Below are 56020 nucleotides of genomic sequence, written 5' to 3' on the forward strand. Positions count from 1 at the left end.
AAAAGAGGAAAACTCTCTATGTTGTGTAAGCTACTGGTATGGTACCATGCGGCAGTGATTAACTCCGCATAATCGCCAACTGTGCATAATTCCTGTTATGCTGAGCTCAGCATAACAGGAAAAACTGGCTCTTTTCAGGAACCCCTGAAGGAGCGGAAGCCAGTGCAGCGTTGTATAGCCTGATTGAAACAGCCAAAGCAAATGGACTTGAGCCCTACAGTTATCTTCGTCATATTTTCGAGGGCCTACCGCTGGCTGAATCCCTGGAAGATTATGAAGCCTTGCTCCCCTGGAATGCCAAGGCAGCAATCAGCAATACTTCAATCTAGGTGACGAGGTGCGGTTCTGCAGGCGCTTACTCTGCTCCGCAAAAAGGATTGCACCCTGGACTGTCTCGTGATATTGGTTGACCAATTTTACCCTCAGCGGCAGGAGACGATGCAGGGCCAGGCCAAAAGAACAGGGGACAAGGGGGACTATCGCTCGGTCATCGCCGCGATCCGGGAAATGGTTGTTGCAGGTGCGATCCGACCGGGTGATCGTTTACCTGCGGAACGGAAGCTGGCTGCAAGCCTGGAGCTCAGCCGGAGCACCGTTCGTCAGGCCTTTCAGGCATTGGCTGAACGGGGTATCCTGGAAAGCCGTCAGGGAGACGGCAACTACCTGCTGCTTGGTGCAGAGCTGTTTTCCCCTGGTGATCAGATTCTGGATGCACTCAACGGCAAGGGCGATATGGTGGCCCATATCCTGGAACTGCGCCGGGTGATGGAACCGCAGATTGCAGCCCTGGCAGCTGCAAGGATCACTGCCAAAGAGCTCGAGCAGCTGCGCAGCCTGGTTGATCAACAGCAGGCCGCCATCGAAGCAGGCTCCGGCGGTTACCGGCAAGATGCGGCTTTTCACCGCCTTCTGGTCCAGGCCTGCGGCAATCCGGTCATCCAGGAGCTGATGGCCTCATTGACCCGGCTTCTGGATGCCACCCGCTCTCCCTGGTTTGAGAGCAGCAGTCGTAGTCGGGCCTCCCTGGCCGGCCATCGCCTTATCCTTGCCGCCCTGGAGCTTGGAGATCAGCAGGCTGCTGCCCGGGCCATGGGAGCGCATCTTAAGGAGGTGGAACACCATATCCGGGGAGAGTAGCCGCAGGCAGAGGAAGGGAAGAAGGCGCCACCATCGGAGCACCGACGGAGCATCATGGCAGTAGTATGGTAGAGAGGAACCAGGACCGGCAGCAGACGCTCTGGCCCGCAGAGGAGAATGAGATGGCTGTTGAACTGATTGTGATGTATCTGGCTGTGGGTTTGATCGCCGGCCTGCTGGCTGGTCTGCTGGGCGTTGGCGGGGGGCTGGTGATCGTCCCCATGCTGGTATTCTGTTTTGTTCGTCAGGGCGTCGAGCCCGAGGTGATCATGCACCTTGCCCTGGGAACCTCCCTGGCGAGCATCATCTTTACCTCGATCTCCAGTTTCATGTCCCATCATCGCCGCGGGGCCGTGGACTGGAGCATCGTCCGACGGATTGCTCCAGGTATCCTTCTGGGCACCTTTCTCGGCACCATGGTGGCCTCCCGGCTCTCCACCGGTTTTCTCAAGGTCTTCTTCTGTATCTTTCTCTATAGCGTCGCCACCCAGATGATCCTCAACAAGAAGCCCAAGGCCTCCAAGGAACTCCCTGGCCTTCCCGGGATGTTCGGGGTGGGCAATGTGATCGGGGCCGCCTCCAGCCTGGTTGGAATCGGGGGCGGTTCACTCTCCGTGCCCTTCATGCTCTGGTGTAATGTGGCCGCCCATCGGGCCATCGGCACCTCGGCTGCCATCGGATTACCCATCGCCATTGCCGGGGCCTTTGGCTATATGGTCAACAACCTCCATGCGGTGGGCCTGCCGGGCTACAGCCTGGGCTATGTCTATCTGCCGGCCCTGATCTTTATCGTCTGTTTCAGTGTGCTCACCGCACCCCTTGGAGCCCGCCTGGCCCATGCCCTGCCAGTGGATCGGCTTAAACGCATTTTTGCCCTCTTTCTCTATGTGGTGGCCACCAAGATGGTCTGGGGATTGATCAGCTAGCTGCCTGTCCCTTTGCCCATAAGAGCGCGGGATTTGACTTTGCCAGGGAGCAACAACAGCGGCTGAGCAGTTGCATCGGCCTGATCCCCGTTCAGGCGAGAGTCGGCAATCGTGGTGACGACAACAGCCTGGCAGAGCCCGGACCGGCTCTGCCAGCAGTAATGGGTAGCGGTTAGTTGCCTGCCAGTCAGTTGCCTGCCATCATCGCCTCAATATCAGCCTCCGGCGTGGTGATGGGCTTGATATCGAAGTTTTCCACCAGCACATTGAGCACTGCCGGAGAGATAAAAGCGGGCAGGCTCGGTCCCAGGCGGATGCCCTTGACCCCCAGGTGGAGCAGGGCCAGGAGTACTGCCACCGCCTTCTGCTCGTACCAGCCGAGGTCAAAGGAGATGGGTAACTCATTGATATCATCCAGTGCAAAGACCTCCTTGAGCTTCAGGGCAATCACGGCCAGGGAGTAGGAGTCGTTGCACTGGCCGGCATCCAGCACCCTGGGGATGCCGCCGATCTCGCCCAGGTTGAGCTTGTTGTAGCGGTACTTGGCGCAGCCTGCGGTGAGGATCACCGCGTCCTGGGGCAACTTTTCCGCCACCTCGGTGAAGTACTGCCGGCCCTTCTGGCGACCGTCGCAACCGGCCATGACCACAAAGCGTTTGATGGCTCCCGACTTGACCGCATCCACCACCTTATCGGCCAGGGCCAGAACCTGGTTGTGGGCAAATCCACCGACAATGGTGCCGGTCTCGATCTCCTGGGGCGGTGCGCACTGTTTGGCCTGCTCGATGATCGCTGTGAAGTCCTTGCTGCCGCCCTGGCGGCGCTCTGAAATGTGGATGATCCCGGGATAGCCAACCACGCCGGTGGAGTAGATCCGATCCTTATAGCTGTTGGCCTCCTTGATGGGGATGATGCAGTTGGTGGTCATCAGGATGGGGCCGTTGAAGGTCTCGAAATCTGTGTTCTGGTGCCACCAGGAACCGCCATAGTTGCCCTTGAGATGCGCGTACTTCTTGAATGCCGGATAGTAGTTGGCAGGCAGCATCTCACCATGGGTGTAGACGTCCACCCCGGTGTCCTTGGTCTGTTCCAGCAGCTCTTCCATATCCTTGAGATCATGACCACTGATCAGGATGCCCGGGTTGGTGGAGACTCCGATGTTGACCTCGGTGATCTCGGGGTTGCCGTAGCTCTGGGTGTTGGCCTGATCCAGGGCCGCCATGGTGGTGACCGCGCACTCTCCGGCCCTCAGAACCAGGGCCACCATCTCATCCACGGAGAGATCCTCGGTGGTGGAGGCCAGGGCTTCGATCAGGAAGTCATAGATCTCCGCCTTCTCCACCCCCAGGACCATGGCATGGTCGGAATAGGCGCCGATACCCTTGAGGCCGAGAATCAGCAGTTCTCGCAGGGAGCGGACATCTTCGTTTTCCGTGGCCAGCACCCCGACGCCCCTGGCCTTGTCCTGATACGAGCTGACATCACTGGAAAACCAGAGGGCCGAGGCATCCAGCTGCGCACCTCTGTTCTCGTTGTCGGCCATCCCGAAGAACCCCATCAGTTTCTGCCAGATAGAACTTTTATCCGCTCCTGCTGCCATACCGTCGAACTGCTCTTTCAGTTCCTGCTTGATGGCCTGGGAGCGGCTGATCCACTCCTGGAGGCTCTGATCATCAAAGTTGGCATTGGTAATGGTGGTGAACAGGCCCTGGGCGAGAAAGCGACCTATATCGGAGTGGGTCTCTACCCCTGCACCCTGTAAGGCCTTGGCCAAGACCGCAATACCCCTGAGGTCATAGATCAGCAGATCCTGGAGGTTGGCGGTGGACTCCTGCTTACCACAGACTCCTTTGACGGTACAACCGGTTCCCTTTGCTGCTTCCTGACACTGAAAACAAAACATAGTATGCTCCTTTTAAGGATGAGATCCCGGGAACTGCTGGGGTACAGCGTTACCAGGGGGGGAGAGATAACTTGTCGTTGAAAACAGGGACACCATAGCTGGGAACGGTTCATGATCCTTTGACCTGGATCAAGAAAGAGTGATTAAAAAGTTTTTTTTTGGGGAAAATGAAGGGGCAGTGAACGGGGAGTCTGCCGTGTCACTCAGGAGGGCAGGGATAGAGCGTTTTTTCTGGTTGTTATTCCCGCGCAGGCGGGAGTCCAGTCTTGGAGGAAGGATGCAGCACCATTTACCTGGATGCCCGCCTGCGCGGGCATGACGGCAAAGAATCCTGGTTGTATGGGGGGCCTCCCAAGGATTTTGGAGAAACCTTTTGGGGAAATTCGGAGAGAATGAAAAAACCGCCGGTGGAGGCCCACCGGCGGTTGAGGGGAGAGCTGCTTATGGTGATGCCCTACCTGGTGTAGGAGGAAATATCACTCATGCCTTTGCGGGTCTCCGGGTTGAGTCGACCGGCCTGGACCGCGTTTTGATCCCACTCCTTGAGCAGGGTGTCTTTGAAGGTCATCTTGGCATCCACCAGCTTGGCCAGGGGGACACCGGCGAGTTGCTGGGCCTTTTGCTTGGTGGAGAAGTCCGGGGCTTGATAGTTGAGGGTGCCATGGGCGGCCAGGACGCCGACCAACTTCAACCGTGCCTGTTGGGCCTTGTCGTTGGCCACACTGAGCAGGCGCAGGGTCTCTTCAGGGGCATGGTAGAAGGAACCATGGCTGGCGATGGAGTAGTCCCACAACCACTGAGCAGAGCGGATCAACTGGAGTACCGGGGCCATCTCGGCCTCGTTGGCACCAACTTCCCAGGCCTTGCCGGCTTCCAGGTGGGCACGTCCCAGGTTATCCATGGCAATTTCCATCAGCTGCTCTTTGCGTTCCAGCTTGCCTTTGACCAGGGACTTGAACTCCTCCTCACTCTCCCGGTGGCAGGTCAGGCAGGTGTTGGAGATATTATCCAGGGGGTTGCCCACGTTATGGTCAGAGTATTTGACCGCGCCCTCCTGCCTGTAGGGCATGTGACAGTCGGCACATGCCACACCGCGACGGGCATGAATGCCGGTCTTGAAGAGCTCGTAACCGGGATGCTGGGCCTTGAGCATGGGGGTCTTGCTGATCTTATGGGTCCAGTCCTTGAAATCATAGCTGTCGTAATACTCTTCCATCGCCTCGGCAGAGAGTCCCTTGGCCCAGGGCAGGGTGACCACCTTGGCGACCTGCTCCTTACCGGCACCATCGGTATATGCAGTGGCCTTGAAGTAGTACTCCACATGGCACTGGGCACAGACCAGGGAACGCATCTCCTGGTAGGTGATGTCGTCGGGGTTGGTGCCGCTGGCCTCCAGGGCGCGGAGGAGGTGGGGCCGGGTGATGGTCAGTTCGGTGGTCTTACTGTCGTGGCAGTCGCCGCAGCCTATGGGATTGACGATCTGGTCACCCAGGCGGGCCCATTTCCCGGTAAAGAATTCATTTTCACCCTCCTCTGCCATCACCCTGGGCACGTCCGGGGACTTACAGGTCCAGCAGGCCGTGGGCATGGGACCGGTGTCCGGGCCTGTGGGAGCACCGGTTCGCAGGGTGTTGATGTTATCCTGAAGGGCATAGAAATGACCCCTGGGGGCATTGTAGTCCTTGGCAAAGCCATAGCCGGCCCAGAGGATCGCCAGTTGTGGCTTTTGCTCCAGCATGTCGACGATGGTCTCGCTCTTTTTTGTTTTTTTCCAGGAGTCATACTGGCGTGGAAAATGACCGGCCCAGCGATCGTTCCTGCTCTCGATGCCGTCTGCCTTGACCACCGGAGTGGTGTTGAGCGCCTCTTTCTCCGCCTGCTTGCCGCTGATGGAATTTGCCATGAAGCCCATTGCCAGCAGGGCTGCCAGCGAACCACCGAGTAAAATTTTATACCTGTTCACTATCTTCTCCACCTATTAGAGTTCGCGTACACCAAGATTGTTGGGAGTTGAGGCCACATTTCGTACCCTGCCGTGGGGAACCTCACGATGACACTCCCAGCATGTTCTATCCCTGTTGGGGATACCCTTAAAATCATGATAGCTATCACTGCTTGACCTGATCACTGCGGTGAGTTCGGCGTGACAGGCGATGCAGTTTGCCTGGACCCGTTTCGCTCCATCCGCACTGATGCCGATGTTCTGCTGGTAGCTGTTCATGGTGAACACCAGGGTGTGGTTCCAGCCGTCACGGGCCTTGGCAGCATACTTGTTGGCCATGGTATCACGGGGCAGATGACACTCCACGCAGCTGGCGCGTTGGGCATGGGAACTGTGCTGCCAGGTGGCGTACTGGGTCTGCATGACATGACAGTTGATACAGGCCTTGGGATCTGAGGAGAGGTAGGAAAGTGCCTTTGACAAATTGACAAGGTAGCCGAGCGTTATCAGGGCGATAACAAAGATAGTCAGGGCGCTCAGCTTCAATAGTTTGCCTTTTTGCATGAGAAAAATCCTAAAATATTGAATATTGGCTGTACGGAAACGGTCAGGCGCGTGAGAAGGAGATTCACTATCAGGAGTATGGCACGGAACCTGGTCCTTGGTCAAGCCGATTTTATATTTAGGTTCTTCAGGTCTCGCTTGTCGTCAATATACCGTGATAATAACATTAATCTTGGACCTTCTGCCGGATGTTCTCCTTGGCGATGGTCCTCCAACTCAGTGGACGAGGTCACCCTTGAATGACATCTATCTGAACTTCAGAACCTTTCATCGACTCCGCATCTATACGGCGGTGGTTGTGCTTTTTTTTGCCTTGCTCTATCTGCTTGGCCTGGAAAAGCCTGCTCTTGGAGGGTTTGCCGCTGTTGCCGTGATCGGAGCAGTGTTTTGCAATCGGATTCGTCTGGGAACCATGCCGGCCTGCTGCGACCTCTGCGCGGCCAGGGGCACCCTGAAGGCGGAGTATGGGGCTGGTTTCTCCAACGCCAGGCTGGTGCTGGACTGTCCCCAGTGCGGCAGGGTGGTCAACAGGGCTGGACGCGGCGCTCCCCCGGAGCCGGGGGTAGAGTCGGACAGGGCTTGAGTTGCAGGTCTGGGCAATGGTGTTCTCCATGCCTGTCTGCTGGCTTTTTTTTTCCAGGGAGGCGCCAGCCTGCTCTTTTCAGGTTGGTTCTCCTGGTTAAATAGACTATCCTGGAAGGCCAGCGTTGCTGATGCCGCTTATCTTCCCACGGCTACCTTGAAAGCTCCTCTTTTCTTCCCGTCTCCGCATCATGGTTACATTTTTAAGCTCGGAATAAATTTGCCCATGCCTTGATCTTGATCGAAAAACCTGATTTTTCAAAGCACCCCTACCTCTGAGGAGAATGCATGCTCAACCATATCGATACCGCCCTGTTGAAAGTTACCGAAGTCGTTCCGGAAAAATGGGGGGGGCCGGTGCTGATCCTCTCCTTTCTGGTGCTCCTGAATATCCTTGATTACCTGATAGTCGATGAGCGGACCTATGGGGTCGTTGCCGCGATCTTCCTGGTCGTCTGGATGGTGCTGGGGATGCGGCTTACCGCTGTTTACCAGCAAAAGAAGTAGGAGTACGGTCACAGGCATAGAGCATCAGGCCCAGGGAACAGCCGATGATACCGATAATTTCTCTGCTCACCAGGGCTTCGCCTAAAAAGATCCAGGCAAACAGGGCCGTAATGACCGGCACAAAGGCCATAAACAGGGAGACCGTCACCGTTCCCAGATGGCGGATGGAGTAGGCCACACACATCAGGGCGATGATGTTGACAATGATCCCCTGATAGAGGGCTTGGCTGACAATATCCACCAGCGGGGCCTGGGTGAGGGCCGAAGGGAGTATCAGCCAGATGGGCACAAAGAGGAGCACGTTGACCACCGCCACCGCGACCAGGGCATCCTGCCAACGAAAGCCCCACTTACGGATACCGGTCATGTGCATGGTATAGACCAGGGCCGCCCCTAAGAGCAGGAGGATGCCTGTGAGGTGCTCCCGGGCAAAGAGGTGGGAGCCGGCCATGGTAATGTTGGCCACAAAGATCAGGGCCACTGCTCCCCAGCGGACCAGGGAGAGGCGTTGTTGAAAGAGTGACCAGGCAACCACCGCTCCCATGACCGGCAGCATTCCGTTGACCACCACCCCGGCCTGGGCCGCCTTGATCTCCTGGAGGCCGTAAAAGGAAAACATGGTATAGGGAAAACCTACCCCCAGGCCTACCACCAGGTACTGGTGCAGTTTAAATGCCTTCCAGCGGTGCTTCAAGAGCAGCGGCGTGATCCCAACCAGGGCGGTACAGTAGCGCAACAGGGTGATATCCGATGGCAACAGAGTGGTATGGACTGCGTAACGGGAGATGGTTATCCAGCCCGCCCAGATGAAGACAACGATAATACCGGCACAGTAGGGTTTGATGGCGTGCATGGGGGCAGTCCTTGATAGAGAGGGGCAGGGAGCGACGAGGGGAGCCGAAGGGGAAGGGCAGTTCACGCTCCTGCCTTGGATAAGGGCGGCAGGAGCGGGGCGGCAGGAGCGTGCAGATCCGGAAGAAGGATCAGTCGATGGCGCCGTATTTTTTCAGGAGCTGGCGATGGACCGGTTCCGGAACATAATTTTCAGTGATCTCTTCCCAGCCGTCCGCCCCGACCAGCCCCTTGACCAGGCTGGAACTCACCTCCACAAGATCTCTGGGGGACATCATGAAGAGGGTCTGGATGGAGGGATTCATGTTTCCGTTGACGTAGCGCATACCGCGTTCGTAGGTGTAGTCGCCCTCGTTCCGGATTCCCCGGAAGATATAGTCGGCATTGATCGATTCTGCGTACTTTACCAAAAACTTATTCTCCAGGGTGACCACCTCAACGTTCTTCTGGTCGATACAGAGCTCCCTGATCATATCCATCCGCTCTTCCAGGCTAAAGGAATATTGCTTGTGGGCATTTTTACCGACAGCGATAAAAAATGTATCAAAAAGTTTAATGCCCTGCTGAAACATCCAGAGGTGGCCATTGGTTGGAGGGTCAAAGCTTCCAGCGTAAATGCCTATCATGACGGTGTCTAGCTTGTTAATTTATGGTGATATGTCTGCATCTTATGATACAGGTCCCCCTGCTGAAAAGCGAACCTACTCAGAGTTTTCCAAACTGTCAATCGATATCGGAAGTTCTTAGAGCTCTTCTCCGGCAGGGATATTTTGACAATCCGTCGGCTAGCCGCTACTATGAAATCTGGCACCTTACCGGCAGTTGCCCTTGTAAGCTGTTAAAAGAAGACCTTTTTTTCTTTATTAATTCCTCAGCCCTGTCCTTGCCCCGCACTCCATGGAAAAACCCGCCTACCTGAAAGAGGAACACCTCGACTTCCTTGATGACCTGATGCAGTCTGGGCAGATGACCTCGTTCAAGGTGAGTCAGATTCTGATGCATCGTTTTCCTTTCCTCAGTTTTGAGCAGGTCAATACCATTCTGGCCTACTGGATATTCAGCTACGCCGGCAGACATGGAGAAGAAGGCTAGGAACAATCCACACAAACTGGTCCTTGGGATGAGGCTATGCGCTCTGCTGGTCGTGTTTTGCTGCAGCTCGCTCTCTCCCCGGTCGGCCTGGTCCTGGGATGACACCCTTGTTCGGATTGGTGTCGACAACACCCTTCAGGTACGGCATAAAGGCCGGACCGAAACCATCTCTCTCTACGGACTCAGCCCTATCTCCCGCCAGCCTGCGGCCAGGGAAAGGGTGCGTCGATTTTTACTGCTGAGGGCAGCTGGCCAGCGGGTCAAGGTCCATCCTGTCGGCAGCAATGATCAGGGCGATACCCAGGCCCTGGTCTACAGTAACGGTCATAACCTCAACGAGGCCCTGATCAGGGCAGGCTTGATGAGGGTTGACCGGGAGGGGTGTCGATACTATTATTGCAACCAATGGATTCGCTACCAACAGTTCGCTCAACAACGAAGCCAGGGAAACTGGCAATAATGAAAAATATCCTTACCCTGCTCATCCTCATCTCACTACCCCTGGTCTCTGTACCCCTGGTTATAGGCTGTAGTCCTGTTGTTCCCCTGGAGGAAGTTTCACCCCAACAGTCGGCAGCCGCTGCAAGCCGCCACACCAGGGTGGAGGCCGTGGCCAAGAAAACTGAAATCATCACCCTGGCCGGGAAAGGTTATCCGGTTCCCAAGCAGTGGCAGGGTAGGAGGGTGGCAAGCCGGGCCCTTGGTTTTGAGGAGCTGGCCTTGATCCCTGGGCAGTTGAGTCACGAGCACTCCAAGCTCTATCTCCTCAAAGATGCCCAACAGGCACTGATTGCCATGGCGGCGGCTGCCCGGGAAGACGGGATCCAACTCTGCGTCCATTCTTCCTATCGCTCAAGCTGGTACCAGCGGAAGATCTTTGCCCGGATGTTTGCCCAGGGGCGCAGTTATGAAGATGTGATTCGTTACGTTGCCCCTCCCGGTTACTCGGAACATGCCCTGGGTACGGTGGTGGACTTCTATCCCAGTAACTGGCGTTTTGCCGCCACTCCAGCCTACCGATGGTTACAGCAGCATGGCAGCGAGTTTTCCTTTCAGGAGAGTTATCCGCAAGATCAGCCCGATGGCCACCCCTGGGAGGCCTGGCACTGGCGTTGGCAGCCTCGGCAACATGTTTTGAGCCGCAGCCACCCTTTTTGATTCCCCTGCTGCTCCCCCGGGGCAGCTGTCCCGGATGCTTCAACCTGAAATATCAGCACCCAGCCCTGGCGAGGGAATACCTTGACTTCGGATTTTATATTTCCTATAGACAGGACACACCCCCCTCTGGGTACCCTTTGGGAAGTCGTGCTTGTCTCTTTAGGGCTCTGCTCCAGGGGTCCAAGGCCCGATTCATGTCCAGGTCGGTCGGGAACCGCGTATCAGAAACCGCGTATCGTAGCGGTTGGTCAAGGGCTTATCCTCCTTGGTTGGAAAAACTAGTTGAGGTCTGAAATGGTTACTTACGCACAAAAAGCAGCAGAAAATCTCTCCAAAGTCAGGGAAGGCAATCCCCTTATTCACAATATCACCAACTTTGTGGTCATGAACTATACGGCCAATGTCCTCCTGGCCATGGGCGCCTCTCCGGTGATGGCCCATGCAGAGGAGGAGGTGGAAGAGATGGTGGCCTTTGCCGGCTCCCTGGTGCTCAACATCGGGACCTTGAGCGAACAGTGGGTAGATGCCATGATCACCGCCGGTGAACGTGCCACCGCTCTGGACACCCCCATCATCCTTGATCCGGTGGGTTCCGGGGCCACGCCCTTCCGGACAGAGGCTGCCAAAAAAATATTGAAACGCACCCGGGTGAAGGTGATCCGCGGTAATGCCTCAGAGATCCTGTCGCTGCGTGATGCCCAGTCCGTTACCAGGGGGGTGGATAGCGTCCATACCGTTGATGAGGCCGCCGCCGCCTCCTCGCTGCTGGCCGGTGAGCTTGCCACGACCCTGGCGATCACCGGGCCGGTTGACCTGGTTACCGACGGCAGCCGGGTTCTCCATGTGGCCAACGGTCATCCCATGATGCCCTATGTCACCGGCACCGGCTGTTCCGCCACCGCAGTGGTGGGGGCCTTTGCGGCCGTGGATAATGACAGTGTTACAGCTGCAGCCACTGCCCTGGCCTTTTTCGGCCTGGCCGGAGAGCGAGCCGGGAAACAGGCACAGGGACCTGGTTCCTTCATGATCGGATTGCTGGATGCCCTCTATACCATGACCCCGGAAGAGCTCCAGGCCGGTGCGCGGATCGATGAAGGCTGAATCCCAGGCAGCTGTCGTGGATTATTCCCTCTATCTGGTTACGGATCGGGAGCTCTCCCTGGGGCGAAGCCTGGAGTCTGTCATCGGGGCAGCGGTTCAGGGCGGGGTGAGTTGTGTCCAGCTGCGGGAGAAACAGTGTTCGACCCGTGACTTTGTGGACCAGGCCCGGCGGCTGAACGAGATTCTTCAGCCCCTGGCCATTCCTCTGATTATCAACGATCGTGTGGATGTTGCCCTGGCGGTCGGTGCCCGGGGAGTGCATCTGGGACAGCAGGATATGTCCCTGGCCGATGCCAGAGAGATCCTCGGCAGAGAGATGATCATCGGCATCTCGGCAGAGAGCCTTGAGGATGCGATCACCGCCCAGCGCCAGGGCGCGGATTATATCGGGATCAGCCCGGTCTTTGCCACCTCCACCAAGGCCGATACCGCTCCGCCGCTTGGTTTGGCGGGGCTGAGAGCCATTCGAGAACAGGTGGAGCTGCCCCTGGTGGGGATAGGCGGCATCAACGCCGACAATGCCAAGGCCGTGATGGGTGCAGGTGCCGACGGCGTGGCCGTGGTCTCCGCCATCGTAGGCGCCGCCTGCCCTCGGGATGCGGCCATTACCTTACGTCGTCAACTGTGGCAGGGCTGAACCAGATCCATTGGTTGCGTCCTGGCAGCTATTTTATTTAAAAAAAGGAACCCAAACTCAAGCCGAGACTTTGCTCCGGGGAGACAGCAGGAAGAGCATCATGACAGCTACTAAGCCAAAACAGTATCAGAGGGTTCTCACCATCGCCGGTTCCGATTCCGGCGGCGGCGCCGGAATCCAGGCCGACCTCAAGACCTTTGCCGCCAACGGCTGTTACGGGATGAGCGTGATCACCGCCCTGACCGCCCAGAATACCCTGGGGGTCCATGGCATCCATGCCGTTCCTGTGGACTTTGTCCGCCAGCAACTGGAGGCGGTGCTGGCTGACATCGGCACCGATGCCGTCAAGATCGGGATGCTCTTTTCCCCGGAACTGATCTGTACCGTGGCCGAGCAGCTTCGTCGCTTTGGGGTGACCAATATCGTCCTGGATCCGGTGATGGTGGCCACCAGCGGAGACAAGCTTCTCCAGGACGAGGCCATTGTCGCCCTTAAGGAGCAACTGATTCCCATGGCCGATATCATTACCCCCAACCTGCCGGAGGCGGTGGTACTGCTGGAAAAAGAACTGCTCAGCACAGAGCAGGTTGAGCAGGGAGCCAGGGAGCTGGTCGAACTGGGCTGCGGCGCTGTACTGATCAAGGGCGGCCACCTGGAGGGGGGAGCGAGTGATGACTGCCTCTATCTGGGAAAAGGGGAGGAACTGATCTCCCTGCCGGCCAGGCGGATCGCGACCGCCAATACCCACGGTACCGGCTGTACCCTCTCTTCAGCCATTGCCGCCAACCTTGCCAAGGGAGAGGTGGTCTCCGAGGCGGTGGTCCATGCCAAGGCCTATATCACCGCCGCCATAGAGGCCGGCGCCGACTATAGCCTTGGCCAGGGACATGGTCCGGTCGATCATTTTTTCCGGTGGCACTGAAACCCGCGTCTGCAGTACATGGCGCGATGGCTGAGCTCCCGCTACAGGCCCCGTCCATTGTCCTTGATCAGGTCAGTGTCTGTTTCGAGGGGATCTCCCTGTTTGAGCGACTCTCCATCACCATCAGGGCAGGGGAGTGTACCTGTATCCTGGGGCCCAGTGGCTGCGGCAAGTCAACCCTCCTGCGTCTGGTCGCCGGTTCCACGGCAGTGCCCTTTAAGGGAGAGATGCGGATCCTTGCCGAGGATCCTGCCCAGGCCAAGGTTGCCTGGATGGGACAGGATGATCTCCTGCTCCCCTGGTTCACCCTGCTGGACAATATTCTCCTCGGTGCCCGCCTGCGTGGTGAAGTGACCCCACAACGCAGAGAAAAGGCCCTGGGCCTGCTCAAGGCCGCCGGTCTGGAGGGGTATGCCCAGTCGTTTCCGGGCACACTTTCCGGGGGAATGCGCCAGCGCGGCGCCCTGTTACGGACCCTGATGGAGGAGCGCTCCATCCTCCTGATGGATGAGCCCTTCTCTGCCCTGGATGCCCTGACCCGACTCAAACTGCAGGAGCTCTCGGCCGATCTCACCCGTGGAGCCACCGTGCTCCTGGTGACCCATGATCCCCTGGAGGCCCTGCGTATGGCCGATACCATCCTGGTCCTGTCCCAGGGCCCAGCCCGGGTAAAGAGCGTGGTCTCCTTGACGGGAAGACCACCGCGAGCGGTGGACAGCCCCGAGATCAGCAAACACTACCCCGTCCTTCTGGGAGAGCTGCTGGCTGGAGAAGCATCGTGAAAACACTGCGCCTGCTGGTGCTAGCCGCCGGGCTGATATCGCTCTGGCAGCTGCTGGTCAGCCTGAGCGGAGTGCCCCATTACATCCTGCCAGACCCCCTGCGGGTGCTGGTTGCCATCGGCAAGCATTGGACCACCCTGTTGCGCCACCTGGGCACCACCTTCAGCGAGATCCTGCTCGGCTTTGTCCTGGGGATCCTTATGGGTTCGGCCACGGCTTTGACCATGTTTCTGGCCCCTGTGATGAAACGCTGGCTCCTGCCAATACTGGTGATCAGTCAGGCCATTCCGGTCTTTGCCCTGGCTCCCATCCTGGTGCTCTGGTTTGGCTACGGCATGGCCTCCAAGGTGGCCATGGCCGTACTGATCATCTATTTTCCGGTGACCTCTTCCCTGTTCTACGGCATGCAGCGGACCCAGCCCGATCTCTTGGAGCTGGCCAGGATCATGGGAGGCTCCACCCTGGCTATCCTCCGCCACATCGTCCTTCCCTCGGCCTTACCGGCCTTTGCCTCCGGGGTCAGGGTGGCCACGGCGGTGGCGCCCATCGGTGCAGTGGTGGGGGAGTGGGTCGGATCCAGTTCCGGCCTGGGCTTCTACATGCTCCATGCCAATGCCAGGATGCAGATCGACCTGATGTTCGCGGCCCTGGCTGTACTCTCCCTGGTGTCACTGCTCTTTTATTTCCTGGTGGATCACCTCTTGGATAAATTAATTTTTTGGGAATCAAAACAAGGAATCATCTGATGAAGACAATGCGAAAGAAGATAGTTGCAGCAGTCGTCGTGCTGGTCCTGGCCTCTGCCTCTTCGGCCCTGGCCGCGGATAAGGTGCGGGTGCTGCTGGATTGGTTTGTCAACCCGGATCATGCGCCCCTGTTTGTGGCCCTGGAAAGGGGCTACTTTTCAGAGCATGGACTTGAGGTGGAGATCATCGCCCCCTCCAACCCCAATGATCCTCCCAAGTTGGTGGCAGCGGGCAAGGCGGATATAGCGGTCTCTTACCAGCATCAACACCAGATGCAGGTGGCCGAGGGGTTGCCCCTGGTGCGCATCGCTACTCTGGTGGCCACCCCCTTGAACTCGCTGGTGGTCCTGGCCGATGGCCCGGTGAAGACGGTGGCTGATCTCAAGGGCAAGACCGTGGGCTACTCGGTGGGCGGATTTGAGACGGTGCTCCTGAAGGTGATGTTGGAGAAGGAGGGGCTCAGCCTGGAGGATGTCAGGCTGGTGAATGTCAACTTCTCCCTCTCCCCCTCCCTGTTCAGCGGCCAGGCCGACGGGGTGATCGGGGCCTTTAGGAATTTTGAGTTAAATCAAATGGATATTGAGAAACGACCCGGTCGGGCCTTCCTGGTGGAGGAGTACGGCATTCCTGCCTATGACGAGCTGATCCTGGTGGCCAATCGAAAGGACCTCAGCCAGGCGAAGTTACGCCGCTTTGTCGATGCCCTGGAAGAGGGGGTTCAGTACCTGGTAAACCATCCTGAGGCGAGTTGGGAACTCTTTGTCAGGGGCGAGCGCAAGGAGCTCGATGATGAGCTCAATCGGCGGGCCTGGCGCGATACCCTGCCGCGATTTGCCCTCCGTCCTGGCGCCCTGGACAGGCACCGTTACCAGCGCTTTGCCGAGTTCATGCTGGAGCAGAAGAGCGTCAGCACGGTACCACCCCTGGAGTCCTGGGCCGTGGAGTTGCCCTAGATTCGTGCTGCCCGGGATCAGCCCGGCCCTGGAGCAGATGCGGCAGACGGGGGAAGCTGGCGGCAGCTTCCCCCGGATATTCTTCTCCACTGAACCGATTTCCCGTTTCAGCCTTTAGCCTATAGGGCACCTTGAGGCAGGGCTTAAGGTCTCAGGCAGATGCAGCCTCCTTAAAGGCCTCCTTACAGTGGCTCTCCATGGTGATAATCAGCCGACGCAGGGCCCTTTTGTTTTCCGGCCACAGCCCATAGTGGGGCGTCTTTTGGAGTACGCGGTAGAAGCCGAGGACGTTCTCCAGGCCGAGCCAGCGATCCAGGGCCTCTGCCGGGAACTGATCATCGATTCTGGAGGGTTCGGCCTCCTTCTGGTAAAAGCCCAGCTCACCAAGGTAGAGGGCCAGTACCCCGAGAAGATCCCAATAACCATCCCGTAGAGCCGCTACATTATCGCAGGCTGCCAGCTCCTGCAGGCAACGCTCCACTCCGTGATTGCTGAGGGTGATTTCGGAAAACTGGTAGCGACCGTCTGCAGGCGGGGCATCGCCGTTTGCCTGGTGCCACATCATCAGGGTATAGGTGCGGATACTGATCCGCTTGGCCTGAAACTTGGCCCAGAGGAGGAACTCATGATAGTGTCTCTCCAGCATCTTCTCCTGGTTGAATGTGTAGAGGTGCCCGTTATCTTTAAAAAATTTACTAAAGTTGCTGAGGTGGACCAGCTCGTTGGTCAGGCTGTGGACATAACCGAGCCCAGTGATCTTTTCCTTGTTGACCAGCAGCTTGTGTCGGCTGGTCCGGCTGTTGGGAAAAACAATGGTTGCCCAGAGGTTCTCGGTACCAATGGTTCGTTCCGGATCAAGGAACTGTTCACACTCCGTGAGGTAATTTTCGGTCTTGATGACCGGTAAATCACTGGGGATAACGGCAAGGTCAAGCTCGTCCTTGCTGATGAAGGCAAGTGCTTTGCGGGTAGTTTCTATCTCTGCTTCAGAAAAGTTTAAAAATTCCATGGATCAGTCACGTCGAGGTATAAAGAGTCGTCTGAGAAACCGGGGTATTGGGGCTGAAGAGGGGGTAGGGACAGCAGCCGCTGTGACCAGCTGTCCCTCTTATGGCCACCTTGAAAAAAGTTTTTTCTTCCAATCTCGGCGTTGCGCTCAAAATTTTATCCTCGGAATATCAAATATATGCCTACGGTAAAATTTATCGCGCGCCTTGACCTTGATCGAAAAATCTAATTTTTCAAGGTACCCTTATGGAGTACAGCGCTCAGGGAAGTGCTCCGGGGCTTTATGGCGACCTTGAAAAAAAAATCGTTCAAGCTCGCCTTATCCCTGCGTCTCCCTGGCTGTCTCCTGTTCAAGGAGTTCACCCAAGGCATGGGCAGCCTCTCCCACCAGGCGGATGCACTCCTTTCGGCTGCTTTCCGGGTTGGTATAGAAGTTTTTTGCCTCATCGCGATCGCGCCAGTTGACCTTGGCGATCTCGGCACAGGTGAGGCCCCCGTGTTCGGCGGTCAGGGCAGCGAATTTTTCCATATAACGGTGGCTCAGCTTCCACATCCTGGGGTTTTCCTTCTCTTCCAGGCTCCCTCGGCTGTAGAGACTCGAAATTACCGCAACTCCTGCAAGGAGGACCCCGCAGACATTGCCCGAACCACCGATCCCGCCGCCAAAGGCACCAAAGGCCTTGATCACGTTGGGATCCTGGATACCGAGTTTTTCCTGACCCACGGCCAGGATGGCTTGGCTTCAGTGCAGCCGCTGGCGGTAGAGCTCACTGGCCTTCTCTTGCATGCTTTCTGGGGTCATAGGTCCTCCCTGGATGAGTGAAGAGTCGCTTGTGCGAAAACGGTGCAATCCTACCGCATATTAAGTAAAAAGTAAAAAATATATCCGGAGCCAGCTGGGCCACAAGACCTGGTTGGCGGAGATCGTTGATCAAAACACGTCCCATGGAGAGTAATGAAGAGCAGAGCCCTGGAGATCTTGACCCCACAGGCCCCCGATGGCCTGTGGCCAGCCCTGGCAGACACCCTGTCGGTGGTTGTCGTCCAAGGATATTCAGTCGAACAGTGGTCAGTGAGGAGCAGGTGCTGATCATCAATACCCTGTTTCCGGTGTTAGCCCTGATCCTGGCCGGCGGCCTGCTCAAGGGGGTTGGCTGCCTGGATGGAACCTTTTTTGCTGCCAGTGATCGGCTGGTCTACTTTGTGCTCTTTCCTCTGCTGCTCTTCTGGAAGATCGGCAGTGCCCCCCTGGGGCCAGGAACCAGCCTGTACTACCTGTTGCCGGCTGCCTGTGCGGTGTTCACGGTCTTTGTGCTCAGCTTGGTGGTCATCCGGCTCTTTAAGGTTGCACCCTTTAAGGCCGGCTCCTTTAATCAATGCTGCTATCGCTTCAACACCTATATCGGGATGGCAGTGGTGATCAACCTCTTTGGCGAAAAGGGGGTGCAGCTGTTCAGTATCCTGGTGGGCCTGCTTATCCCCTGTATCAACGTCATGGCTGTCTCGGTGCTGATCTGGTTTTCCGGGGAAAGTCAGGCCTGGCAGCAGCGTTTGAGCTCCACCCTCAAGAGTCTGCTGACCAATCCGCTGATCATCGGCTGCTGTTGCGGGATACTCTATGCCCGGCTGCTGGGCGGCTTTCCCGAGTATATCGACAACACCCTCAGGCTGTTGTCCTCGACTACCCTGCCTCTGGCCCTGCTTTCCATCGGCGGAGCCCTCTCCTTTCAAGGGATGCGGAAGAATGTGGGGCTGGCCCTGACCGGGGCCGGGATCAAACTGATCCTCTTTCCCCTGATCGGCGTGGTCTTTCTTGCCCTCTTCGGAGTGGCAGGGCTGGCCTGGAAGGTGTCGCTGCTCTTCTTTACCCTGCCCACCTCTACGGCAATCTATGTACTCTCCTCCCAACTCCATTCGGATACGGAACTGGCCTCGGCAGCCATCGTGGTTTCCACCTGTGGTGCCTTTTTCAGCATGTCCCTGGCCATTGCCAGCTTCCCTCCAGGCTGAAACAGCCCCGACAGCGGAAAGGAGCCTGCAGCGGCTGAGGCTGCGCAGCGGGGGGCGAGTCAGGAGCTGCAGGAGAGCATGGAGCATCCCGGCCGGTGGCGGGCCCACTCCGGTCGTTTTCCGGCATACTGTTCCTGCTCGGGCTGCTCATCATAGGGGGAGCGGAGCAACTGGAGCAGTTCCGCTATCAGACAGGGGTCACCCGCCTCTGCGCCATCGATGGCCAGCTGGGCCAGGTAATTACGGAGTACATACTTGGGGTTGACCCGGTTCATGGCTGCCCGTCGCTCCTGATGGTTGCGGCCTTCCCCGGCGAGACGCCGGGCATATTGTCTGAGCCACAGCTCCAGCTGTTGCCAGTAGCCCGGTGGGATCTGTTCGGGAGTGTAGTAGGCAGGGTAAAAGGGGTAGCGCTCAGCCGGTGGCAGAGTCGCGGAGGAGCTTGAAGGCCCTGCCTGGAGGAAGGGCTCAAGCTTAAGCTCAGCCAGCTTGCGGTAAAAGATGGTCATGTCGGTTTCGGTGAGCTGGAGCAACTCCAGAAGTGCGTCGATCAACTCCGGGTCCTCCTTGGGATCAAAGTGACGCAGTCCCAGTTTTTTCGCCTGCATATGCAGATGCTGCTGCTCCATCCGGGCAACGCTCTGCTCCAGGATCTCTTGCAGGGGATCCACCTCGCCTATCAGGGGGTAGAGGGCATTGGCCAGTTGGGACAGGTTCCAGAGGGCGACCCTGGCTTGATTGCCGAAACAGTACCTGCGGCCGTGGCGATCGGTTGTGTTCGGCGTCCAGGTAGGATCATAGCCCTCCAGCCAGCCGTAGGGACCGTAATCGATGGTCAGACCGAGGATGGACATGTTATCGGTATTCATCACCCCGTGGACAAAGCCCACCCGCAGCCAGTGGATAATCATGCTCAGGGTCTGGCTGCAGATCTCTTTAAAGAGTTCGGTGTAGGCCCTGGGCGAGGGCGTCCCCAGGTGGGGGAAGAAGGTCTTGAGGGTGTAGTCGGCCAGGCTGCCCAGCACCGCTGTTTCCCCCCGGACGCTATGGATCTGGAAGTTGCCGAAACGCAGAAAGCTCGGGGCCAGCCTGCAGACCACAGCCCCGGGCTCTTCCCTGATGTTGCCGTCATAGAACATGTCCCGATCCACCAGTTCGCCGGTGGTCACCAGGCTTAAGGCACGGGTGGTCGGAATCCCCAGCTGGTACATGGCCTCGCTGCAGAGAAACTCTCGCAGTGAGGAACGGAGCACGGCCAACCCGTCGGCTGTGCGCGAATAAGGGGTGGCACCGGCACCCTTGAGCTGCAGGGCCCAGCGTTCCCCCTGCCGATTGATCACCTCGCCCAGGTTGATGGCGCGACCATCCCCCAGCTGGCCGGCCCACTGGCCGAACTGGTGGCCGCCGTAACACATGGCATGGGGGTCCATGCCAGGGAGGAGCAGGTTGCCGCTGAAAATTTCAGTGAACCGTGGGGAGCGGCAGCTCTCGAGGCCGAGGTCCAGCAGGGAGGCGGCTTCGGCCGAGTAGGCAAGCAGACAGGGCGCCGTGACTGCCCTGGGCCGGACCCGGGAGTAGCAGACCTGGCTGACCTGACGGCGCCGGTTGCTGGAGAGAGGATCGCCTGGGAGTTCGCGGGTATAGCTGTTATCGAAAGAGAGCTCGTCCAGGGTGACGGAGGGCTTGAGCGGTGCTGCCATGGTGACTGTTCCGGTTGGAGGAGAAGGGGGGCTGGCAGGATTGGTTCAGGCTCGACCGGGAGCCTGGCCGGCTATGCCTCCTTTGCTGCTGCCGGCCGAAGCTCCCCTTAAGGTCAGGCTATGCACAGGGACGTACACGGCTCTTCTCTCAGCTGGAATCATGAGCGATGAGCTCTTTCTTGAGTAAAGAAGACGTCCTCTGGCCCGGGTAAGGAAAAATTTGCTGTGAGACGATGGCATAACAGTACCATGACCATACCATAAGCTATACCATAAGCTCGATTTCGGTTCAGGCCAGAGGGGAAGGGGCAATTCAGAACAAAGCCCCTTTGGATCAGCCCCTGATCAGGGGACCAGCGCCATGGCCTCGATCTCCACCAGCACATCTTTGGGCAACCTCGCCACCTCCACGCAGGATCGGGCCGGCGGTTCCTGGGGGAAATAGTGGCTGTAGACCTCGTTAAAGGCCGTAAAGTCATCCATGTCGCTGAGAAAACAGGTGGTCTTGATCACCTGCCCTGCATCGCTCCCTGCGGCGGCCAGCAGGGCCATCAGGTTGTCCAGTACCTGGCGGCTCTGTTCCGCGATCCCACCGGCAACCACCTCCATGGTGGCAGGATCCAGGGCGATCTGGCCCGAGGTATAGAGGATCTTGTCGACCTGGACAGCCTGGGAATAGGGGCCGATGGCTGCAGGGGCGGTTGGCGTGGAAAGGGTGGTCTTGTTCATGCTCTGCTCCTTGGTTGATTAGTGCTGGGGTGCCGGCTGGCTTGGGGACAGAGTCCGGTCGCCAACACGGTCTCTTAGCCGGTTTCGAGCTGAAGGCTCCCCTGAAGAGATACCCCCCATCCTACCGTTCTCTGGAAAAATAGCAATCTCCACCAGTCCCCTCATGACGGGTTCTTCCCTGTCCCTCGCCGGCCAGGACAGGGCAGGGAATCGGGAAAAAGAGCTGATAGGCGGTTGACACACCCCGGACATCCATTTAGGTTGCATTTATGGGAGTGGTGCCGTTGAGCCCCACTCTTCAGTCCTTGAACCTTTTTTTTGGTCGCAGACTATGAATCTCAAACTTTCTCCCACGGATGCCCTACTCCTGGTTGACCTCCAAAACGACTTCCTGGAGGGCGGCAGTTTAGCCGTGACCGGGACCGAGACCATCCTGGCCGCTGCGGTCGACTACCTTAAGCTCTTTGTGAACCAGGAGCTGACCGTCATCGCCAGCCGTGACTGGCATCCTCCCGATCACTGCTCCTTTGCGGAGCAGGGCGGCCCCTGGCCGAGTCACTGCGTGGCCGGCAGCCATGGGGCCCGCTTTAGCGATCAGTTGACCTTGCCCGCTGAGGTCCACATCGTCTCCAAGGCAAGTAGCGCCGAGGAGGAGGCCTACTCCGCCTTCCAGGGGACCGACCTTGCAGACTATGCCCGCCGTCAGGGCATCAGCCGGTTCTATATCTGCGGCCTGGCCACCGAATACTGTGTTCTGTACACCGTCAAGGATGCCATCAGCCAAGGCTTTACGGTGGTCGTGCTTGAGGACGGTATCAGGGCAGTGGACCTGCAACCAGGTGATGGTGAGCGGGCCTTGGCTGTGATGGAGCAGCAGGGTGCAATCAGAGCCACCAGAGGAGACCTTCAGTCATGACCGCTATCTCACCGCTGCTGACCGATCTCTACGAGTTCACCATGATGCAGGGCTATGTTGACCACCAGATGGAACAGACTGCATCCTTTGAATTTTTCATTCGCCGACTGCCACCTGAGCGAAATTTCCTGATGGCCGCAGGGCTCCAGCAGGTGGTGGAGTATCTGGAGGACCTCTCCTTTTCAGAGGATGATATCAGCTATCTGCGCTCCAGCGGCTTTTTCCATGAACGTTTTTTGGCCTACCTGCAGGAACTCCGCTTCACCGGCGATGTCCAGGCCATGGCCGAAGGGACGATCTTTTTCCCGGACGAACCCATTCTCCGCGTCAGCGCGCCCCTGCCCCTGGCCCAGCTGGTGGAAACCAGGATAATCAATATCCTCCAGTTTCAGAGCATGATCGCCTCCAAGGCCGCCCGGATCCGGCTGATCGAGCCCAAGGCCATGCTCATGGACTTTGGGCTCCGGCGGGCCCACGGTGCAGAGGCCGGCTTGCTGGCGGCCAGGGCCTCTTGTCTGGCAGGCTTTGATGGTACGGCCACGGTGGAGGCAGGGCGGCTTTTTGGCCTGCCGATCTTCGGGACCATGGCTCATTCCTTTATTCAGGCCCATGATTCCGAGCAGGAGGCCTTTCGCCACTTTGCCGCCAGTCAGCCCGACAACGTGGTGTTCCTGATTGATACCTACGATACCATCAAAGGGGCCCAAAATGTGGTCGCCCTGGCCGGAGAACTGGCTGCGAAAAACATCCCGATCAAGGGCGTCCGGATCGACTCCGGCGATCTGGTGGCAGGGGCGTTCCAGGTGCGTAAGATCCTGGACCAGGCCGGCCTGAGGGAGGTGAAGATCCTGCTCAGTTCCAGCCTGGACGAGTACTCCCTGGCAGAGATCACCGCTGCAGGAGCACCGGTCGACGGTTACGGCATCGGCACCAAGATGATCACCTCTGCAGACTATGCCTTTCTCGACTGCTCCTATAAGCTGGTGGAATATGCCGGCACAGGTCGTCGCAAACGTTCCCAGGGCAAGGAGACCTGGCCGGGTCGAAAGCAGGTCTTCCGCCAATACGATGATCAGGGACTCCTGTCCAAGGACTGCCTCACCCTGGACTCCGACCGTCTGCCAGGCAGACCCTTGCTTCAGCCGGTGATGGCAGAGGGACAACCCCTGGCCCAGTTGCCGGATCTCGAGTCCTGTCGGGAGCATGCCCGGGCCGAACTGGCCAGCCTGCCGGAATCCATGCGGACCATTGAGCAGGTCCCCTTGCCTGAGTTGGAGATTGCTCCGGCCCTGCTGCGCCTGACCAGGGAGGTCGACCAGGAGAGCGCTGGGGGGTAAAGCTGTCGCAAGCCTCTTTTCCTGTCCATCCTGCTGCCGGGGTCGCACCGGGTGCAGGGTCATCCTGACATTTTAACCAAGGAGTACCGGTGAAGACCAATATCCGTATCGCCCTACTGATTGATTGCGATAATGTCAGCTCCGTCTCGGTGGACGGGGTGTTGGAGGAGTTGGCCAAGTATGGCACGGTCAACGTCCGCCATGCCCATGGCAACTGGAAGAGTAACCAGCTCTCAGGCTGGGTGGAAAAACTGCATCCCTTTGCCATTCGACCGATCCAGCAGTTTGCCTACACCACCGGGAAAAACGCCACAGATGCGGCCATGATCATTGATGCCATGGATCTGTTGTACAGTAAAAACATCGACGCCTTTGCCCTGATGACCAGTGACAGCGATTTTACCCCCTTGGTGATGCGCATTCTTGAAAACGGTCTGCCGGTCTACGGCTTTGGCGAAAAAAAGACGCCCCTGCCCTTTGTCCATGCCTGTTCCCAGTTTATCTATACGGAAAATCTGCACAATGAAACCGCTGAAAAGAGCGATGAGCAGCCAGGGGTGAGCAAGCGGTCGCGCAACGAACTGCGGGGAGATACGGCCCTGGTAAAGCTGCTCCGCACCTCGGTGGAACAGACCTCGGAGGAGGATGGCTGGTCGGATTTGAGTAAGGTCGGCAAATATATCTCCAACAACAGTTCTTTTTCCCCGATCAACTATGGCTATAAAAAGATCAGCGAGTTGATCAGGATCAGTGAGCTCTTTGAGATCGAGATGCGTCACAACAACAATGCCATCTATATCAAAGATGTCCGAACGGTTTGAGATGAGGACAGGAAGGAGCTCTGCTCCAGGAGAGGCGACTCTTGCTGCGTGCTGGGGGATGAAGGACCTGGGAGCGGTGTGACCATGAAAACCATAGGATTGATCGGCGGCATGAGCTGGGAAAGTACGGCCGCCTACTATCGCCTGCTCAACGAAGAGGCCAGGGCCCGGCTGGGAGGGCTCCATTCTGCCCAGATCCTCCTCTACAGCGTCGACTTTGAGCCCATCGAACAGCTCCAGCACCAGGGCGACTGGGAGGGGGCTGCCCGGATACTGACTAAAGCCGCCCTCCGACTTCAGGACGGTGGAGCCGACTTCTTCCTCATCTGCACCAATACCATGCACAGGGTGGCCCCCCTGGTCGAGGCCGCGGTCCGGATACCGCTGCTCCACATTGCAGATCCCACTGCAGAGTCACTGCTGGCCAAGGGAGTGCAAACCGTTGGCCTCCTTGGTACCGCCTTTACCATGGAACAGGAATTCTATAGGGGCCGGCTGGAGCAGCGGCATGGCCTTGAGGTGGTAACACCCTCCCGCGCAGACCGTAGGATCGTTCATGATATTATTTACCAGGAGCTCTGTCAGGGAAAGATCCGACAGGCAGCCAAGAGTGCCTACCTCCGGATCATCGGGGAGCTGGCCGGCAGAGGTGCGGAGGCGGTTATCTTAGGATGTACCGAGATCGGCCTGCTGGTGAAGCAGGAGGATAGCGCCGTGCCTCTCTATGACACCACAGCTCTCCATGCCGTCAGGGCCATGGAGTTGGCCCTGACAGCCAAGCCAGGGGCATCGGCTCCGTCCCTTTGAAGGAGAGGGCCGGGGCGGAGATCAGGATGGTTTGAGAGGCTGCGACCCTGTTGCGGCTTTTTAAATCGTCTGTGCAAGAGAATAGAGGAGCCCTGGGGAGGGTGTTGATCATGGATAATCGATTCCAGGGCTTACTGGCGATACACCTTGCCGTGCTGCTCTTCGGGGTTGCCGGTCTTTTTGGAAAACTGCTTGAGCTTGGTCCCGGCCTGATCGTATTTGGCCGGACCCTGTTTGCCGCCCTTGGACTGTTGCTGGTGCTTCCGCTGCTCAAGATAGACATCAGGATCAGGCAGGGACGTGATATCGGCGGATTTGTACTGATGGGCGCCATCCTGGCTCTCCACTGGGTGACCTTTTTCCATGCTATCCAGGTTTCTACCGTGGCCATCGGCCTGTTGACCTTCTCCTCCTTCCCCATCTTTGTCACTTTCCTCGAGCCCCTGTTCTTCAGGGAACGGTTGCGTTTTTTTGAGGTCATGGTCTCCCTAGTGGTCTTTCTGGGCCTGGTCCTGGTGGTGCCTGAGTTTGATCTTGCCAATGATCTCACCCGGGGTGCCTTTTGGGGGATGATCTCGGGCCTGACCTTTGCCCTGCTCTCCATCCTGAACCGCAAGTTTGTGGGCCGCTATCCCGCCCTCACCGTTGCGCTCTATCAGGATGCGGTGGCCTGTCTTCTGCTCCTGCCCTTTGTGGGTGGCGCCATTTTTGGGATCACCATGGCTGAGTTGGGACAACTGGTCATCCTGGGCGTGGTTTTCACGGCCCTGGCCCACACCCTCTTTATCCAGGGCATGCTGGTGGTCAGGGCCCAGCTGGCCAGTGTTATTACCTGCCTTGAACCGGTCTACGGCATTCTGCTTGCCCTGGTCCTGCTCCACGAGATTCCCAGCTGGCGGGAGCTGGTCGGCGGCGTGGTGATCATCGGTACCATCCTCCTTGCCACCAGATTTTCCAGGGACTCCGGTCGTCTGGTTGAACCCGGTTGTTCCCCTGAAGGATGAGGGGGGTGAGCTGAAACCCTGTTCTTGCAAATAACGGATCCGTCCTTATGGTATATGGTACAGAAAAACAGGGGCATGTGGGAAGTGTCGGGGGACTGATATTGACGTTGTGAAGCTGTTTTCCCCTGTTTTTCGAGCACAACCTGCCGGAGAAGCAACAGGTCCGGCATCATTCATCCGGGTCGTTGAACCGCTCGTTTCACGATCAGCCTTGCTGGTGTCTCTAGGATCACTCTCTTGCTCAGCCCCCCTTTGCCGATCAGCTTATTATCGTGGAGGTGTGGCATGGGAACAATACACTATAAGGACAAAGATATAGCACTGGATGGAGAGGGCTTTCTCTGTGCCGGAGAAGAGTGGAACCAAGAGGTTGCCCAACAGATAGCAACCAGAGAGGGGATCCCCCGTCTCAACGAGGAGCAGTTGGAGATTATTCAGTTCATGCGGGAATACTTTCATAAGTACAAGGTGTTTCCCATTCTCAATAATATCTGCAAGCTCAGCCATCAGCCCAAGCAGTGCGTCAATGAACAGTTTGTCAATCCTGAACTGGCCTGGAAGATTGCAGGCCTGCCCAAACAGGAGGGGTTTCATTTTATCAGTATGGATGGCAAAACCTACAAGATGGAATCCTGTTGCTGAGCCCTGTGCGGCAAGGGGGAAGTTATGTATACCAGTAGTCAAATTTGTGAGAAAATTAGCAGCATGTATCCTGATATCGGAGCCTGCGGAGCCGAACTTGAGGTCTCCTTTGACGGTGAGAATAAATCATGGCTGGTTCATCTGAAAAAAGGTGAACATGAGTTGGAGCATCACCTGGAGTTTGTGGACGCAGAAGACTGCCTGGATGGAAAACAGTGTGTTGCCCTGGGATTGGAGGTGTCCCAGCTGTTAAACAATATTAAGGGAAAACAGTTTTAGCGCAATTCAGCCTGGTATCAAGGCCTTGGAGCAGGGTAGTTCATCCTGGCGCATGTCCCCCGGAGGTTCAGGAGGGAGATGAAGGGAGGAGCGTGGCACCCTGCTCCCTGGTATCGAGGGGGGACACGCCTCCATAGCAACGATTGCTCTTTGGGCACAGGCGCCAACGAAGCCACGAAACCAAGAAACAGCCCTTGAGCCTGCCTTTACCTGAAGGTGAGCAAGAGAACAGAGCTATGCCCGGCCCTCAACCTTACGAGGGCCGGGCATAGCTCTGTTCGATCAGCTGCGCATCTTCAGCCGTGATGTTCATAAATTCCACCGCAATAAAATCCTCACTTTTGCGTACAACCAGAGCCTTGAGACGTCTGCTTGCTTGAGCGGTTCCCTGAGAACCGAGCACAAACTCCAGGAAGATCGTTTCATAGCACTCCACAGCAAAGGGGACAGCAGCAATCTTGCAACCGCTGGTAGAGATGTCGATGATGGTACCTGTACCGTTCTCCCGGGGTGTTTCAATGCGCACCTCCAGGTTGGAGGTCGGGTAGCGTTTCCCCTTGCGATCGATAATAATAGCATCATCAGTCAGCAGTTTTTCGGCCTCTTCCCGGGAAGAGACATAGATGGGTTTGTAGCCCTGGATTGTGTCGTGAAGTTGTAAAAACTGTCTGAACAGGGTGTTGTCCTTGCGGACGATGCGAATGGTGGAGCCGACCTCCTGGGAGAGGAGGAACTCAATGATCTTGTTGAGGACCGGGATGGCTGAGATGTACCAGAAGTCGCAACGGGAATAATCGGCGACCACATGGAAACCGGGGCGAAGGTCGGCAACAGAAAATCGAATGTCGGTGTAGAGCGATTCGATATTTTGTTTTTTGAGTTGTCCCAGAAGGGAGAAGTAAAGAATGTTATTGGCCTGGTCCAACCGTATCTGCGGCTTTTCGCTGGTCATGGGCAGTTGTGCAAAAATAGAGGGGATGCCTTGGATGCCTTGGGGGGAGAGGAATTTTTCTTCATTAGCTTACTTTATACGCTGCCCTTTCTCAAGGCATTCGTCCTGAGTGGCGTCCTGAGCGGCAAAGAGAGTCTTGATGGTCTCGATCCATACCTCTTTTACTGACGCCGATTTTTTTTCGATAACTATCCTCTAAGCTCTGCCAAGTTTTTGCAGGGTGATCTCCGCTCCACCGCCTTTGGCCATGCCCGATAGGCAGGCTTAAGGCCACCTTGAAAAATGGCCTTTTCTTCCAATCTTGGCGTTGCGCTCAAAATTTTATCCTCGGAATATCAAACATATGCCTGCGGCAAAATTTATCGCGCGCCTTAACCTTGATCGAAAAATCTCATTTTTCAAGGTACCCTTAAGCTGATCTTCGAGACAAGATCTCATCTTTCAAGATACCCTTTTCCGGATCAAAGTGGTACAAACCAGCAGGTGGATGGGGTTGTACGGTTCTGCCGGGAGGGGCAGGTTGGAGAAATGGTCCAGCCCGGTATCGGCATATGCCTAAAGCTAGCTTGAGCAAACTCGTACCATCTACGACAACGACATCCGTATTTCATTTCAGATCAGCTTCAAAGTTTCCCAGAGAAGGACCTATGGAACGATTATTGGTAATTACCCTCGCAGCAGCCCTGAGTACCGTGTTTTATTACTGGTTCTCCTGGGCAGTGAACAGAAAGAAAATGCAGGAGTTCATCTTTGCCAACCAGTGGTTGATGCATCCCAATGCCATCTGCTACTGGAGAACCCTGCTGGCCCTGGTGGCGCTGGTGCTTTACTTTTTTAGCAGCCAGCAGTCGCTGGGGATCATCATCTTTGGCTTTGCCGCGGTGCTGGACGGTGCCGACGGCATCGTTGCCAGGCGCTGTGACCTGGGTTCTACCTGGGGAGAGTGGTTGGATCCCATGTGTGATAAGTTGACCTACCTGCCTCCCTTGATCGGCTTTGCCTACACCGGGATCGTCTCCATTGGCCTGATCTGGGCCCTGGTGGCTGTCGAGCTGTTTGGCCAGTTTTTTGCCCGCCACGTGCTCTCCCTGCTCAAGCTCTCCGGTGCAGCCAACAATTTCGGCAAGATCAAGGCCATCATCTGTTTTGCCCTGGTGATCTTCTGTGCCTTGCTGGATGAAAATCCAGGCGTCATTGATATCGGCAACGAGGTGCTGATGGCCTGTATTATCCTCTCCTCAGCTTCGGTACTGTTCAAGTTCATCCCCAACAGGCTCTATGCCGACATCCTCTCCACCCTGAACTTTTTTTGTGGCCTCACCAGCCTCTATCTGACCCATCATCAACACTTTGCCGGGGCCATCCTGGTGATCATCGTCGGCCAACTCTTTGACCTCTTTGACGGTCGAATGGCAGAGATCCACGGTGGGACGAAGTATGGCCCATACCTGGACGATATTGCAGACTTTGTCAGTTTCGGCCTGGCTCCAGCCTATGTGATTGTCCGCTCCGGCGGGACCATGGCCCCTTTTTTCGCGGTGATCTTCTTTGTTGCAGTGGCCTATCGGCTGGTCCGTTTTGTTGTCGTGGATAAAAAACGGAGCGATCTTCCGGAAGGTGTTTTCTGCGGCCTGCCCAGTCCGGCAGGGGCCCTGCTGGTGTTGGGTGCCTCTCTGACCTTTGATCCGGATTTGATCTGGGTGATCACCTCCCTGTCCGTGGGGCTGATGGTCAGTCACCTCCGTTTTGCCCACTTTGGCCGGGTTATCCTCAAACAGCTGCCCAAACCCTTATTCTTCCTGGCCAGCGCGACCCTGGTCGTCACCATCGCCTATGTGCTCAAGGCCAAGAATGTCCATATGTTTGGAGTCTTGATCCTCTGCTCGGTGATTCTCTATATGGTGGCCGGTCGGAAGTGCCCGCCACTGGAAAATGCCGGGTCCTGAGTCCTCCTCCTGAGTTCCCTCTCCGGCCTGGTGGATCTCCACCAGGCCGGCCCCCTGTTCCGACTCTTATCCTTGATCCTCTTCTTGGTTCTCTGCAACTGACCGGCTCAGCCAGTTGCGCAGCTGTCGTTCAATCCGTGGCTGAATTTCCTCAAGCAGTTCGGCGTCCTCCAGGTAGGGGCAGGGCCTGTCGTAGGGGAACTGACGACACTGTCTGGGGCGGGCAGGGTGGATGGTGCAACGACGGTTGAATTGTTGGTTATCGAGAAAGATGCAGGAACCGTCTTCCCTGGTCCGGAAGGTGTTCTTTCCCTCCAGGTACAGTCTTCGTACCTCGCCGTCCCTGATTTGAAAGTAGCGGCCAATCCGGTTGATGTCGATGGCATCCAGGTAGAGGCTGGCTCCTTCCAGACGGTAACAGCAGTAGCCGGGACAGTAGTTGCAGAAGGTCTTGTTGGTGGCGAGGCTGTAGGCTGCTGTTTCGGTCATTGGGGGTCCTTGGACGCATATCCGGTGGGGGGATGTGGGGGGAGCTCATCGCCCCCTTGATTAATTGATTTTTCTCCGAACCTTGACCTTGGGCTCAAGGTTTTGTTCCCGGAATATCAGTCGCATGCCTGCGGCAAGACGTATCGTCTGGTTTGACCTTGATCGGAAAATCTGATTTTTCAAGGTACGCTACAGCTTTGCCCTCACCACTTCTTCCGACGGTAATCGCGGCCCAGCATCTCAGAGGCATCCATCACCACCATAAGGGCCATGGGATCATGGCGTTGAATGATATCCCTGAGCACCGTGATCCTGCTCGCCTCGACCACGATGAAGATCATGGTTTTTTGGTTGTTGCTGAGGAGGTCGTCCCCTTGGACGATGGTACCGTGGGGGCCAAGGTGTTGACCAATCTGTTCGGCCAGGAGCGTGGTCTGCTCCGAGACGATATGAACCACCTTCTCGGAAGGGCCGCCGGTGAGGATCATGTCGATGCAGCGGGAGGTGACATAGATGCTGATCAGTGACCAGAGCGAGGGTTCTATCCCGTTGAAGACCAGTGCCGACGAGGAGATAATCAGGGCATCGATGCAGAGAATGGTATGCCCTGCCTTAATCCCATATCGATCGCTCAGTATCCTGGCAACAATGGTTGAGCCTCCTGAGGAGCCGTGGCCGCGGAGGACCAGGCCTACGCCCAGGCCAATAGCCACCCCTCCGAACAGGGCGGCCAGGAGCAGGTTGTCGCTTATGGGCTCAAGTTGAAGCACCAGCTGAAAGGTATCGACCAGGCCTGAGACCAGGAAGATGGAGATAACCGTTCTTATCCCGAAACCCTTGCCCAGATGTCGCATCCCTATAAGGAGCAGGGGCAGGTTGATGGCGAGCATGATCGCCCCCAGGGAGATGGCCGGCAAAATATGGTTGATCAGGATACCCAGGCCAGGACTGCCGCCGGTGGCGATATTGTTGGGAGCAAGAAAGAGGACCACTCCCAGGGCTGTCAGCAGGGAACCGGTGACGATATAGCATGCATTTTTCAGTTCATAGCCAAGGGCGGTGGACGGTCTAAAGAGTGAAGCCATGGGTACGCTGTCTGCTCGCTGCTGGGGGGGCATGGGGCTGTCGGTCGGCCTCCCTTGTACGGTAATCCCGGAGATACTACCAGGAAAAAAAGACCTTCGGCCAAATTGGCTCCTGCCGACCGCGTAGCAGACCATGGCCACGGCATCCCGAGCCAGGATGCTGCAGAGGCCTCTTTAGCGAACGGTCCATCCCGGGGCTGACGGTGCCCTTGACCGTCAGTTGCACTGCACAGCCCAGCGGCGATCAGCCCAGCGGCGATCAGCTCAGCGGCTGGTCATCATAGAGGATGTTCAGATTTTTCAGGAGATGACGGTCATCACGCAGCAGTTGGTGCACCGTGGAGCGGTTGAACCAGATGATCTCCACCGGTCCCAGGCAGCGGATGGTGGCGTCATTTTTGCCGGTAAGCACGGTGTAGACGCCCAGGACCGTACCCGGACCCAGGATATCGGCCCCTATCCGTTCCTCCTCTCCAGCCTGATTGTCGAGTTGTTCAACCGCACCCCTTACGAGCAGGGCCAGAGAGCCGTCTGGCTCTCCATGGTGATAGAGAACTTCCCCCTTGTGATAGATCCGGACCTCCATGGCATTCTGCAACCGTTGCCTGGTCTCTGCGGCCGTGCCCTCAAGCCAGGGAGCACGTTCCAGGATGTCCCGGGGCGGTGGAACTTCGATCTTGGTAGGGGTCTGGTGCAGTTGCTTGAGCCTGGTTTCCACCTCGTCAAACATCTTGTCCGCCTCTGCCTTATCCAGGAGGCCGTCATCCAGAAGTCCCTCGATGGTGGCTCGCTGGCGGTTGAGCAGGGAGCGGGATGCGGCCCTGGTTTCCAGGGCGATAATGACTTCGGGAAAGGCCTGACGCAGCTGCTCTATCCGCTCATAGGCGATCCGTTTATTCCTGAGTACCTCGCCCTGCACCTCCTCTGCAGACTGGGGTGAGGGGTCGAGCAGTTCTATCATCTTGGGATAGCTGTTCATGGCGTGGATGAAGCCGCGGGCAACATCATAGCCCAGGGCCAGGCGGTCAAAAGAGATGGAGAGCAGTAGCCTGTTGAGCAGGGGGACCCGTTCCAGCCAGCGAAAGAGCAGGGGCATGTCCCAGAGCTTGTAGAGCAGCGGTCTGGGTGAAATGGTCGGTTCTTCATCCAGGGCCCGTTCGACGGCGTCCACCAGGATGTTGGTGGCTGCCCCGCCTAAGAGGCCTTGCTGGAACTGGAGCCAATACTGTTTTCGTTCCGCCTCCAACAGGCGCCGTTTGAATTCGCAGTCAATATCTGCCTGCCGGGCGGCCGTGGTGTTAAGGAGAGGTGGCGGAGTGGTGGATGTCGGGGCGAGGATGGTGGCGGAGATCAGCTGCCAGTCAGCTCTTTGAAAAAATCGGTTCTGCCGGAGCAGGGGCAGGAGTTCGTTCATCTCGCGGACAATGTGGGTCCTGGCCTGGTCCACGGTGGCCTGTTTGCCCGTAGGCAGGCTGTTCAGGCCAAGCCATCTGAGCACCAGGGGCATGGTTGTACCGTTGATCAACAGGGTCAGAACCACGATACCGGCGGTCATGAAGAGGACCTGGTTACCGAATTCCGTGGCAATCCGCTGGTCCTGGGTGATGATCAGAGCCATGGTAAGGGCGACCGCCCCGCGTAAGCCGCCCCAGATCAGCACCGTTGCCTTGTGGATGGTGATTCCGATTCCGATACGACGCAGCAGGGGGAGAAAGAGCAGGATGGAGCCGGCCCGGATCAGGAGGATGCCGCCAAAAAAGAGCAGCAGGGCCTTCCAGGCGGCTGTCTGATCAAGCTGAACCCGGAGGGCGATGATCAGGCCGACCAGGAGAAAGATCAGGGTGTTGGCCAGGTAGGCCATCACCTTCCAGAAGTGGTGGAGAAAACCGGCTATCTCCGGGGAGATCCTGGTGCGGCCGATGCCGGCCAGGAGCAGGGCCAGGGTAACCACCGCAACCACTCCGGAAACATGGAAGATGCTTTCAGCGGTAAGGAAGGCCAGGTAGGCCACGGTGATGGAGAGGGTGATCTCCACCATCGCGTCCTTGTAGATCTTGCCCAGAAAGATAATGGCCAGGCCGCCGAAAAAGAGGCCGACCAAGAGCCCCATGCTCACCCCCCAGAGAAATTGCCACCCTATGCCCGGAAGCAGGGACCAGGAGAGCTCCTGCTGGCTCTCGCCGACCATGAGGTGATAGAAGAGGGTGAAGAGGACAATGGCTGTGCCGTCGTTGAGCAGGGACTCTCCCTCCAGCAGGGTCTCCAGCCGTTTGCGGGAGCTCAACTCCTTGAGCAGGGCCACCACAGCCACCGGATCCGTGGCGCTGATCAGGGAGCCGAAGAGCAGGGCCGCGGTCCAGCTCCAGTTCCAGGGGAAGAGATATTTTGCCAGGGTGGCGGTCAGGATGGTGCTGACCAGCAGGCTGGGGACCGCCAAAATGGCTATCTGGAGGAGGGTCCGGCGAAAGAGATGGACCTCCATGGCAAAGGCCGATTCAAAGATCAGGGTGGGAAGGAAGAGAAACATGATCAGGTGCGGGTCCATGTTGGTGACCAGTTCCAGGGTATGACCAAAGAGGCCGACCTCTGCAGGGACCATACCGCCCCGCTGGGCAAAGCCCAGGCCGAGCCCGAGGAGCAGCAGAGCGATGGTATAGGGCAGGGCGATGTTTTTTAAAAAGTGCCGCAGGATCGAACCTGTGAGCAGGGAGAGGATGACGAAGAGGAGAATGAGGAAACCTGTCTGCTGGTCCATGGAACTCCACTGGTGAATGGGTGAAGGCCGAGGCCTGGAACGAGGGAGACCTGTTTCTTTTTAGAGTACACCAAGTGCGGTAAAAAGAGAGCGATTTTTCTCGGCAGAGGGTGAGAGGTGGAGGGAGCTGCCGGGATTGTTCGCTCAAGCCGGGGCCTGGCCGCCGGCCTCAGCTGCCCCTCCTGTTCTGGTTGGCAATGAGGATACCGGAGATGATCAGCAGGGCGCTGCCGAGGTGGAGTATGCCGACTTGTTCGTCGAGGAAGATAAAGGCCAACAGGCCGCTGAACAGGGGCAGGGTGTAGTAGATCATCCCTGATTTTGTCGGACCGATGGAGACGATGGCCTTGTTCCAGAGAATAAAGGCGGTAAGGGAGGCGAATACCCCCACGTAGGCGATGGAGAGCAGGGCCTTGGTATCAAAATGAATGGTGGGCACCTGCATGGATTCCCAGATAAAGAGGGGGAAGAGGAAGAGCAGGCCAAGCAGGAAGGTGCCGAGTTGGAAGGCCCAGATGCTCAAGCCCTGGGGCTTGTACCGGATGAGGATGCTGTAGAGGGCAAAGATCAGGGAGGCGGTCACCATCCAGAGATCCCCGAGCGTAAAGGAGATCTCCAGGAGTGCGGCCAGGTCTCCGTTGGTGATGAGCAGGATGACCCCTCCGGCCACCAGGAGGATGCCAAGACTCTTGTTGAGAGTGATCGGATCCCGGAACAGTATTCGTAAGAGGATCACGATGAATACCGGAAAGGTGATGGCTATCAGGGAGAGATTCAAGGCCGTGGTGGTGTGGCCGGCAAGGTAGATCAGGGTGTTAAAGATGGTGATCCCAAGAAGTGCGGTGATCGAGAGGTATCCCAGGTGCTCTCTGAGCAGGAGACGCTCGTTGAGCAGTGGCCGGAGTGCAAAGGGCAGAAAAACCAGGACGGCAACGGTCCAGCGCCAAAAGGCCAGGCTCACCGGAGGAATGGTGGAGCTGAGATCCCGGGCAACAATAAAGTTCCCTGACCAGATAGCCGTTGCGCCGATGGCGCACAGATAACCGGCGAGTCCTGGTGGCTGTGCTGGCTGTGCCTTCATCGCAGATGCTCCTGACCATGGCGGTCTGTTGGGATGGTGCCGACCGTTGCTGAGGGCCGGGTTGCTGGCGGCTGGCTATGCTACTCCTGGTGTTGGTTGTCGTCAACCTCTTAACCGATGCGGGCTGAACTACTTTTCAGGATAGGAGGGATGTGGCTATCCGGATCTCCCAAGGGAACGGCGTCAGGCACCTCTCCCCTCCCAGTCATTCAATCTTTGGTTGTCGTTCCCGTGGAGGCGGGAATCCAGTTTTGGAGGAGGCATGAAGCATCCCCGTATCTACCCTGGGGCCGTATGCAGACTTGATCCCCTCATTTCCCCATTTTATAAGCAGGGGATAAAGGTATGGGAGAAAGAGCTCAAAAAAAAACGTAGAGGGCTGACGGTATGCCGCAGAGAAGAAGTGAAGCCCCAGGGGGAACGCACGCTGTGAGCCGCTACTGTACCGCCCTGGATGAGCGTCTGCGCAGGCCTGAGGGCAGAAACGGCGTTCTCCTCAGGGAATGCACCGGCTGCCGGTCAGGGGCGAGCTCAGGGGGCGACTACGGCATGCCGTGTGCAGGTCTCTGGCTACTCGGCGCTCTCCGGAGACCAGAGAACGTGTGCCAGCTCGACCCGATCGCCGGAGTCAAAGACCACCCCCTCTGCTTCCAGTAAGGATTTTTGCAGCTCGTATCCCTGGAAGGGTGGCAGGGAGATCCGACCCTGCCTGTTGATGACCCTGTGCCAGGGCAGGTCTTCCCTGGCTGAAGAAGAGTGGAGGATCCGGGCGACCTGTCGGGCTGCCCGGGAGTTGCCGGCCATGGCTGCAACCATACCGTAGGTAGAGACTCGGCCAGGCGGGATGGAGTGGATGATGGATATCACCTGGTTGGTGAAGCCCTGTCTGCGCATCTCTGCCTGCTACCAGTTTTCATAGGTACTGATCCGTTCTACGCTTTCCCAGTCAGGTTCCCGAATCTCCGGAAAGAAGTCCAGGCCGGTCATGGCTTCGATCAGGTTCACCGAGACCAGGTAATTATCGATCTCTCCATGTTTCTTAATCTGATGGGGAAAGAGGAAGGCCAATATTTTAGGGCGTTGCTCCTGCTCGGTGATCACCAGTTTGTAAAACATCGGAGGCACGGAAACCCCATTGCCGATGCGGTCATAGCTGCCTGAACCGAAGATGCAGCCGGCAAAGACCCAGACCTCCTGCTGTTGCTCGCGGAGTAAGGTCTCCCGAACATAGGTCTCCAGTTTGTACCAAAGGCCCCCGGAACCGTTGAAATTGTAGTGATGCTGGGGTGCCATGTTGGACATGTACATGATCTCATAAACCGTCTGGGCATCATCCGGGTCGCCGTCCCGGGCATTGGCGCCATCGTGATCGCGGTCGCCTCCTGCAATAAAGTAGGGGGCAAGGTGTCCCTTGGCGTAATTCCGCCAGGTCTTGAATTGGTCACGGTAATCTGCCGGGCTGGCTTCACTGTCCAGATCCGGATCGTTCCTGAACGTGCCCCAGCCACCCTTGCTGCGCGGTGGAGTATGGGTGTAGGAGGGCTTGACATGATAGGCAACCCAGCGGGGGGTCTTATGCTCGGGGTCGAATTGAATGATATACCCCTTTCGTTCAATAAAGGAGCCGTTGGAGGGCACTCCTCCATAGGCATGGGGATGGCCTGCAGCGGCGGTGTAGCTCCTGCAAATAAAGAATAGTGTGAAAAAAAAGAGGATGGGTCGCATAGTTTACCTTGGGGAAGCGGGGGCATCTGCTGTATTCTGTCCCCCAGATAAAGCACGACTGCTTTGAGGGTGTCAATATTTAAGTGACCAGAGCTTCTTTACCGCAAAGGTTGGTTACGGCGATCTTGGATCGCAGCCTCTTCTAGGACCCGCCACCTCGGGCGCTGAACCCTCGGGGCAAGCATGGGCTAAGTGTTGGCTCAGTAAGGGCTCAGTATGGGTAAATGGAACCACTGTCTCGATGGTTCCCGCCGAAGCTGGTCAGGAGTTGGAGAGCTACAGATGGGAATATTCGAATCTTTTACCTGGGGTCCGGAATTCGTGACCGGAATCGCCGATGTTGATCATCAGCACCAGGGACTCGTTGAGCTGGTTAACCAGTTCGGCGCTGCCCTGGCTGAGAATAGTCTGAACAGAGATGTTCTGGTCAATACTTTCCAGGAGTTGGCCGATTATTCACGATACCATTTTGATACAGAGGAAAAGTACATGGTCGCCATGGAACTCGATTCCCGACACATCGATCGGCATCGTGACCAGCACTGTCAATTTGTCTGCCATATCACCGATTTTTTCAATCGTTTCGATGCAGCGGACCTGGAGGAGTACCGTCCCCTGTTTGACTATCTGCTCCATTGGTTGGTGTATCATATCCTGGGCATGGATCAAAATATGGCCCGCCAGGTGGGCGCCATCACAAAAGGGGCCACTTCGCTGGCAGCCTATAATCGAGAAGAAAGGAGCGATAACGCGGCTACCGAGCCCCTGCTTGCGGCCTTACATGGTCTCTTTGATCTGGTCTCCAGGCGCAACAGGGCTCTGCAGGAACTGAACCTCTCTTTGGAAAAGCGGGTTGGCCAAAGGACCCGGGAGTTGTTGGAGGCGAACAAGGCCCTTGAACTCATCTCGGTGACCGACCACCTGACCCAGCTCCCGAATCGGCGTTTTGCCCTGCGTCAGTTACAGCTCTTGCTTGAAGAGACCCTTGTCACCAAGAAGCCCCTGGCCTGTCTGATGGTGGATGCGGACGGCTTTAAGACCATTAATGATACCCAGGGCCATGATGCCGGCGATCTGGTCCTGCAGCGTCTTGCCACTGAACTGAAAGACTCGGTGCGCAGTGACGATCTTGTCTGCAGACTGGGTGGAGATGAGTTTATCATCGTCTGCCCCGCTACCAGCCTCCAGGGCGCTCTGTTGTTGGCCGAAGAAACCAGGAAGAGAGTGAACGCCATGAGGGTGGCTGCAGGCGATGGCTTTTGGCAGGGCTCGATTTCCATTGGAGTGGCCTCCACCGACGAGGGCCTCCAGGAGGTTGATCCCCTGATCAAGGCCGCCGACCAGGCGGTCTATCTTGCCAAAAAAGAAGGCAGAAACTGCGTGCGCTCCCGGCTCCGCCTGTTTTCCTGATTCCCTTGCACAGAACTGCCAGGAGGGAGGGGCGAGCCGGGTAGAGACCTTTGGTAAAGTTGTTGCCCGGCCACTGTACCTTCCTCCGCTGTCCGCACCTGAGCTAGCACCCTCTCCTGCCGCCTTGTTCATTTGCCCGCTCCGGACCGCTGCTCGATCACTGAATCTGGAGATCCCTGCGGTGGTATCTTTTTTCAGTCTGTCCTTTCCGATTTTCCGGATATTTCTTCCTTTAATCTGTAATAAACGGCGAAAACAGTTGGCTGTCTATGCGGGTCGACACAGCTAGTTTCTTGATCTCATATGATATTAAATCCCCCACCATGTGGGAGTCGGAAAAGTCACAGTGTGGGTTTAAAATTGCAAGAACTTTCTGTACATCGAGCTCGAATCGTAGTGATCAAACGATAGCCTGGTGGTTGCGACTCTTATCCCTTGTCTTTTCCGGCAGCTATCGTTTCCAGGTGAGGTTTTTAAAAAAAGAACAAGGGGAGGTCTGTCTATGCAACAAGCAAGCTGTCAATCAAAGAAGAGAATGTTTTGCCAGACTGAGCGGCGTTGGCGAACCAGTTTAGTCGCTCTGACCACGCTTGTCGGAGTGGTGTTGAGCGGGGCCCTGGTCGGTGCAGTCCCGCTGCCGGGCGACCTGAGTATTAGCGGCAGTGAAATCAGTTTTGACACGGGCTACTTCTCCACCGCAGGGAGCGCGACCACCATCTCTGCAAGCCGAATTTATGCCACGGTCGGTGGGGTGGACACATCAACAGCCTTTGATGAGACCGGCTTACTGGCCCCGGCTCTCAACCCCATCCCAGGACCCTTTACCCAGACCGGTGACGGGTTAGGTCTGGAGGTAACCGCCTCCACCGCCTCCAGCGACTTGCCTGCGGGGTTTTTCCTGGGGGTGGACCTGATCTTTGATCTGACCAACAGCTCTGCCACGGAGAGCTATGAGGTGGATATCCGCTGGACCTTTGACAACAGCGTCGATGCAGATGGAGTAGATGCCTACGCCACATCGGAGTTTGATCTCTTTGCCGATGGGATGACAGAGTTCACCGACATCGCCTCTGATACCTTTTTTGGGGATGAGTTTGACGGCGTCCTGACCGGCACCTTTGGTGAGGTGGTTGTCGACAGCGGTTCCCTGCTCTTTACCCTCACCCTGGCGCCCGGGGATATGGTTCAGGTCAGTGGGGAGTATACCCTGGATGGGGAAGTTTTTTTGGAGGGGACCAGCTCTGCCGCCTTTTCCTCCTTTGTCAGCATCGACGGTTTCACCAGGCTTGGCGGGGGGGGGAGTCCGGTTCCCGAGCCTGCCACCTTGCTGCTTTTCGGTGTCGGCCTGGCCGCCGTGGCTGGACGAGTACGGCGGAGCAGAAACAAGCAGGCCTGACATGGCAGCGCGCTTCCCTGTCTACAGGGCAGGAGGAAATCGTGCGGCAAAGAGAACAACAAATGCCACTGTAACCTTACTGAGGAGGTAGTACCATGATGAAAGATATCCTGCACAAGAGTCTGGCAAGCAGTTGTATGGTCCTGTTGGCCATGGGGCTTTTTTTCAGTGTTCCCAGTCCGTCCCAGGCCTCCGAACCTTTCATTGCCCAGATCATCATGTTCGGCGGCAACTTTGCCCCCAGGAACTGGGCCTTCTGTGACGGCCAGATCTTACCCATCTCCCAAAACACGGCCCTCTTTTCCCTGCTTGGCACCACCTACGGGGGGGACGGCCGGACCTCCTTTGGTCTGCCGGACCTGCGTGGCCGAACCGCTGTCCATCCAGGAACCGGACCTGGCCTGTCCTCTCGTCGGCTCGGTGAAAGGTGGGGAGCCGAGCAGGTGATCCTGAGCCTGGCCCAGATGCCGTCCCATAACCATAATTTAAACGCAACCAGTAATCCCGGCAATACCACCACTCCGGCTGCAAATACCGTTCTGGCAAGGGACGGGCGCGACCGGGCCTACTCCACCGAGGCGCCAAACGTTGACATGACTGGCGGTACCGATAACACCGGTGGCAGCCAACCCTTTAACATCAGTCAGCCCTCGCTTGGGATTTACCACATTATTGCCCTTCAGGGCGTGTATCCCTCTCGAAGTTAAACCTTGAGTTCAGGGAAAGATAGGCGCCTTGCAGAAGGCGCCTATTTCGGTGCCGCTGCGGCCCACCAATCGGGGTGGGCGTGGGCCAAAGGGATAAGAGGGGGCAGCAGGATCGGCTAGCCCCTTGGATGGAGGAATGATGCATACTCTTTTGAGTTCACTGCTTTGCCTGGTACTGCTTTTTACCGGCGGCCTGCTTCCGAGTCTGGCGGCTGACAGCGACAGGCAGCTGCGCCGTGCTCAGAAACTTCTTGCCGCCGGTGACTACAGCAGGGCCTACCAGGCCTACCACAATCTCGCCCAGGAGTCGGACCATCCTCTGGCCCAGTTTTCACTGGCCCTGTTTCATGAAAACGGCTGGGGCAGACCGGTCGATCCCCGGGCTGCTTGCCGTTGGTACGGCACCGCGGCCCAGGGAGAGGTCCCTGCTGCTGCTCATTTCTATGCCGAGTGTCTGGCAGCTGGAACCGTCGTCCCTGGCTCTGCTGGCGATGTGATTTACTGGTATGAACAGGCCATTGCCCTTGGCCATGGCGGTTCCCACTACCCCCTTGGCCAGCTGCTCCTGGCCAGCGAGCGTAGTAAGGACAGGGAAAAGGCTCTCCTCCACCTGACCCAGGCCGCCTCCCTTGGCAATCAGCAGGCTCAGTTCCAGCTGGGCAGGTTCTTCCACAGCGGGGATAAGGTGGAGCCGGATCATCACCAGGCCTATCAGTGGTATCTGCAGGCAGCCCAACAGGGTAACCGCCAGGCCCAGTACTGGCTGGCCATGCTCCTCCGCGACAGCCCTGCGGCTGAGCTGCAGTCTGCGGAGCAGGCCCTGCGATGGTTTGAGTCCGCAGCCGCCCAGGGCTATCTGCCTGCCTATCTGCCTACGGCACAGGCCTACCTGGGGGGCACGGGTGAACTCCCCTCCCAACAGATTCCAGCCCCTGCCCTGGCCAAGGCCTACCTGTGGCTCTCTGCGGCAGTGAGCAGGAGGTCAGGACCAGAAGAACAGTTTGAGTGCAAGGCCTTGCTCGATCAGGTGCTGGTGCGCATGCCAAAGACCTGGAGGCCGGCCCTGGACCGCAAGGTCAGCAGCCATCTCCGCCAGTTTGAGGACTAAGTTTTAGCCAGAGCCCAGGAGAGCGTCAAGCTCGTCGCTGTAGCCGTTTCTTCCAGCAGCGCAGGAGCGGTCGCTCTACCAGGAGATAGCTCAGGCCGGCGGCACCGAGCGCCAGGCTCAAGCTGAGCACGGCAAAGATGCCGGGCTGGTCGAGGCAATCGAGCTCAAACGAGCTCAGCAGCCGGTCGCTATAGTGGAGGCTGGGCTGATGCCAGAGGTAAAAGCCGTAGGAGAGCAGGCCGAAGAGCTTCAATGGTTTCCACTCAAAGATTGCTGCTGCATAGCGACTACAGGGCAGGGTGATGAGCACTCCTGCCAGAAGCAGGGGAACCAGGGGCAAGCCATAGCGACCCTGGGGGATGGTGAGGATGGGTTCCAGCCCGGGCGTTGCCAGAAGCAGGGCAAGCAGGCAGGAGGCGGTCCAGAAATACCGGTCGCAGGATCTGCTGATCAGACCCGGGTGTACTCCTTTCCTCTTCTGGAGTTTGAGGTAGCATGGGGCGGCAAGGATACCGATCATGAAGTGGGGCAGGTGGGCCAGAACAGAGTGGCTGAGCACTGCCCCTCCTGGACGGAGCCAGAGCAGCTGAGGATTCAGGGGCCAGGGAATGATGGTGTCGACCAGCTGGACCAGGCTCAACTGGCCAAGATAGCCCAGGATGGCGAAGCTCACCAGCAAGGTAACTCCAAGCCGCTGAGATACCCTCAGGAGGAGCAGGCCGCAAGGCGGAACCAGGAGGTAGAGTTGCATCTCCAGGGCAAGGGTCCAGAAGGCGGGATTAAGACTGAAGATGGAAAATTCGGTCAGGTTGAAGAGAAAGAGCAGATGGAGCAGGATATCTGCCCAGGCACCTGGGATGAGCCAATGACGGGAACCAAGGATGAGAACGCTGAGGACCGCAAGGTAGGCGGGAAGGATCCGGAGCATGCGTTTGAGCAGGTACGCCCCGGTCCGGGGTGGAGGAGGGCCACCTTGCCTGGCCTGCCAGTAGGGCAGGCTGAGGAGAAAACCACTCAGCACCAGGAAGAGGGCGACTCCATAGCCACCGTTGGCAAGGAGGTAGGCCAGGTCAAAGGGGCCAAAAAACGGATCCAAACGGACAATCTGGTTATAGTGGACAAGAAAGACCCCAAGGGCAGCCAGACCGCGTAACCCGGTCAGGCCAGGGATCTGGCCGGGTTTCAGGAGGGTATTGCCGGAGGGCGGCGTACCTGAACCTGGGATACGACTTGCGTTTGGGCGTGCATGAGGGCGTCCCTGAGGGCGTCTTTGAGGCGATCCAGAGGGTCCTGGTCTGAGAGCGTCTGCTGGCATGCGAGCTGTACTCCCCTTTAGATGAGAAGCTGATCAGATGGTACGATTATTTCGTGATCTTCCCCTAAATGTACCCCGTACAGTCGATTTATTCAGCAGAAGAATCGGCCAGATCCTCTGCGGGGTCATCCTCTGTCCACTCTGCCTGGTGTTGAGCAGCGCTCCCCTGCTCTGTGCCAGCTTTGATCTGCGCATCAAGGAAGAACGATTGACAGGGAGTACGGCGGATTACCCTCTGGAGCAGGCCTTGAAGCAGCTTGCCGATCAAGCCGGTTTTGAGGTGAAAATTTTCGGCCCCTTGAACGCGAGAGTCACCTGCAACCTGGCTGATAGTCCCCTGGCGGTTGGCCTGCATCGTCTGGTCGACAACCATTCCCTGGTCATCCTCTTTGAACAGCATGGAGACCGGCAGTTCATCAAAGAGGTCTGGTTGTTTCCCCAGCAGGAAACGCGACCGTCCGGGATAGCTCCCGGCGCTGTCATGGAGCCCAGGGAGTATGTTCCAGCCACCCCCTTGCACCGGGAATCGGAGCTTGCCGACTCTTCAGGAGAAGATCCGGGCGACCCGGCTGACGCCGATCTTGTGCGCCTCCAGGAGGTGGTCTCCGGGGGAAGGGACAGGGATCAACTGGAGTTGGCTGTGCGGGAGTTGGCGGCTTTTGAAAGTGCGGAGGCGGTGCAGGCCATGGCCAGGGTGTTGGCGCGGCCGGATCCCGCTCTACGGCGTTACGTGGCCCAACAGCTGGGACGCAATCTCCATGACCAGGCTGTGATGATCTTAGGCCAGATCATCCTGGGCGACCAGGATCCTGGGGTCCGCCTGGAGGCGGTAAAGGCCTTGGCCGGAAAAGAGAGTGTCTCAGCCAGAACATTTTTACGCGCTGCCACCAGAGACAACAACCTGAGCATTCGCAGGGCCGCAACAGAGGCCCTCTGATGGCTGGGCGACGGATTTCGGCTGCCGAGGCCTTGCCCGGAGATCAGCCAATGAGCTCTTTCACCCTGCCCACACAGCCGTTGTCCAGGCGGACCTTGATGCCATGGGGATGGGAGGGTGATCTGGTCAGGATTCGGGCAACCCTGCCCTGGGTGAGCTTGCCTGAGCCTTGATCCTGCTTCATCACCACGGCCACCTCCTGACCGATGGTGATATCGCCCCTGCTGATTCCGTTGGTCCTACTCGTGTTAGTATGCCTTGCCATCTTCTCCCTCGTAAGGGCTCTTGCTTCTTTGAGCCGAACTGCCCCCCTGGTGCGTACCTTTGGGGGCGCTGTTTGTCATAAGGCCTGAGCCCTGAACCTTAATCCGCTGGCCCTTGCTGCCTTTACTCCACCCGGCGACAGGTATTTTCCACCTCGCTCCAGAACTGTTCCAGCTTTTTTTCGGAGACCGAGGTCGTGGTTCCCAGTTCCGGCGCAAATACCGATACCCGGAACTCTTCCAGCAGTTGACGATAGTGGTTGAGGCTCTGGCGGCACTGGCCGGAGCCGGTGGAGAACTGGCGGGCCTGATCCAGGCGGTTGTTGGCCTTGATCAACCGCTCTGCCTTGCGACGATCTTTCTCCGGGGCATGCTCGGCCCGCTCGATCCGGATGATCAGTGCCTGGAGGTACCTGGGGCCATTTTGGAGCATGGTCGGGTCGCCGCTTATTAAAAAATTCTGGGGTAGGATCCGCTCCAGGGCCTGGTTGTACTCGTGATGGCGCTGGGAATCGAAGTTTTTCAGTTTTCGTGCCCGCTGGGCCCAGCTGGAGATCTTCTGGCGGGCCTCCTTGCGTTTCTGGAGGTTGTCAGCCAGCAGGGTCATGAGCGGTGCAGCGGCTCGGAGCAGCCCCTGTTTCCGGATAGCATCGTTGTGGGCGCAAAAGCTGGCATAGGAGGGCAGGGGATTGCCCTCTATGGCAAAGAGGGCAGCCATCACAAAGGAGTAGAGGGCCTCCTTGAGGGCGGCTGCGGAATAATTTCCCCCCAGGGAGAGCCAACTGGCCGAGTTCGCGGTCACCGCAGCCTTGCACTGTTTTTTCAGCTGGGTGCTCTCCTGGGCGAAATTCCGGGCATAGAGGGCCTCCAGAGCATGACGATTCGCCTGGAGGCTCTGCTCCTCATCCTGGAGGTAGCGCAGGTGGACCTGCTTGGCTGCCGGATCCACCTGGAGGGCCGGGTAGTAGAGTTCGACGCCCCCGCCTTTGCCCGGGAAGCTGATGGTGGGGTCGATCAGATCCAGCTCCTCGGCGCTGATGTTGTCAAGGGTGGGCAGGCTCTGTACCGTTCGCTTCCTCTGGGAGGGAGCGCTGCCCTTCGCCTGTTGGAGAATCTGGTTAAAGGAGCGGGCAAAACAGACCTCCTTGCCCTCCTCATCCAGGAGCACAAAGTGCATGGTCAGGTGTGCGGGGAGGGCTTCTGCCAGCCAGTCGGCCCGCTGGATCTGCAGCCGGTGGGAACGGAGCAGGGCCTGTTCAATCCCCTGGTAGAGGGAGCCCTTGTAGAGTTCCAGACCATCCATGATCCGGTCCACGGTATCTGGCAGCGGCACCAGGTTTTTACGAATTCGTTTGGGAAGACGCTTGAGCAGATAGAGTAACTTTTCCGGCAACAGGCCTGGAACCAGCCACTCAAAGATGTTGGGATTGAGGTGGGAGGCGATCTGGCGGGGGATACAGGCGCTCACCCCGTCCTGTTCCTTGCCTGGTTCGAAGCGATAGCGCAGCTGCAGCTGGAACTCACCTACCTGGAGGGTGGGGGGGAAGCGATAGAGCTCATCATCGGCAGGGGCATCCAGGCAGATATCTGCCTGGCTCATACGGAGGAAGGCGTCGTTCTTTTTCCGGCGGAGCAGCCGGTTGAGGGTAAAGCGATCATAGACCTGAACCAGTCGCTCATCATAAAAGTGAAAGAGCTGCTCCTCATCGGCCACGATGGTGCGACGGCGCAGCCGCTCTTCGATCTCCCGGTACTCCCTGATCAGGTTCTGATTAAAGGCGAGAAAGGGATAACGACCGCCGAGTTTATCCGGGATCAGGGCCTCGCGGATAAAGAGTTCCTTGGCCTCCTGCCTGGTATCCCTGTTTAAGCGGCCATAGTTGACCCGGCGGCCATGGACGATGGGGATGCCGAACAGGCTGACCTGTTCATCGGCGATGACCTGGCCGCTCTTCTTTTCCCAGCGGGGGTTGCTCCAGGAGCGTTTACAGAGATCGCCGCCCAACTCTTCCAGCCACTCTACCTTGATGTTGGCCGCGGTCCGGGCAAAGAGCTGGGTGGTCTCCACGAAGTGGGCGGCCACGATCCATTCGCCCCCACGTTTATGCAGGGCAGAACCTGGAAAGAGAATCACCTCCTTGTTGCCTGGGGCGAGGTAGATATTACGCTCCTTCTTGCGGCAGAAGTTACGCAGAAAACCACTGGTCAGGGAGATGTGGAGTGGGTCGTAAGCTGCTGGTTCACGGTTCAGGGTGAACTCTGATCTTCTCTTCAAGAGTCCCAGGATCTGCTCATGGACATCGATCCACTCCCGCATCCGCTGCCAGGCGAGAAAGTTGGTCTTGCAGAACTTGGAGAGCCTGGACCAGCTGACCCGGCTGCCCTCTGCAAAGAGCTGATCCCAGATGTTCAACAGAGAGAGGAAGTCGGAGCGTTGGTCTTTGAACCTGGCGTGGGCCTCCCTGGCCTGCTGTTCCCTGTCCAGGGGACGGACTCTGGGATCCTGGACCGAGAGGGCGGCCGCCAGAATGACGCTCTCCCGCAGGGCCCCCCTGGCCGCGCTCTCGATGATGATCCGGGAGATTCGGGGATCCAGGGGCAGGGTGGCCATCAGTCTGCCGTTGGCGGTCAGGCTGTGCTCGCCGGTCAGGGCCCCGGTTTCCCGCAGGGTGCGGTAGCCCTCCCGGATTGCCCTGGGCAGAGGAGCGTCCACAAAGGGAAACTGTTCCGGTTGTCCCAGCTTGAGGCTGACCATCTGGAGGATGACCTCTGCCAGGTTGGAGCGTTGGATCTCCGGCAGGGTGAATTCGTCCCGGGCCAGGTAGTCCTCTTCGCTGTAAAGCCGGATACAGACCCCCGGTCCGGTGCGGCCGCAGCGTCCCTGACGCTGGTTGCAGCTGGCCTGGCTCACCTTGGAGATCCGGAGGCTGGTGGTACCGGTGCGGATGTTGTATCGGGAGATCCGGGCAAGCCCCGAGTCCACGACATAGCGGATGCCTGGAACGGTGATGGAGGTCTCTGCCACATTGGTGGCCACGATGATCTTTCGCTTTTTGGAGGCTTGGAAAATCTTGCGTTGATCCGAGGCCTGGAGCCGGCCGAACAGCGGCAGGAGAAGGTTGTCCCGGCGGATGGGTTCACTCAGGCCTTCAAGGGTGTCGAATATGTCCCTCTCCGTAGGCATAAAAACAAGGATGTCGCCCCCGAACGGGTCGGCACAGAGATCCTCGAGGACCTCAACGGCCTGATCCACATAGGATCGTTCCTGCCCCTCGTCCCGCTCTTCGTCTCCCAGGTGCCTGGTCTCGATGGGAAAGAGCCGGCCTGAAACCGTGATCACCGGTGCCTGGGAGAAGTGCTGACTGAATTTATCGGTATCAATGGTGGCCGAGGAGATGATCAGCTTGAGGTCCGGTCGCCGCGGGAGCAGCTGTTTGAGGTAGCCCAGGAGAAAATCGATGTTGAGGCTCCGCTCGTGGGCCTCATCGATGATCAGGGTATCGTACTGGCGCAGCAAGCGGTCGCTCTTGGTCTCGGCCAGCAGGACCCCGTCGGTCATGAACTTGATCACGGTCTGCTCCGAGATCCGATCCTGGAAACGGATCTTGTAGCCTGCCAGGCCAGGTTCCTTGAGCTCCTCTTCCACCCGCTCGGCCACGGAGATGGCGGCAATACGCCTGGGTTGGGTGCAGCCGATCCGGGCCTCTTTCCCCAGGCCGGCTTGGAGACACATCTTGGGCAGCTGGGTGGTCTTGCCCGACCCGGTATCACCGGCCACGATGATCACCTGGTGTTCCTGGAGGGCGGTACAGATCTCCTGGCTGTGCTCGGAGATGGGGAGGGCAGGGGGATAGGATAGTTGCATGGAAAATTGTGTTTTCTACTTGAGGGGAAAAGAGGATAGAGTATAGTTTACGATTGCATGTTTTTACAACAACTCTTTCCCTCCCTGGATCGAATACCCCTTAAACCAACCCCTGAGGTGCCCATGAAGGCCATAAAAAAAGCTGTTATTCCGGTAGCTGGACTCGGTACCCGCTTCCTGCCTGCCACTAAAGCCATCCCCAAAGAGATGTTGACCATTGTCGATCGCCCCACCATCCAGTACATCGTCGAGGAGGTGGTCGCCTCGGGCATAGAAGAGATCGTCTTTATCACCAGCGAGGGGAAATCCGCCATCGAGAATCACTTTGACTATGACTTTCGTCTGGATACGGTGCTCAAGGAAAAAAACAAGGTGAGCCTGGGCGAGGAACTCAACAACATCTCCAACCTGATCGATATCGTCTCGGTGCGGCAGAAGAAACCCCTGGGCCTGGGCCACGCCATCTGGATGGCCCGCAACGTCATCGGTGACGAGCCCTTTTTGGTACTCCTGGGAGATGATCTGGTGATGAGTGGGGTACCCTGCTGCAAACAGATGATCGACCTCTATCACCAGGTGGGCGAATCCATTGTCGCCATCCAGCGGGTGCCCATGGACCAGACCTATCAGTACGGAATTGTCGAGGGCGTTGAGACCGAAAGGGAACGCACCTTCAAGGTCAAGCGGATGGTGGAAAAACCCGCACCCGGGACCTCGCACTCGGATATGGCCATCATCGGACGCTACCTGCTGATGCCCGAGGTCTTTGACCTCCTGGGCAAGACCACCCCCGGCCATGGGGGTGAGATCCAGCTCACCGATGCCCTCCTGGCCCTCTCCAATCTCCGGGGAATGTATGCCTATGAGTTTGATGGCCAGCGCTATGATGCCGGCGACAAACTCGGCTATCTCAAGGCGATTGTCGACTTTGCCCTCCACCATCGGGATCTTGGCGCACCCTTTCGAGAGTACCTGGAGATGATCTGTCAGGGCTGTGAGATCCCTGGCCTGGAAAAGGAGTAGTCGCTCCCTATGCAACACTATGAGGTGGCCGTTGATGCGCCGATGGCACAGACGCTGACCTACGGTCACCCCCGGGACCAGCAGGATCCCGTTCCGGTGGGCAGTTGTGTGGTGGTCCCCCTGGGGAGGAGGCGGGTCACCGGCTATGTCCTGGGAACCTCCCCGCTGACCGATCCTGCTACTGATACCTTTGTGGTGAAACCCATCAACCGGGTCTTTGCCCCGGCACCCCTGTTTCCCGAGTGGTTGATTCCTCTCTACCGTTGGCTGGCCGCTTACTACCATCACCCCCTGGGCCAGGTCATCAAGACCGCCCTGCCGGTTGCCCCCACGGCCCGTTCCGGCCTGCGGGCCAGCTTGACGGCCATGGGGATCGCCCAGCTGGCAGAGACCCGGCCCGAGGAGCTCTCCCCAGGCCGCCACCCCTGGCTTGAGTCCCTGCGCAACGACCGCCAGCTGACAGCGGCCAAGGTGGCTCAACTCTGGCGCGATCCGTCGGAGAAAAGGAAACTGCAGCAACTGGCTGAACAGGGCTGGCTCGAACTGGTTCCTGAACTGGTGACCTCGCAGCTGAAGGAAAAAAAAGAGACCGCCTACACCCTGGCCGCTGCCTTTGACTCTCTCCATGAGCTTGAGCCGGCAGAGATTCCCCAGGAGCTCTCTCCGGCCGACGGAGGCGGGGAAGGGGTGCGTCTCAAACCCTCGGAGCAGAAGACCCTTCTCTACTTCCTGGAACTCTGTCGTCAAGGACCGAAGGCACCGGTGGCCAGGCGTTCTCTTTTGGAGGTGTACCGTAACTGTGGCAAGGCCCTGGTCGCGCTCTGTGAGCAGGGGGTGTTGGTCAAAGAGCGGCTGCGGATCTATCGTGATCCCTTTGGCGGCAGGGAGATCGCCGCAGAACCACCGCTCCAGCTCACCCCTGAACAGCAGGAGGTCCTGTCAGCCGTGATCCCGGCCATTGACCAGGGGAGCTTCAGCCCCTTTCTCCTCCACGGGGTCACCGGCTGCGGCAAGACCGAGGTCTATCTCCGCGCAGTGGCCGCGGCCCTTGAGCAGGGAAAGAGCGCCCTGGTCCTGGTGCCTGAGATTGCCCTGGCCGCCCAGTTGGAGGCTCAGTTCTATGCCCGCTTTGGCGAACAGCTGGCCATCTTTCACAGCGGCCTGAGCCAGGGGGAGCGTTTCGACCAGTGGCTCAAGGTCTGGAACAGACGTTCCAGGGTGGTCTTGGGGGCCAGGTCTGCAGTCTTTGCCCCCTTGGATGATCTCGGGGTGATCATTGTCGACGAGGAGCACGAGCCGGCCTACAAACAGGAAGAGGGCGCCCGCTATCACGGCCGTGATGTGGCGGTGATGCGGGCCAAGATGGCCTCCTGCCCGGTGGTGTTGGGCTCGGCCACCCCGGCGGTGACCAGTTTCAACAACGCCTGCCAGGGAAAGTACCGGCTGTTGACCATGGCCAGAAGGGTGGAAAATCAGCCCCTGCCCGAGGTGCAGGTGGTTGATCTGGCACGGGAAAAAAGGTCCCGTCCGGATCTGTTTTTTTCCGATCAGCTGATCAGCGCTATCCACCAGACCCTGGATAATAACCAGCAGGTCCTGCTCTATGTCAACCGTCGCGGTTTTTCCTCGGCCATGCTCTGCCGGGATTGCGGTCATGTCCTCCAGTGCAGCCACTGTCAGGTCTCCCTGACCCACCATCGCAGCAGCGATAAACTGCTCTGCCACTACTGCGGTTTTACCCTGCATACCAATATCGTCTGTCCTGGCTGCAACTCCACCAAGGTCAGCGGCATCGGCCTGGGTACGGAAAAGATAGAGGAGGAGGCCAGGCAGCTCTTTGCCTCGGCGCGGGTTGCCAGGCTGGACAGTGACACCGCGGTCAAGCGCAAGAACTACCTGGCCACCCTCCAGGCAGTTCGCAATCGCCAGGTGGATATCCTGGTAGGGACCCAGATGATCGCCAAAGGTCTCCATTTTCCGGCCATCACCCTGGTGGGTGTGGTCTCAGCCGATGCCGGCCTGGCCATCCCTGACTATAAGGCTGCGGAACGGACCTTTTCCCTGCTTTCCCAGGTTACCGGTCGGGCAGGTCGGGGGGAGTACAGCGGTAAGGTGATTGTCCAGACCTACCAGCCCCAGCATTACGCCATTCGCTTTGCCCGGGATCACGACTACCAGGCCCTCTATGACCAGGAGATCACCACTCGTTCCCTGCTGGGTTTTCCCCCCTTCTCCCGCCTGGTGAACCTGCGCTTCAGCGGGGTCGAGGAAAAGAAGGTGGAGCTGGCAGCCCAAAAGATTGCCCGCCTGATCAGAGACGAACACGGTCAGACAGGGATCGAGTTGCTTGGGCCGGCACCGGCGCCACTCTCCAGGATCAAGGATCGCTTCCGCTGGCAGCTGCTGATGAAGAGTACCAACGGTCGGCAACTCCATGACATCTGTGGCCGCCTAGCCGCAGGACAGCGGCAGCTGAGGCTGGGGGCGGTACGCCTGGGAATTGATGTAGATCCGGAAAATATGATGTGACCCGGTTTGGATGGGACGAGCAGGGAGAGGGGGGATAAAAAATCCCCGGCAGGAAAAGGAGGGAAACCTGCCAGGGATCTTCGGAGGGACGTCCAGATACTGCCTTATCGGCTTTAGAAGCGTGCGCCGCAACCACGTCGCTGTTGGTGGTGGAAGCCCTTGCCACCGCCTTGGCCCATGCCCATGCCCTGTCCCATGCCGCAGGCAGAGGCAGGGAGGCCATACTCCTGGGCCTTGAGGCGGAGCTGTTCCCTGAGGTCATAGAGTTCGCCCGCCAGCTGGGCGGCCTTGGTGGAGTTGGGGGTCTCGGCACCCATCACCGCCCGCATGGCGGTCTGCTTGACTGCCATCTCTTTACGCAACTCCGTTGTATCCGTGAGAAATTTTTCCTGTGCTTTTTGGGCCACCGGATTCAGCTGCTGCTGCATCTGGCAGGGTACCTGGCCGTTGTTGCCCCAGCCCCCTGGCCTGGCCGTGGCGGCCTGGGTGATGGTCAGGGCCAGACCCGTGGTGAGGATGGCGGCGGCGAGCATCTTTTTCTTACTGGTACCTTTCTTCATATGGTCTACTCCTTGGTAGGGTTGATGATACTGGTTGTTATTGCTTGTCTGCCTGTTGCACCTTCATTATAGCCAATCCTGTGCCAGAAATAATTATATATCTGTAACTATATGATATGAAAAATCTTTATGAGCAAAATGTCCCGACAGTCACGCGGGATACGCCGGCAGCAGCCGCGAACTGTTCCCTTTTTACCCAGGTCGGAGTTCTGCTCTGGGTAAAAAGTATCCGCCTGGAGTGGTCCAAGGCGGAGTTCCGGGGATTATCAGTACTCATTCCCCGCAGTTGCCACCATCATCTACCACCGGAAGTTACTGGATCACTTTTTGCCTGATCAGACCCATGGGAAATACAACCGCGCTCATCAGATCACGACTTCTCTTTGCCTCGCCCTGGCTGCTGGCGGCAGCAGCCGGCCTGTTGGTGATCATCATCGTCACCTTTGCATTTCACAATCTTCGTCTGGAGAAACGGCTGATGACCAATGCCATGCTCCAGAAGGCGACCACCCTGATGAATGTGGCCCAGTCCGGGGCCAGAGCCTCCTACCTGGCTGATCTGCGGAAAAATTTCTGGGAGAGTGAGCCCTGGCAGGAGCATGCGCAGCGAGTATTACGGCACCTGATCGAAGACCCGGAGATCAAGGAACTGGCCCTGATCGATGAGCAGGGACGGGTCACGGTTCACAGTGATGGGGCCCGGGTCGGAACGACCAGGTTCTCTAGGCCCCCCCAGCTGCCCGGCTCTTCGGCTGAGCCGACCAGAAAAATGTACTATACCATAGAGGAACGATCCAGCGGCCGGGTCCTGGAGGCCATCCGTCCCTTTACCCCCTTTCCTTCCCTCGGCCACCATAGGCGAGGGCCAGGACAGGGTCCGCCTTCTCACCGGGGCGGATTTTTCATGGAAGAGCGGGGGCGCCGCTCCATGATGCGCTCCATGCGTTCCCGTCTCCCTGGCCCCGGCGACCAGGATAAACAATATTTTATCCTGGTCGGCCTGGACATGGCGGAATATGACCAGACCCTGGGCCGCCTCCGCTTCCAGATCTTCATCCTCTCCCTGGCCATGTTGCTCATCGGAGTTGCCGGATGGTTTTCCCTGTCCGTGGTTCAGGGCTACCGGGTTTCCCAGAAGACCCTGGACGAGATTCAGGCCTTTACCTCACTGCTGATCTCCTCCCTGCCCGTGGGCCTGATTGCCACCAACCGGCTGGGGCGAATCGCCACCTGGAACCATGCCGTCACCGAGATGACCGGTATCTGCCGGGCTGAGGCTGTTGGTACCTCTCCCCAGGCGATCCTGCCCCCAGCCCTGGCCGCCTTCTTTGCCGCCAAGACACCATCCCCGGGAAGCGGTGCAGAACAGGAAGAGGAGGTTCGCCTCCGTATCCAGGGCAGGGATCAGGTCCTGCTCTGTCGTCTGATCCAGATCTATACCCGGGACCAACAGTACATGGGAGAGGTGCTGCTGCTCTCGGATATATCACAGCTCAAACAGCTGGAGCAGAAGATGCGGGAACATGAACGGTTGGCCGCCATCGGCAAGATGGCCGGCGGCGTGGCCCATGAGGTGCGAAATCCGCTCAGTTCCATCAAAGGCCTGGCTCTGTTGCTGAAAAATAAGTTTCAGCCAGGGAGCAAGGAACAGGATACTGCGGAGTTGCTGATCCAGGAAACCGAGCGGATGAACCGGACCATCTCTGAATTACTCAGTTTTAGCCGGCCGTTGCCCCTGCATCTGGAGGAGGTGGATATCGGCGAACTGTTGGCCCGGGAACTGGAGCTGATCTCGGCAGAGATAAGCGACAGCCATATTCAGGTCTCCCTTGAGCTTGCCCCTGATCTGCCGCCGGTAAGGGGGGACCGGGATCGGCTTACCCAGGTTATCATGAACATCCTCCTGAACAGCCTTCAGGCCATGGGCCCTGGGGGCGAGTTGCAGTTGGAGGCGATGCCAGCTGGTCAGCCTGGTTCAGTGGAGATCCGGATAAGGGATAACGGGGTGGGCATGGATGAGGAGACCCTGTCCCAGGTCTTTTATCCCTACTTTACCACCAAGGCCAGGGGTACCGGGATCGGTTTGGCCATCTCCCAGAAGATCGTTGCCGACCATGAGGGCACCATGACCATCGAGAGTCAGCCGGGAGAAGGCACGCTGGTGTGTCTGCACCTGCCCGTAGCCTCGGGGCCGAACCCGACTGAACCTTTGCCCTGAAATTTGGCCCAGGCGGGAGAGCGAAGTGTCCTGCGCCGGAGGGCTTAGCTTCCTCCACAGAAGTTATCGGGCCGCTCTGGATCCGTGGAAAAATTTTTTTCCAGAAAGGTGCTGTCCGCCGGAGAGAGGTCAAAGCGGATCACAGCCTGCTGGATGGCCTCCTTTCGGCTGAGCTGGGGTTTGTCTTCCAGGGTTTCACAGATCCAAACCAGGGCTTTTTTGATCTTATCTGAATGGGGGTAGAGTGAGCTGTTGTCGTCCATGGGGGATCCTCCATTGTCCAGGAAGGTGGAATTCTCAGGTTGTCCCCTTTGTACCACGAAGAGGCAGTGGCCGGCAACGGTTGAGCCGACTTGGGCGGACAAATTCGCCGGGCGAACTATCTCCCTTGACTGTTGCGGTAGAAGGGTGCTAACCTTTGACTAGAAAGGAGCTACACGATACCTATGGAAAGTCTCAGCGGTCATTTTCTCATATCCACACCCCAGATGCCTGATCCCCGTTTCAAGGAACAGGTCATCTACCTCTGTGCCCACAGCGACGAGGGCGCCATGGGGCTGGTCATCAACAAACCCAACCATGAAATTTCCCTGGTGGAAATTTTTTACGGGATTAACATGCCCATCCCCGAAGGGCCGTTGCCGCCGGTCTATATCGGCGGTCCTGTGGAGTTGGATTCAGGGTTTATTCTCTACACCGCCAAGGAAAAGGACCGCTACTCCCTTGCTGTCACCGGAGAGGTCTCGCTCTCACGTGATACCCGCCTGCTGGAAGATATCAGTCAGGGCAAGGGCCCGGCAGAGTTTCTCTTTCTCCTGGGATACGCCGGTTGGGGTGCCGGCCAACTGGAGCACGAGTTGCTGGATAACAGCTGGCTGACCGTACCCGGTGACCTTGATGTCCTCTTTCACACCCCGGATGAATCCAAGTGGAAAAAAGCCGCCCAGCAGTTCGGCATCAATATCGAGATGTTCGGCGATATTCTCGGATCTGCCTGATCCCCTGTTTCCACTCCAATATTTTTAATCTCAGCTAGACGATTTCCCTATTCTTTTCCCATGGAAGACACAACTACGCACAACCAGGAAATATTTCAATGCAGCCGTTGCGGCTTCTGCTGCCACGGTGAGACCACCGTCTCTTTGAGCCCCTTTGACCAGCAGCGGATGGCTGCCGAGCTCGGCCTCAGCATCGAGGAGGCCCGGGCCCAGTATTGGCGGGTCACCGGTCAGGTAGTCCAGATGAAGGTGGTGGACGGTCACTGTATCTTTTACGATGAAGCCATCAAGGGCTGCAGCGTCCACCTGGGCCGACCCGAGCGTTGTCGCGAATGGCCGCTGCATCCCAGCATCCTGGCCGATGAAAGTAATTACCAGACCATCACCGCCTCCTGCCCGGGTTTGAACCGTGAGTTGGGCTATGCAGCCTTCTGTGCACGGCTCAAAGAGATCCTGGACAGGGACTGACTGGGCCCATTGTCATGAATTTTGTTATCCCCTTTATCGGTAAGACCCGGCAAAAATATCTGGACCAGGGCATTGCCGACTATGCCAGGCGCCTGGGGCGATTCGGCCGGGTTGAGCTGCCGCTGCTCAAGGA

General features: G+C 57.8%; 54 protein-coding genes and 1 pseudogene (1 of these 55 cut by a window edge). 34 read left to right on the forward strand and 21 right to left on the reverse strand.

Annotated elements, in window-relative coordinates; genetic code table 11:
* Nucleotides 1–116: 116 nt before the first annotated feature.
* The 3 genes and pseudogenes from G494_RS26075 to G494_RS0109395 form a co-directional block, all read left to right on the forward strand.
* Nucleotides 117–329 (forward strand): annotated as a pseudogene (locus tag G494_RS26075) (transposase domain-containing protein); the annotation flags it as partial.
* Between the two features lie 109 nt (nt 330–438).
* Nucleotides 439–1137, forward strand: coding sequence for a FadR/GntR family transcriptional regulator (locus G494_RS22730; RefSeq protein WP_051305568.1), 699 nt, complete (start codon nt 439–441; stop codon nt 1135–1137).
* Between the two features lie 122 nt (nt 1138–1259).
* Nucleotides 1260–2063 carry a sulfite exporter TauE/SafE family protein gene (locus tag G494_RS0109395; protein WP_028584327.1) on the forward strand — a complete coding sequence of 268 codons (804 nt, stop codon included), beginning with the start codon at nt 1260–1262 and terminating at the stop codon, nt 2061–2063.
* 187 nt (nt 2064–2250) lie between these two features.
* Here the strand turns inward: G494_RS0109395 and hcp are convergent, their stop codons facing one another.
* The 3 genes from hcp to nrfH form a co-directional block, all read right to left on the reverse strand.
* Nucleotides 2251–3966, reverse strand: a complete 1716-nt coding sequence (gene hcp, locus G494_RS0109400) for a hydroxylamine reductase (RefSeq protein WP_028584328.1) — start codon at nt 3964–3966, stop codon at nt 2251–2253.
* Between the two features lie 454 nt (nt 3967–4420).
* Nucleotides 4421–5929, reverse strand: a complete 1509-nt coding sequence (gene nrfA / locus G494_RS0109410) for an ammonia-forming cytochrome c nitrite reductase (protein WP_028584330.1) — start codon at nt 5927–5929, stop codon at nt 4421–4423.
* A gap of 15 nt (nt 5930–5944) precedes the next feature.
* Nucleotides 5945–6472, reverse strand: coding sequence for a cytochrome c nitrite reductase small subunit (nrfH, locus tag G494_RS0109415; RefSeq protein WP_028584331.1), 528 nt, complete (start codon nt 6470–6472; stop codon nt 5945–5947).
* Between the two features lie 235 nt (nt 6473–6707).
* Between nrfH and G494_RS0109420 the strand changes: the two genes are divergently transcribed.
* On the forward strand, nt 6708–7055 hold the full coding sequence (locus G494_RS0109420) for a hypothetical protein (RefSeq protein WP_028584332.1): 348 nt from the start codon (nt 6708–6710) through the stop codon (nt 7053–7055).
* A 287-nt stretch (nt 7056–7342) separates the two neighbouring features.
* A complete protein-coding gene (locus G494_RS0109425) occupies nt 7343–7561 on the forward strand; it encodes a hypothetical protein (protein ID WP_028584333.1) in 219 nt (72 codons plus the stop codon).
* On the opposite strand, the gene G494_RS0109430 is transcribed toward G494_RS0109425, so the two are convergent.
* Nucleotides 7533–8414: a DMT family transporter gene (locus tag G494_RS0109430; RefSeq protein WP_028584334.1), complete on the reverse strand. Its 882-nt coding sequence runs from the start codon at nt 8412–8414 to the stop codon at nt 7533–7535. The genes G494_RS0109425 and G494_RS0109430 overlap by 29 nt on opposite strands.
* A gap of 130 nt (nt 8415–8544) precedes the next feature.
* A complete protein-coding gene (coaD, locus tag G494_RS0109435; RefSeq protein WP_028584335.1) occupies nt 8545–9039 on the reverse strand; it encodes a pantetheine-phosphate adenylyltransferase in 495 nt (164 codons plus the stop codon).
* A gap of 271 nt (nt 9040–9310) precedes the next feature.
* Here coaD and G494_RS0109440 point away from each other — a divergent pair, with 271 nt between their 5' ends.
* The 9 genes from G494_RS0109440 (at nt 9311) to G494_RS0109480 (ending at nt 15804) form a co-directional block, all read left to right on the forward strand.
* On the forward strand, nt 9311–9505 hold the full coding sequence (locus G494_RS0109440) for a hypothetical protein (RefSeq protein WP_028584336.1): 195 nt from the start codon (nt 9311–9313) through the stop codon (nt 9503–9505).
* 28 nt (nt 9506–9533) lie between these two features.
* Entirely contained in the window at nt 9534–9965 is a 432-nt protein-coding gene (locus G494_RS0109445; protein WP_161629967.1) for a thermonuclease family protein, read from the forward strand.
* On the forward strand, nt 9965–10663 hold the full coding sequence (locus tag G494_RS25365; RefSeq protein WP_051305569.1) for a M15 family metallopeptidase: 699 nt from the start codon (nt 9965–9967) through the stop codon (nt 10661–10663). The genes G494_RS0109445 and G494_RS25365 overlap by 1 nt, the downstream gene beginning before the upstream one ends.
* 294 nt (nt 10664–10957) lie before the next feature.
* Entirely contained in the window at nt 10958–11764 is an 807-nt protein-coding gene (thiM, locus tag G494_RS0109455) for a hydroxyethylthiazole kinase (RefSeq protein WP_028584338.1), read from the forward strand.
* Nucleotides 11754–12401, forward strand: a complete 648-nt coding sequence (thiE, locus tag G494_RS0109460; protein WP_035246078.1) for a thiamine phosphate synthase — start codon at nt 11754–11756, stop codon at nt 12399–12401. The genes thiM and thiE overlap by 11 nt, the downstream gene beginning before the upstream one ends.
* Before the next feature lie 100 nt (nt 12402–12501).
* A complete protein-coding gene (gene thiD, locus G494_RS0109465; RefSeq protein ID WP_035246080.1) occupies nt 12502–13323 on the forward strand; it encodes a bifunctional hydroxymethylpyrimidine kinase/phosphomethylpyrimidine kinase in 822 nt (273 codons plus the stop codon).
* 26 nt (nt 13324–13349) lie between these two features.
* The gene (locus G494_RS0109470; RefSeq protein WP_028584341.1) at nt 13350–14105 is read left to right on the forward strand and encodes an ABC transporter ATP-binding protein; all 756 of its coding nucleotides are present in this window, start codon (nt 13350–13352) and stop codon (nt 14103–14105) included.
* Nucleotides 14102–14851, forward strand: a complete 750-nt coding sequence (locus tag G494_RS0109475) for an ABC transporter permease (protein WP_153305826.1) — start codon at nt 14102–14104, stop codon at nt 14849–14851. Before G494_RS0109470 ends, G494_RS0109475 begins: the two co-directional genes overlap by 4 nt.
* Nucleotides 14851–15804 carry an ABC transporter substrate-binding protein gene (locus G494_RS0109480; RefSeq protein ID WP_028584343.1) on the forward strand — a complete coding sequence of 318 codons (954 nt, stop codon included), beginning with the start codon at nt 14851–14853 and terminating at the stop codon, nt 15802–15804. Before G494_RS0109475 ends, G494_RS0109480 begins: the two co-directional genes overlap by 1 nt.
* 151 nt (nt 15805–15955) lie before the next feature.
* On the opposite strand, the gene G494_RS0109490 is transcribed toward G494_RS0109480, so the two are convergent.
* Both G494_RS0109490 and G494_RS0109495 read right to left on the reverse strand, forming a co-directional pair.
* Entirely contained in the window at nt 15956–16813 is an 858-nt protein-coding gene (locus G494_RS0109490; protein ID WP_028584344.1) for a hypothetical protein, read from the reverse strand.
* 318 nt (nt 16814–17131) lie between these two features.
* Nucleotides 17132–17545 (reverse strand): C-GCAxxG-C-C family protein, encoded by a 414-nt coding sequence (locus tag G494_RS0109495; RefSeq protein ID WP_332307524.1) that lies wholly within the window; start codon nt 17543–17545, stop codon nt 17132–17134.
* Between the two features lie 194 nt (nt 17546–17739).
* Between G494_RS0109495 and G494_RS0109500 the strand changes: the two genes are divergently transcribed.
* Nucleotides 17740–18822 (forward strand): AEC family transporter, encoded by a 1083-nt coding sequence (locus tag G494_RS0109500; protein ID WP_232362521.1) that lies wholly within the window; start codon nt 17740–17742, stop codon nt 18820–18822.
* A gap of 59 nt (nt 18823–18881) precedes the next feature.
* On the opposite strand, the gene G494_RS0109505 is transcribed toward G494_RS0109500, so the two are convergent.
* Nucleotides 18882–20522 (reverse strand): protein adenylyltransferase SelO, encoded by a 1641-nt coding sequence (locus G494_RS0109505; protein WP_028584347.1) that lies wholly within the window; start codon nt 20520–20522, stop codon nt 18882–18884.
* A gap of 345 nt (nt 20523–20867) precedes the next feature.
* Nucleotides 20868–21251, reverse strand: coding sequence for a RidA family protein (locus tag G494_RS0109515; RefSeq protein ID WP_028584349.1), 384 nt, complete (start codon nt 21249–21251; stop codon nt 20868–20870).
* A gap of 331 nt (nt 21252–21582) precedes the next feature.
* On the opposite strand from G494_RS0109515, the gene G494_RS0109520 reads away from it, so the two are divergent.
* The 7 genes from G494_RS0109520 to G494_RS0109550 all read left to right on the forward strand — a co-directional run bounded on the left by G494_RS0109520 (nt 21583) and on the right by G494_RS0109550 (nt 27057).
* Nucleotides 21583–22167 carry an isochorismatase family protein gene (locus G494_RS0109520; protein ID WP_028584350.1) on the forward strand — a complete coding sequence of 195 codons (585 nt, stop codon included), beginning with the start codon at nt 21583–21585 and terminating at the stop codon, nt 22165–22167.
* Entirely contained in the window at nt 22164–23504 is a 1341-nt protein-coding gene (locus tag G494_RS0109525; RefSeq protein ID WP_028584351.1) for a nicotinate phosphoribosyltransferase, read from the forward strand. Before G494_RS0109520 ends, G494_RS0109525 begins: the two co-directional genes overlap by 4 nt.
* Nucleotides 23505–23593: 89 nt before the next feature.
* Nucleotides 23594–24325 (forward strand): NYN domain-containing protein, encoded by a 732-nt coding sequence (locus G494_RS0109530; protein WP_028584352.1) that lies wholly within the window; start codon nt 23594–23596, stop codon nt 24323–24325.
* A gap of 84 nt (nt 24326–24409) precedes the next feature.
* The gene (locus tag G494_RS0109535; protein WP_028584353.1) at nt 24410–25132 is read left to right on the forward strand and encodes an aspartate/glutamate racemase family protein; all 723 of its coding nucleotides are present in this window, start codon (nt 24410–24412) and stop codon (nt 25130–25132) included.
* 110 nt (nt 25133–25242) lie between these two features.
* Entirely contained in the window at nt 25243–26136 is an 894-nt protein-coding gene (locus G494_RS0109540; RefSeq protein WP_028584354.1) for a DMT family transporter, read from the forward strand.
* A 285-nt stretch (nt 26137–26421) separates the two neighbouring features.
* Entirely contained in the window at nt 26422–26778 is a 357-nt protein-coding gene (locus G494_RS0109545) for a TusE/DsrC/DsvC family sulfur relay protein (protein ID WP_028584355.1), read from the forward strand.
* 63 nt (nt 26779–26841) lie between these two features.
* Complete coding sequence (locus G494_RS0109550) at nt 26842–27057, forward strand: hypothetical protein (protein WP_232362522.1); 216 nt, start codon at nt 26842–26844, stop codon at nt 27055–27057.
* A gap of 253 nt (nt 27058–27310) precedes the next feature.
* On the opposite strand, the gene G494_RS0109555 is transcribed toward G494_RS0109550, so the two are convergent.
* Entirely contained in the window at nt 27311–28009 is a 699-nt protein-coding gene (locus tag G494_RS0109555; RefSeq protein WP_028584357.1) for a PilZ domain-containing protein, read from the reverse strand.
* Between the two features lie 647 nt (nt 28010–28656).
* On the opposite strand from G494_RS0109555, the gene G494_RS0109565 reads away from it, so the two are divergent.
* Nucleotides 28657–29955: a CDP-alcohol phosphatidyltransferase family protein gene (locus tag G494_RS0109565; protein ID WP_028584358.1), complete on the forward strand. Its 1299-nt coding sequence runs from the start codon at nt 28657–28659 to the stop codon at nt 29953–29955.
* Between the two features lie 66 nt (nt 29956–30021).
* Here the strand turns inward: G494_RS0109565 and G494_RS0109570 are convergent, their stop codons facing one another.
* The 6 genes from G494_RS0109570 to G494_RS0109595 all read right to left on the reverse strand — a co-directional run bounded on the left by G494_RS0109570 (nt 30022) and on the right by G494_RS0109595 (nt 37090).
* A complete protein-coding gene (locus G494_RS0109570) occupies nt 30022–30444 on the reverse strand; it encodes a YkgJ family cysteine cluster protein (protein WP_028584359.1) in 423 nt (140 codons plus the stop codon).
* A 203-nt stretch (nt 30445–30647) separates the two neighbouring features.
* Nucleotides 30648–31529 carry a YitT family protein gene (locus G494_RS0109575; RefSeq protein ID WP_051305571.1) on the reverse strand — a complete coding sequence of 294 codons (882 nt, stop codon included), beginning with the start codon at nt 31527–31529 and terminating at the stop codon, nt 30648–30650.
* Nucleotides 31530–31788: 259 nt separating this feature from the next.
* Complete coding sequence (locus G494_RS0109580) at nt 31789–34284, reverse strand: cation:proton antiporter domain-containing protein (protein WP_028584361.1); 2496 nt, start codon at nt 34282–34284, stop codon at nt 31789–31791.
* 169 nt (nt 34285–34453) lie between these two features.
* Complete coding sequence (locus G494_RS0109585; protein WP_028584362.1) at nt 34454–35365, reverse strand: DMT family transporter; 912 nt, start codon at nt 35363–35365, stop codon at nt 34454–34456.
* 570 nt (nt 35366–35935) lie between these two features.
* Nucleotides 35936–36259, reverse strand: a complete 324-nt coding sequence (locus G494_RS0109590; RefSeq protein WP_028584363.1) for an MGMT family protein — start codon at nt 36257–36259, stop codon at nt 35936–35938.
* A gap of 9 nt (nt 36260–36268) precedes the next feature.
* Nucleotides 36269–37090, reverse strand: a complete 822-nt coding sequence (locus tag G494_RS0109595; protein WP_028584364.1) for a DNA/RNA non-specific endonuclease — start codon at nt 37088–37090, stop codon at nt 36269–36271.
* Nucleotides 37091–37372: 282 nt separating this feature from the next.
* On the opposite strand from G494_RS0109595, the gene G494_RS0109600 reads away from it, so the two are divergent.
* From G494_RS0109600 to G494_RS0109615, 4 genes are all read left to right on the forward strand, one after another.
* Nucleotides 37373–38500 (forward strand): GGDEF domain-containing protein, encoded by a 1128-nt coding sequence (locus G494_RS0109600; protein ID WP_028584365.1) that lies wholly within the window; start codon nt 37373–37375, stop codon nt 38498–38500.
* Between the two features lie 535 nt (nt 38501–39035).
* Nucleotides 39036–39896, forward strand: coding sequence for a PEP-CTERM sorting domain-containing protein (locus tag G494_RS27370; RefSeq protein ID WP_208597656.1), 861 nt, complete (start codon nt 39036–39038; stop codon nt 39894–39896).
* 152 nt (nt 39897–40048) lie between these two features.
* Entirely contained in the window at nt 40049–40603 is a 555-nt protein-coding gene (locus G494_RS0109610; protein WP_051305581.1) for a phage tail protein, read from the forward strand.
* A 136-nt stretch (nt 40604–40739) separates the two neighbouring features.
* Nucleotides 40740–41711 (forward strand): tetratricopeptide repeat protein, encoded by a 972-nt coding sequence (locus tag G494_RS0109615; RefSeq protein ID WP_084456631.1) that lies wholly within the window; start codon nt 40740–40742, stop codon nt 41709–41711.
* A gap of 25 nt (nt 41712–41736) precedes the next feature.
* On the opposite strand, the gene G494_RS0109620 is transcribed toward G494_RS0109615, so the two are convergent.
* Nucleotides 41737–43026 carry an acyltransferase family protein gene (locus G494_RS0109620; protein ID WP_084456632.1) on the reverse strand — a complete coding sequence of 430 codons (1290 nt, stop codon included), beginning with the start codon at nt 43024–43026 and terminating at the stop codon, nt 41737–41739.
* A gap of 37 nt (nt 43027–43063) precedes the next feature.
* Here G494_RS0109620 and G494_RS0109625 point away from each other — a divergent pair, with 37 nt between their 5' ends.
* On the forward strand, nt 43064–43963 hold the full coding sequence (locus tag G494_RS0109625; protein ID WP_084456634.1) for a HEAT repeat domain-containing protein: 900 nt from the start codon (nt 43064–43066) through the stop codon (nt 43961–43963).
* 43 nt (nt 43964–44006) lie between these two features.
* Here G494_RS0109625 and G494_RS0109630 read toward each other — a convergent pair whose 3' ends face one another.
* Nucleotides 44007–44228: a YwbE family protein gene (locus G494_RS0109630; protein ID WP_035246084.1), complete on the reverse strand. Its 222-nt coding sequence runs from the start codon at nt 44226–44228 to the stop codon at nt 44007–44009.
* 122 nt (nt 44229–44350) lie between these two features.
* Nucleotides 44351–48091, reverse strand: a complete 3741-nt coding sequence (gene hrpA, locus G494_RS22740) for an ATP-dependent RNA helicase HrpA (RefSeq protein WP_035246086.1) — start codon at nt 48089–48091, stop codon at nt 44351–44353.
* Nucleotides 48092–48214: 123 nt separating this feature from the next.
* On the opposite strand from hrpA, the gene galU reads away from it, so the two are divergent.
* Nucleotides 48215–49114, forward strand: coding sequence for a UTP--glucose-1-phosphate uridylyltransferase GalU (galU, locus tag G494_RS0109640; RefSeq protein ID WP_028584372.1), 900 nt, complete (start codon nt 48215–48217; stop codon nt 49112–49114).
* Between the two features lie 9 nt (nt 49115–49123).
* Nucleotides 49124–51643, forward strand: a complete 2520-nt coding sequence (gene priA / locus G494_RS0109645) for a replication restart helicase PriA (RefSeq protein ID WP_028584373.1) — start codon at nt 49124–49126, stop codon at nt 51641–51643.
* Between the two features lie 113 nt (nt 51644–51756).
* Here the strand turns inward: priA and G494_RS0109650 are convergent, their stop codons facing one another.
* A complete protein-coding gene (locus G494_RS0109650; protein WP_028584374.1) occupies nt 51757–52203 on the reverse strand; it encodes a hypothetical protein in 447 nt (148 codons plus the stop codon).
* 343 nt (nt 52204–52546) lie between these two features.
* On the opposite strand from G494_RS0109650, the gene G494_RS0109655 reads away from it, so the two are divergent.
* Nucleotides 52547–54421 (forward strand): two-component system sensor histidine kinase NtrB, encoded by a 1875-nt coding sequence (locus G494_RS0109655; RefSeq protein ID WP_028584375.1) that lies wholly within the window; start codon nt 52547–52549, stop codon nt 54419–54421.
* A 44-nt stretch (nt 54422–54465) separates the two neighbouring features.
* Here G494_RS0109655 and G494_RS22745 read toward each other — a convergent pair whose 3' ends face one another.
* On the reverse strand, nt 54466–54684 hold the full coding sequence (locus G494_RS22745; RefSeq protein ID WP_035246088.1) for a hypothetical protein: 219 nt from the start codon (nt 54682–54684) through the stop codon (nt 54466–54468).
* A gap of 183 nt (nt 54685–54867) precedes the next feature.
* On the opposite strand from G494_RS22745, the gene G494_RS0109665 reads away from it, so the two are divergent.
* The 3 genes in view from G494_RS0109665 to G494_RS0109675 are tightly spaced (at most 60 nt apart) and all read left to right on the forward strand, a layout consistent with a single transcriptional unit that may run on beyond the window.
* Complete coding sequence (locus tag G494_RS0109665; RefSeq protein WP_028584376.1) at nt 54868–55419, forward strand: YqgE/AlgH family protein; 552 nt, start codon at nt 54868–54870, stop codon at nt 55417–55419.
* Between the two features lie 60 nt (nt 55420–55479).
* Nucleotides 55480–55887: a YkgJ family cysteine cluster protein gene (locus G494_RS0109670; RefSeq protein WP_028584377.1), complete on the forward strand. Its 408-nt coding sequence runs from the start codon at nt 55480–55482 to the stop codon at nt 55885–55887.
* A gap of 14 nt (nt 55888–55901) precedes the next feature.
* Nucleotides 55902–56020: the beginning of a 23S rRNA (pseudouridine(1915)-N(3))-methyltransferase RlmH gene (locus tag G494_RS0109675; protein ID WP_028584378.1), read on the forward strand. The gene runs 355 nt beyond the window's last position; the window shows 119 of its 474 coding nt (coding positions 1–119); it begins with the start codon at nt 55902–55904; the stop codon falls past the right edge of the window.

Origin of the sequence: Desulfogranum mediterraneum DSM 13871, from assembly GCF_000429965.1 — a bacterium.
Lineage (GTDB): Bacteria > Desulfobacterota > Desulfobulbia > Desulfobulbales > Desulfobulbaceae > Desulfogranum > Desulfogranum mediterraneum.

Excerpts from the sequence above, each read along its gene's own strand:
- G494_RS22730 (WP_051305568.1), top strand. The coding sequence starts at position 439 with ATGCAGGGCCAGGCCAAAAGAACAGGGGACAAGGGGGACTATCGCTCG.
- G494_RS0109395 (WP_028584327.1), top strand. The coding sequence starts at position 1,260 with ATGGCTGTTGAACTGATTGTGATGTATCTGGCTGTGGGTTTGATCGCC.
- hcp (WP_028584328.1), bottom strand. The coding sequence starts at position 3,966 with ATGTTTTGTTTTCAGTGTCAGGAAGCAGCAAAGGGAACCGGTTGTACC.
- nrfH (WP_028584331.1), bottom strand. The coding sequence starts at position 6,472 with ATGCAAAAAGGCAAACTATTGAAGCTGAGCGCCCTGACTATCTTTGTT.
- G494_RS0109425 (WP_028584333.1), top strand. The coding sequence starts at position 7,343 with ATGCTCAACCATATCGATACCGCCCTGTTGAAAGTTACCGAAGTCGTT.
- G494_RS0109430 (WP_028584334.1), bottom strand. The coding sequence starts at position 8,414 with ATGCACGCCATCAAACCCTACTGTGCCGGTATTATCGTTGTCTTCATC.
- coaD (WP_028584335.1), bottom strand. The coding sequence starts at position 9,039 with ATGATAGGCATTTACGCTGGAAGCTTTGACCCTCCAACCAATGGCCAC.
- G494_RS0109440 (WP_028584336.1), top strand. The coding sequence starts at position 9,311 with ATGGAAAAACCCGCCTACCTGAAAGAGGAACACCTCGACTTCCTTGAT.
- G494_RS0109445 (WP_161629967.1), top strand. The coding sequence starts at position 9,534 with ATGAGGCTATGCGCTCTGCTGGTCGTGTTTTGCTGCAGCTCGCTCTCT.
- G494_RS25365 (WP_051305569.1), top strand. The coding sequence starts at position 9,965 with ATGAAAAATATCCTTACCCTGCTCATCCTCATCTCACTACCCCTGGTC.
- thiM (WP_028584338.1), top strand. The coding sequence starts at position 10,958 with ATGGTTACTTACGCACAAAAAGCAGCAGAAAATCTCTCCAAAGTCAGG.
- thiE (WP_035246078.1), top strand. The coding sequence starts at position 11,754 with ATGAAGGCTGAATCCCAGGCAGCTGTCGTGGATTATTCCCTCTATCTG.
- thiD (WP_035246080.1), top strand. The coding sequence starts at position 12,502 with ATGACAGCTACTAAGCCAAAACAGTATCAGAGGGTTCTCACCATCGCC.
- G494_RS0109470 (WP_028584341.1), top strand. The coding sequence starts at position 13,350 with ATGGCTGAGCTCCCGCTACAGGCCCCGTCCATTGTCCTTGATCAGGTC.
- G494_RS0109480 (WP_028584343.1), top strand. The coding sequence starts at position 14,851 with ATGAAGACAATGCGAAAGAAGATAGTTGCAGCAGTCGTCGTGCTGGTC.
- G494_RS0109490 (WP_028584344.1), bottom strand. The coding sequence starts at position 16,813 with ATGGAATTTTTAAACTTTTCTGAAGCAGAGATAGAAACTACCCGCAAA.
- G494_RS0109505 (WP_028584347.1), bottom strand. The coding sequence starts at position 20,522 with ATGGCAGCACCGCTCAAGCCCTCCGTCACCCTGGACGAGCTCTCTTTC.
- G494_RS0109515 (WP_028584349.1), bottom strand. The coding sequence starts at position 21,251 with ATGAACAAGACCACCCTTTCCACGCCAACCGCCCCTGCAGCCATCGGC.
- G494_RS0109520 (WP_028584350.1), top strand. The coding sequence starts at position 21,583 with ATGAATCTCAAACTTTCTCCCACGGATGCCCTACTCCTGGTTGACCTC.
- G494_RS0109525 (WP_028584351.1), top strand. The coding sequence starts at position 22,164 with ATGACCGCTATCTCACCGCTGCTGACCGATCTCTACGAGTTCACCATG.
- G494_RS0109535 (WP_028584353.1), top strand. The coding sequence starts at position 24,410 with ATGAAAACCATAGGATTGATCGGCGGCATGAGCTGGGAAAGTACGGCC.
- G494_RS0109540 (WP_028584354.1), top strand. The coding sequence starts at position 25,243 with ATGGATAATCGATTCCAGGGCTTACTGGCGATACACCTTGCCGTGCTG.
- G494_RS0109545 (WP_028584355.1), top strand. The coding sequence starts at position 26,422 with ATGGGAACAATACACTATAAGGACAAAGATATAGCACTGGATGGAGAG.
- G494_RS0109550 (WP_232362522.1), top strand. The coding sequence starts at position 26,842 with ATGTATCCTGATATCGGAGCCTGCGGAGCCGAACTTGAGGTCTCCTTT.
- G494_RS0109555 (WP_028584357.1), bottom strand. The coding sequence starts at position 28,009 with ATGACCAGCGAAAAGCCGCAGATACGGTTGGACCAGGCCAATAACATT.
- G494_RS0109565 (WP_028584358.1), top strand. The coding sequence starts at position 28,657 with ATGGAACGATTATTGGTAATTACCCTCGCAGCAGCCCTGAGTACCGTG.
- G494_RS0109570 (WP_028584359.1), bottom strand. The coding sequence starts at position 30,444 with ATGACCGAAACAGCAGCCTACAGCCTCGCCACCAACAAGACCTTCTGC.
- G494_RS0109575 (WP_051305571.1), bottom strand. The coding sequence starts at position 31,529 with ATGGCTTCACTCTTTAGACCGTCCACCGCCCTTGGCTATGAACTGAAA.
- G494_RS0109580 (WP_028584361.1), bottom strand. The coding sequence starts at position 34,284 with ATGGACCAGCAGACAGGTTTCCTCATTCTCCTCTTCGTCATCCTCTCC.
- G494_RS0109585 (WP_028584362.1), bottom strand. The coding sequence starts at position 35,365 with ATGAAGGCACAGCCAGCACAGCCACCAGGACTCGCCGGTTATCTGTGC.
- G494_RS0109590 (WP_028584363.1), bottom strand. The coding sequence starts at position 36,259 with ATGCGCAGACAGGGCTTCACCAACCAGGTGATATCCATCATCCACTCC.
- G494_RS0109595 (WP_028584364.1), bottom strand. The coding sequence starts at position 37,090 with ATGCGACCCATCCTCTTTTTTTTCACACTATTCTTTATTTGCAGGAGC.
- G494_RS0109600 (WP_028584365.1), top strand. The coding sequence starts at position 37,373 with ATGGGAATATTCGAATCTTTTACCTGGGGTCCGGAATTCGTGACCGGA.
- G494_RS27370 (WP_208597656.1), top strand. The coding sequence starts at position 39,036 with ATGTTTTGCCAGACTGAGCGGCGTTGGCGAACCAGTTTAGTCGCTCTG.
- G494_RS0109610 (WP_051305581.1), top strand. The coding sequence starts at position 40,049 with ATGGGGCTTTTTTTCAGTGTTCCCAGTCCGTCCCAGGCCTCCGAACCT.
- G494_RS0109615 (WP_084456631.1), top strand. The coding sequence starts at position 40,740 with ATGATGCATACTCTTTTGAGTTCACTGCTTTGCCTGGTACTGCTTTTT.
- G494_RS0109620 (WP_084456632.1), bottom strand. The coding sequence starts at position 43,026 with ATGCCAGCAGACGCTCTCAGACCAGGACCCTCTGGATCGCCTCAAAGA.
- G494_RS0109625 (WP_084456634.1), top strand. The coding sequence starts at position 43,064 with ATGGTACGATTATTTCGTGATCTTCCCCTAAATGTACCCCGTACAGTC.
- G494_RS0109630 (WP_035246084.1), bottom strand. The coding sequence starts at position 44,228 with ATGGCAAGGCATACTAACACGAGTAGGACCAACGGAATCAGCAGGGGC.
- hrpA (WP_035246086.1), bottom strand. The coding sequence starts at position 48,091 with ATGCAACTATCCTATCCCCCTGCCCTCCCCATCTCCGAGCACAGCCAG.
- galU (WP_028584372.1), top strand. The coding sequence starts at position 48,215 with ATGAAGGCCATAAAAAAAGCTGTTATTCCGGTAGCTGGACTCGGTACC.
- priA (WP_028584373.1), top strand. The coding sequence starts at position 49,124 with ATGCAACACTATGAGGTGGCCGTTGATGCGCCGATGGCACAGACGCTG.
- G494_RS0109650 (WP_028584374.1), bottom strand. The coding sequence starts at position 52,203 with ATGAAGAAAGGTACCAGTAAGAAAAAGATGCTCGCCGCCGCCATCCTC.
- G494_RS0109655 (WP_028584375.1), top strand. The coding sequence starts at position 52,547 with ATGGGAAATACAACCGCGCTCATCAGATCACGACTTCTCTTTGCCTCG.
- G494_RS22745 (WP_035246088.1), bottom strand. The coding sequence starts at position 54,684 with ATGGACGACAACAGCTCACTCTACCCCCATTCAGATAAGATCAAAAAA.
- G494_RS0109665 (WP_028584376.1), top strand. The coding sequence starts at position 54,868 with ATGGAAAGTCTCAGCGGTCATTTTCTCATATCCACACCCCAGATGCCT.
- G494_RS0109670 (WP_028584377.1), top strand. The coding sequence starts at position 55,480 with ATGGAAGACACAACTACGCACAACCAGGAAATATTTCAATGCAGCCGT.